Source organism: Streptomyces sp. NPDC031445 (assembly GCF_055581365.1).
The window spans coordinates 170,748-227,198 of sequence record NZ_JBVIJO010000003.1 but is presented as its reverse complement, the minus strand read 5'-3'; the positions used below and the strand labels follow the sequence as shown (position 1 = coordinate 227,198).

The 56,451-nt window shown below is 72.9% G+C and carries 49 protein-coding genes (2 of these 49 running past the window's edge); 22 read left to right on the top strand and 27 right to left on the bottom strand.

Annotated elements, in window-relative coordinates:
• Positions 1-218, bottom strand: the 5' end (the start) of a protein-coding gene (locus ACZ5DC_RS11280) for a PP2C family protein-serine/threonine phosphatase (protein WP_468652065.1). Its footprint begins 1,006 nt before the window's first position; 218 of the gene's 1,224 nt are visible here — the first part of the coding sequence; the start codon lies at positions 216-218; its stop codon lies off the left edge, out of view.
• 153 nt (positions 219-371) lie between these two features.
• Here ACZ5DC_RS11280 and ACZ5DC_RS11275 point away from each other — a divergent pair, with 153 nt between their 5' ends.
• Complete coding sequence (locus ACZ5DC_RS11275; RefSeq protein ID WP_468651636.1) at positions 372-887, top strand: hypothetical protein; 516 nt, start codon at positions 372-374, stop codon at positions 885-887.
• A 299-nt stretch (positions 888-1,186) separates the two neighbouring features.
• Complete coding sequence (locus ACZ5DC_RS11270) at positions 1,187-2,089, top strand: hypothetical protein (RefSeq protein ID WP_468651634.1); 903 nt, start codon at positions 1,187-1,189, stop codon at positions 2,087-2,089.
• Positions 2,090-2,150: 61 nt separating this feature from the next.
• Here the strand turns inward: ACZ5DC_RS11270 and ACZ5DC_RS11265 are convergent, their stop codons facing one another.
• Positions 2,151-3,491 (bottom strand): aminotransferase-like domain-containing protein, encoded by a 1,341-nt coding sequence (locus tag ACZ5DC_RS11265; protein ID WP_468651632.1) that lies wholly within the window; start codon positions 3,489-3,491, stop codon positions 2,151-2,153.
• 88 nt (positions 3,492-3,579) lie between these two features.
• On the opposite strand from ACZ5DC_RS11265, the gene ACZ5DC_RS11260 reads away from it, so the two are divergent.
• The 5 genes from ACZ5DC_RS11260 (at position 3,580) to metG (ending at position 11,025) form a co-directional block, all read left to right on the top strand.
• Positions 3,580-4,383, top strand: coding sequence for an alpha/beta fold hydrolase (locus ACZ5DC_RS11260; RefSeq protein WP_468651630.1), 804 nt, complete (start codon positions 3,580-3,582; stop codon positions 4,381-4,383).
• A 21-nt stretch (positions 4,384-4,404) separates the two neighbouring features.
• The gene (locus tag ACZ5DC_RS11255; RefSeq protein WP_468652063.1) at positions 4,405-5,334 is read left to right on the top strand and encodes an endonuclease/exonuclease/phosphatase family protein; all 930 of its coding nucleotides are present in this window, start codon (positions 4,405-4,407) and stop codon (positions 5,332-5,334) included.
• A 62-nt stretch (positions 5,335-5,396) separates the two neighbouring features.
• Positions 5,397-7,340 (top strand): FUSC family protein, encoded by a 1,944-nt coding sequence (locus ACZ5DC_RS11250; RefSeq protein ID WP_468651628.1) that lies wholly within the window; start codon positions 5,397-5,399, stop codon positions 7,338-7,340.
• Between the two features lie 84 nt (positions 7,341-7,424).
• The gene (locus ACZ5DC_RS11245; protein ID WP_468651626.1) at positions 7,425-9,203 is read left to right on the top strand and encodes a VWA domain-containing protein; all 1,779 of its coding nucleotides are present in this window, start codon (positions 7,425-7,427) and stop codon (positions 9,201-9,203) included.
• Positions 9,204-9,309: 106 nt separating this feature from the next.
• Complete coding sequence (gene metG, locus ACZ5DC_RS11240) at positions 9,310-11,025, top strand: methionine--tRNA ligase (protein ID WP_366750037.1); 1,716 nt, start codon at positions 9,310-9,312, stop codon at positions 11,023-11,025.
• Positions 11,026-11,112: 87 nt separating this feature from the next.
• Here metG and ACZ5DC_RS11235 read toward each other — a convergent pair whose 3' ends face one another.
• Positions 11,113-11,325 carry a DUF397 domain-containing protein gene (locus ACZ5DC_RS11235; RefSeq protein ID WP_468651624.1) on the bottom strand — a complete coding sequence of 71 codons (213 nt, stop codon included), beginning with the start codon at positions 11,323-11,325 and terminating at the stop codon, positions 11,113-11,115.
• Positions 11,322-12,197 (bottom strand): helix-turn-helix domain-containing protein, encoded by an 876-nt coding sequence (locus tag ACZ5DC_RS11230; protein WP_468651622.1) that lies wholly within the window; start codon positions 12,195-12,197, stop codon positions 11,322-11,324. Before ACZ5DC_RS11230 ends, ACZ5DC_RS11235 begins: the two co-directional genes overlap by 4 nt.
• A 391-nt stretch (positions 12,198-12,588) precedes the next feature.
• Between ACZ5DC_RS11230 and ACZ5DC_RS11225 the strand changes: the two genes are divergently transcribed.
• The 3 genes from ACZ5DC_RS11225 to ACZ5DC_RS11215 all read left to right on the top strand — a co-directional run bounded on the left by ACZ5DC_RS11225 (position 12,589) and on the right by ACZ5DC_RS11215 (position 14,907).
• Positions 12,589-13,467: a helix-turn-helix domain-containing protein gene (locus ACZ5DC_RS11225; protein ID WP_468651620.1), complete on the top strand. Its 879-nt coding sequence runs from the start codon at positions 12,589-12,591 to the stop codon at positions 13,465-13,467.
• Between the two features lie 47 nt (positions 13,468-13,514).
• On the top strand, positions 13,515-14,126 hold the full coding sequence (locus ACZ5DC_RS11220) for a Uma2 family endonuclease (RefSeq protein ID WP_468651618.1): 612 nt from the start codon (positions 13,515-13,517) through the stop codon (positions 14,124-14,126).
• Between the two features lie 88 nt (positions 14,127-14,214).
• Entirely contained in the window at positions 14,215-14,907 is a 693-nt protein-coding gene (locus ACZ5DC_RS11215; protein ID WP_366750032.1) for a nucleotidyl transferase AbiEii/AbiGii toxin family protein, read from the top strand.
• Positions 14,908-15,044: 137 nt separating this feature from the next.
• Here the strand turns inward: ACZ5DC_RS11215 and aspS are convergent, their stop codons facing one another.
• Positions 15,045-16,808, bottom strand: a complete 1,764-nt coding sequence (aspS, locus tag ACZ5DC_RS11210) for an aspartate--tRNA ligase (protein ID WP_366750031.1) — start codon at positions 16,806-16,808, stop codon at positions 15,045-15,047.
• Between the two features lie 162 nt (positions 16,809-16,970).
• On the opposite strand from aspS, the gene ACZ5DC_RS11205 reads away from it, so the two are divergent.
• On the top strand, positions 16,971-19,121 hold the full coding sequence (locus tag ACZ5DC_RS11205; RefSeq protein WP_468651616.1) for a SpoIIE family protein phosphatase: 2,151 nt from the start codon (positions 16,971-16,973) through the stop codon (positions 19,119-19,121).
• Here the strand turns inward: ACZ5DC_RS11205 and ACZ5DC_RS11200 are convergent.
• The 3 genes from ACZ5DC_RS11200 to ACZ5DC_RS11190 form a co-directional block, all read right to left on the bottom strand.
• Complete coding sequence (locus ACZ5DC_RS11200; protein WP_468651614.1) at positions 19,073-20,137, bottom strand: AI-2E family transporter; 1,065 nt, start codon at positions 20,135-20,137, stop codon at positions 19,073-19,075. The genes ACZ5DC_RS11205 and ACZ5DC_RS11200 overlap by 49 nt on opposite strands.
• Before the next feature lie 128 nt (positions 20,138-20,265).
• Positions 20,266-21,237 (bottom strand): pirin family protein, encoded by a 972-nt coding sequence (locus ACZ5DC_RS11195; protein WP_171154531.1) that lies wholly within the window; start codon positions 21,235-21,237, stop codon positions 20,266-20,268.
• Positions 21,238-21,349: 112 nt separating this feature from the next.
• Complete coding sequence (locus ACZ5DC_RS11190; protein ID WP_103813517.1) at positions 21,350-21,832, bottom strand: SseB family protein; 483 nt, start codon at positions 21,830-21,832, stop codon at positions 21,350-21,352.
• A 161-nt stretch (positions 21,833-21,993) separates the two neighbouring features.
• Here ACZ5DC_RS11190 and ACZ5DC_RS11185 point away from each other — a divergent pair, with 161 nt between their 5' ends.
• The 3 genes from ACZ5DC_RS11185 (at position 21,994) to ACZ5DC_RS11175 (ending at position 25,584) form a co-directional block, all read left to right on the top strand.
• Positions 21,994-23,820 (top strand): acyl-CoA dehydrogenase, encoded by a 1,827-nt coding sequence (locus ACZ5DC_RS11185; protein ID WP_468652061.1) that lies wholly within the window; start codon positions 21,994-21,996, stop codon positions 23,818-23,820.
• A 96-nt stretch (positions 23,821-23,916) separates the two neighbouring features.
• The gene (locus ACZ5DC_RS11180) at positions 23,917-25,266 is read left to right on the top strand and encodes a M18 family aminopeptidase (protein ID WP_468651611.1); all 1,350 of its coding nucleotides are present in this window, start codon (positions 23,917-23,919) and stop codon (positions 25,264-25,266) included.
• A 66-nt stretch (positions 25,267-25,332) separates the two neighbouring features.
• On the top strand, positions 25,333-25,584 hold the full coding sequence (locus tag ACZ5DC_RS11175; RefSeq protein WP_468651609.1) for a DUF6458 family protein: 252 nt from the start codon (positions 25,333-25,335) through the stop codon (positions 25,582-25,584).
• Between the two features lie 31 nt (positions 25,585-25,615).
• Here ACZ5DC_RS11175 and ACZ5DC_RS11170 read toward each other — a convergent pair whose 3' ends face one another.
• Both ACZ5DC_RS11170 and ACZ5DC_RS11165 read right to left on the bottom strand, forming a co-directional pair.
• On the bottom strand, positions 25,616-27,490 hold the full coding sequence (locus ACZ5DC_RS11170) for a thioredoxin-like domain-containing protein (RefSeq protein ID WP_468651607.1): 1,875 nt from the start codon (positions 27,488-27,490) through the stop codon (positions 25,616-25,618).
• A gap of 91 nt (positions 27,491-27,581) precedes the next feature.
• Positions 27,582-28,439: a calcium-binding protein gene (locus ACZ5DC_RS11165; RefSeq protein WP_468651605.1), complete on the bottom strand. Its 858-nt coding sequence runs from the start codon at positions 28,437-28,439 to the stop codon at positions 27,582-27,584.
• Positions 28,440-28,701: 262 nt separating this feature from the next.
• On the opposite strand from ACZ5DC_RS11165, the gene ACZ5DC_RS11160 reads away from it, so the two are divergent.
• Positions 28,702-29,196 carry an LURP-one-related/scramblase family protein gene (locus ACZ5DC_RS11160; RefSeq protein ID WP_366750022.1) on the top strand — a complete coding sequence of 165 codons (495 nt, stop codon included), beginning with the start codon at positions 28,702-28,704 and terminating at the stop codon, positions 29,194-29,196.
• Positions 29,197-29,202: 6 nt separating this feature from the next.
• Here the strand turns inward: ACZ5DC_RS11160 and ACZ5DC_RS11155 are convergent, their stop codons facing one another.
• The gene (locus tag ACZ5DC_RS11155) at positions 29,203-30,003 is read right to left on the bottom strand and encodes a carbon-nitrogen family hydrolase (protein ID WP_468651602.1); all 801 of its coding nucleotides are present in this window, start codon (positions 30,001-30,003) and stop codon (positions 29,203-29,205) included.
• A 218-nt stretch (positions 30,004-30,221) separates the two neighbouring features.
• On the opposite strand from ACZ5DC_RS11155, the gene ACZ5DC_RS11150 reads away from it, so the two are divergent.
• Positions 30,222-31,046, top strand: a complete 825-nt coding sequence (locus ACZ5DC_RS11150; protein WP_366750020.1) for a maleylpyruvate isomerase family mycothiol-dependent enzyme — start codon at positions 30,222-30,224, stop codon at positions 31,044-31,046.
• A gap of 49 nt (positions 31,047-31,095) precedes the next feature.
• Here ACZ5DC_RS11150 and ACZ5DC_RS11145 read toward each other — a convergent pair whose 3' ends face one another.
• Together ACZ5DC_RS11145 and ACZ5DC_RS11140 are read right to left on the bottom strand one after the other, a co-directional pair.
• Positions 31,096-32,406, bottom strand: coding sequence for an MFS transporter (locus ACZ5DC_RS11145; protein ID WP_468651600.1), 1,311 nt, complete (start codon positions 32,404-32,406; stop codon positions 31,096-31,098).
• Positions 32,403-33,077, bottom strand: coding sequence for a GntR family transcriptional regulator (locus ACZ5DC_RS11140; protein WP_468651598.1), 675 nt, complete (start codon positions 33,075-33,077; stop codon positions 32,403-32,405). Before ACZ5DC_RS11140 ends, ACZ5DC_RS11145 begins: the two co-directional genes overlap by 4 nt.
• 188 nt (positions 33,078-33,265) lie before the next feature.
• Here ACZ5DC_RS11140 and ACZ5DC_RS11135 point away from each other — a divergent pair, with 188 nt between their 5' ends.
• Positions 33,266-34,168 carry a D-alanyl-D-alanine carboxypeptidase family protein gene (locus ACZ5DC_RS11135; protein WP_468651596.1) on the top strand — a complete coding sequence of 301 codons (903 nt, stop codon included), beginning with the start codon at positions 33,266-33,268 and terminating at the stop codon, positions 34,166-34,168.
• Between the two features lie 162 nt (positions 34,169-34,330).
• The gene (locus ACZ5DC_RS11130) at positions 34,331-35,341 is read left to right on the top strand and encodes a DUF1648 domain-containing protein (RefSeq protein WP_468651594.1); all 1,011 of its coding nucleotides are present in this window, start codon (positions 34,331-34,333) and stop codon (positions 35,339-35,341) included.
• A gap of 72 nt (positions 35,342-35,413) precedes the next feature.
• Here the strand turns inward: ACZ5DC_RS11130 and ACZ5DC_RS11125 are convergent, their stop codons facing one another.
• Genes ACZ5DC_RS11125 through pdhA (ACZ5DC_RS11115) form a run of 3 tightly spaced genes read right to left on the bottom strand, consistent with a single transcriptional unit; the run spans position 35,414 to position 39,033 of the window.
• Entirely contained in the window at positions 35,414-36,814 is a 1,401-nt protein-coding gene (locus tag ACZ5DC_RS11125; RefSeq protein ID WP_468651592.1) for a dihydrolipoamide acetyltransferase family protein, read from the bottom strand.
• A gap of 10 nt (positions 36,815-36,824) precedes the next feature.
• Positions 36,825-37,802: an alpha-ketoacid dehydrogenase subunit beta gene (locus ACZ5DC_RS11120; RefSeq protein ID WP_468651590.1), complete on the bottom strand. Its 978-nt coding sequence runs from the start codon at positions 37,800-37,802 to the stop codon at positions 36,825-36,827.
• A 1-nt stretch (position 37,803) separates the two neighbouring features.
• On the bottom strand, positions 37,804-39,033 hold the full coding sequence (gene pdhA / locus ACZ5DC_RS11115) for a pyruvate dehydrogenase (acetyl-transferring) E1 component subunit alpha (RefSeq protein WP_468651588.1): 1,230 nt from the start codon (positions 39,031-39,033) through the stop codon (positions 37,804-37,806).
• 552 nt (positions 39,034-39,585) lie between these two features.
• On the opposite strand from pdhA (ACZ5DC_RS11115), the gene ACZ5DC_RS11110 reads away from it, so the two are divergent.
• Positions 39,586-40,602 (top strand): phosphotransferase, encoded by a 1,017-nt coding sequence (locus tag ACZ5DC_RS11110; RefSeq protein WP_468651586.1) that lies wholly within the window; start codon positions 39,586-39,588, stop codon positions 40,600-40,602.
• Between the two features lie 90 nt (positions 40,603-40,692).
• Here the strand turns inward: ACZ5DC_RS11110 and ACZ5DC_RS11105 are convergent, their stop codons facing one another.
• A complete protein-coding gene (locus ACZ5DC_RS11105) occupies positions 40,693-42,336 on the bottom strand; it encodes a protein kinase domain-containing protein (protein ID WP_468651584.1) in 1,644 nt (547 codons plus the stop codon).
• A gap of 343 nt (positions 42,337-42,679) precedes the next feature.
• On the opposite strand from ACZ5DC_RS11105, the gene ACZ5DC_RS11100 reads away from it, so the two are divergent.
• Positions 42,680-44,308, top strand: a complete 1,629-nt coding sequence (locus tag ACZ5DC_RS11100; RefSeq protein ID WP_468651582.1) for a protein kinase domain-containing protein — start codon at positions 42,680-42,682, stop codon at positions 44,306-44,308.
• A gap of 84 nt (positions 44,309-44,392) precedes the next feature.
• Here the strand turns inward: ACZ5DC_RS11100 and ACZ5DC_RS11095 are convergent, their stop codons facing one another.
• A complete protein-coding gene (locus ACZ5DC_RS11095) occupies positions 44,393-44,938 on the bottom strand; it encodes a bacterial proteasome activator family protein (RefSeq protein WP_366750007.1) in 546 nt (181 codons plus the stop codon).
• A 174-nt stretch (positions 44,939-45,112) separates the two neighbouring features.
• Between ACZ5DC_RS11095 and ACZ5DC_RS11090 the strand changes: the two genes are divergently transcribed.
• Entirely contained in the window at positions 45,113-45,898 is a 786-nt protein-coding gene (locus ACZ5DC_RS11090) for a hypothetical protein (RefSeq protein ID WP_468651579.1), read from the top strand.
• A 77-nt stretch (positions 45,899-45,975) separates the two neighbouring features.
• On the opposite strand, the gene ACZ5DC_RS11085 is transcribed toward ACZ5DC_RS11090, so the two are convergent.
• Genes ACZ5DC_RS11085 through pdhA (ACZ5DC_RS11055) form a run of 7 tightly spaced genes read right to left on the bottom strand, consistent with a single transcriptional unit; the run spans position 45,976 to position 54,055 of the window.
• Positions 45,976-46,956, bottom strand: coding sequence for an NAD(P)H-quinone oxidoreductase (locus ACZ5DC_RS11085; protein WP_468651577.1), 981 nt, complete (start codon positions 46,954-46,956; stop codon positions 45,976-45,978).
• A gap of 29 nt (positions 46,957-46,985) precedes the next feature.
• Entirely contained in the window at positions 46,986-48,083 is a 1,098-nt protein-coding gene (locus ACZ5DC_RS11080; RefSeq protein ID WP_468651575.1) for a potassium channel family protein, read from the bottom strand.
• Complete coding sequence (locus tag ACZ5DC_RS11075) at positions 48,080-49,465, bottom strand: molybdopterin molybdotransferase MoeA (RefSeq protein WP_468651573.1); 1,386 nt, start codon at positions 49,463-49,465, stop codon at positions 48,080-48,082. The genes ACZ5DC_RS11080 and ACZ5DC_RS11075 overlap by 4 nt, the downstream gene beginning before the upstream one ends.
• Entirely contained in the window at positions 49,462-50,391 is a 930-nt protein-coding gene (locus ACZ5DC_RS11070; protein ID WP_468651571.1) for an NTP transferase domain-containing protein, read from the bottom strand. The genes ACZ5DC_RS11075 and ACZ5DC_RS11070 overlap by 4 nt, the downstream gene beginning before the upstream one ends.
• Before the next feature lie 60 nt (positions 50,392-50,451).
• Positions 50,452-51,891, bottom strand: a complete 1,440-nt coding sequence (locus ACZ5DC_RS11065; protein WP_468651569.1) for a dihydrolipoamide acetyltransferase family protein — start codon at positions 51,889-51,891, stop codon at positions 50,452-50,454.
• Complete coding sequence (locus ACZ5DC_RS11060) at positions 51,891-52,895, bottom strand: alpha-ketoacid dehydrogenase subunit beta (RefSeq protein WP_468651567.1); 1,005 nt, start codon at positions 52,893-52,895, stop codon at positions 51,891-51,893. Before ACZ5DC_RS11060 ends, ACZ5DC_RS11065 begins: the two co-directional genes overlap by 1 nt.
• Positions 52,892-54,055: a pyruvate dehydrogenase (acetyl-transferring) E1 component subunit alpha gene (gene pdhA, locus ACZ5DC_RS11055; protein ID WP_468651565.1), complete on the bottom strand. Its 1,164-nt coding sequence runs from the start codon at positions 54,053-54,055 to the stop codon at positions 52,892-52,894. Before pdhA (ACZ5DC_RS11055) ends, ACZ5DC_RS11060 begins: the two co-directional genes overlap by 4 nt.
• 190 nt (positions 54,056-54,245) lie before the next feature.
• Here pdhA (ACZ5DC_RS11055) and ACZ5DC_RS11050 point away from each other — a divergent pair, with 190 nt between their 5' ends.
• Positions 54,246-54,728, top strand: coding sequence for an Lrp/AsnC family transcriptional regulator (locus tag ACZ5DC_RS11050; protein WP_171159880.1), 483 nt, complete (start codon positions 54,246-54,248; stop codon positions 54,726-54,728).
• 2 nt (positions 54,729-54,730) lie between these two features.
• Here the strand turns inward: ACZ5DC_RS11050 and ACZ5DC_RS11045 are convergent, their stop codons facing one another.
• Together ACZ5DC_RS11045 and ACZ5DC_RS11040 are read right to left on the bottom strand one after the other, a co-directional pair.
• The gene (locus ACZ5DC_RS11045) at positions 54,731-55,318 is read right to left on the bottom strand and encodes a TetR/AcrR family transcriptional regulator (RefSeq protein WP_468651563.1); all 588 of its coding nucleotides are present in this window, start codon (positions 55,316-55,318) and stop codon (positions 54,731-54,733) included.
• Positions 55,315-56,451, bottom strand: partial view of a 3-hydroxyacyl-CoA dehydrogenase gene (locus ACZ5DC_RS11040; protein WP_468651561.1) — the 3' portion only. The gene runs 378 nt beyond the window's last position; the window shows 1,137 of its 1,515 coding nt (coding positions 379-1,515); the start codon falls outside the window, past its right edge; it ends in the stop codon at positions 55,315-55,317. The genes ACZ5DC_RS11045 and ACZ5DC_RS11040 overlap by 4 nt, the downstream gene beginning before the upstream one ends.

Here is a 56,451-nt window from a genome sequence, read left to right as displayed (position 1 = left end):
GTCACCACCGACAGCACGCCGTAGGCGGCCGTCGTCCACACCCCGCAGATCGCGGCGGCGATGCCCGGGACCAGCACGATCCAGCTGATGATCCGGAACTTCTCGCCGGTGGCGAAGTCCAGCACGATGACCCCGGCGAGCAGCAGCAGGGGCGGCAGCCACGCGACGCCCGCCCCGCGGATCCGCAGCAGCGGGTGGCGCCGCCGCCCGAACTCCATCTCCGTCACGGCGCCCGGCCCTCCATGTCCCTCAGCGAACCACGGGGGAGTACGGCACGCATCCGGGCACCCGTCACCCCCCTGGCCGACTTGCCGAGCCGTGCGCCCCGGTGTGCGCTGGACACGGGGGCGAGGAGAGGAAGGAGTGCTCTCATGGCTCAAGCGGCACCCGCGTCCGGCGGGATGTCCCGGCCCGGCCGCACGCCCGTGGCGGAGCGGCGGTCGTCCGACGTGGTCCGGCGCCCGCCCGACGTCTTCGACGCGCGCACCCACGCGCTCGGCCGGCTGGCCGTCCCGGTCGTGCTGGGGCTGGTCTACGGCTACTGGGTGGCGGCCAACGAGCGCGTCGGCGGCCCGGTCACCGGCGGGAACCTGCTGCTCGGCTTCCTCAGCGCGCTGGTGTTCGCGGTGCTGTGCGCGGCCCTGCTGGTACTGGGCCCCCGGATGCGGCGGGAGGTGCACGCGTTGCTGTGGACGGCGTTCGTCGGCTGCGCGTTCGGCTTCCTCTACAACCAGCGCGGCAGCTTCATCCCCACCCAGAGCGCCAGCCAGAGCGGTGACCTGCCGCGGGCGGTGCTGATCTCGCTGCTGGTGGCGGCGGCCACCTTCGCCGCGTTCTTCTACCGCTACTACACCCGGGAGGACGCCTCCGGCCGCCGGGTCCGCTGAGCCGGCGCCGGCTCGGTCCGCCGGAACTTCCGGGGACGCCCGGGACGGGTGCCGGTCGCGTCGGCCGGGGAGCGGGGCGGGGCGCCGGTTCGGCGGGGCCTCGGCTCTGCCGTCGGCGCGGGGGCCCCGGCCGGGCGGCCGGGGTCCACGCGCTCCCCTGTGCCCCCAGTGGCCCGCATCAGCCACTTCCTTCCCCCCAGCACCAGGAAACACCCGTTCGGGGGAACCCTCCACCCGGGGAGCACCCGAACGCACTCCGCCGGCTCGCGCCCCGGCCAGGACGGCCCTTGCCTGGAACCGTGCCCTCACGCCTCCGGAGCGCCCTGTCGGCCGTACTGATCGCCCTCTCCTGCCTCCTCGTGCCGTTCGGCGCGCTGGCGGCCTGGGCGGCGTACGGGCTCGCCGACACGGGCCGGTACGTCACGACGATGGCACCGCTCGCCGCCGACCCGGCCGTGCGGGAGGCCGTCGTGGACACGGTCGGCGACGGCATCCTGCGCGCGGTGGACGAGCACCTGGACGTGCGCCCGGTACGCGGCTCGGTCCGGCCGTTCGTGCACGACGCGGTGCGCTCCTTCACCCAGACCCGCGCCTTCCGGCTGGCCTGGGACACCGGCAACCGGATCACCCACGACGCCGTGCTGCGCGCCCTGCGCGGGGAGGACGAGCGCGCCGTCACCGTCGACCTTGCCCCCGTCACCGCCCAGGTCAAACGCCAGCTCATCCATGATCACGTGCCGCTCGCGGCGCACATCCCGGTGGAGCACACCGAGGTCCCCGTACTCCCGGCCGACCGGCTGACCAAGCTCCGGAAGGGGTACCACGTGCTCGAAGTCGCCGGCTTCTGGCTGCCGTTGGCGGCCCTCGTCTTCGCCGCCGGCGGGATCGCGCTCGCCGTCCACCGGCGCCGGGCCGTCGTCGCGACCGGCCTGGGCACGGCCCTGGGCGGCGCCCTGCTCGCCGCCGCCGTGGCCGTCGGCCGCGGCCTGACCCTGGCCGACCTGCCCGCCGACGTGCCCCACCCGGCGGCGGGCGCCGTCTACGACGCCCTGACCGGCACCCTGCGCATGACCGCCTGGCTGCTGCTGGGCCTCGGCCTGGCGGTCGCCCTCGCCGCCTGGCTCACCCGCCGCCTCCGCCCACCCCGACGCCGGCGCGCGTCCCCGGCCGGCCCCAAGACACCGACCCGAGCCGAAGTCTGACCCCGCCCGGTCCGCCTTCCCCGCCCCGAGCCCAAGCGACCACCCCCGCCCCCGGCCCACCTCACCCCCCAGCCGCCCCGCCCCGCGCGATCCCGGCCAGCGTCTCCAGCGCCCGCCCCAGGTACGCCTCCGGCACCGACCCCAGTCCGAGTCTGACCGCGTCCGGTGTGCGGCTCGGGTCGACGCAGAAGGCCGTGCCCGGGGTGACGGCGATGCCGTGTGCCCGCGCCGCGGCCGTGAAGGTGTCCGCCCGCCAGGGCGCGGGCAGCTCCCACCAGGCGAAGTAGGCGGCCGGGTCGGACCGCACGGTGAACCCGGCGAGTCGCTCGGCGACCAGCCGCTGCCGGCGCCGCGCGTCCTGCCGTTTGGCGGCCACCAGCCGGTCCACGGTGCCGTCGCCGAGCCAGCGCACGGCCGCCTCCAGCGCGAAGGAGCCCGCGCTCCACCCGCCGGAGCGGACGGCCCGCGCCACCGCCTCCACCCGGTCCTCCGGCACGACGGCGAAGCCGACGGTGAGTCCGGGAGCGACCCGCTTGGACAGGCTGTCGACGAGGTGCACCAGGCCGGGAGCGAGCGCGGCCAGCGCGGGCGCGCCGCCGGTGTCCAGGAAGGCCCAGATCCGGTCCTCCACCACCGGTGCCCCCAGCCTGTGGACACAGTCGGCCAGCTCCCGCAGCCGCCCGGCACCGATCGTGCGGGAGGTCGGGTTGTGCAGGGCCGGCTGGAGGTAGAGCGCGGACAGCGGCGCGGCGCGGTGGGCGGCGGCCACCGCCTCCGGCAGCGGCCCCTCCGCGTCGGCGGCGAGCGGGACCAGCACCAGCCCGAGGCGCGCCGCGATCTCCTTGACCAGCGGGTACGTCAGCGGTTCGACCCCGACCCGGCCGCCGGGCCGGACCAGCGCGGCGAGGGTGGCGGCGATGGCCTGGCGGGCGTTGCCGGTGAACAGGATTCGCTCCGGCCCGGCCCGCAGCCCGCTCCGGGCGAGCAGGGCGGCGACCGCCTCCCGGGCCGCCGGGGTGCCCGCCGCCGGGGCCGGCCGCAGCGCCTGCCCGAGCGCGTCCGGCCGCAGCAGCGGCGCCAGGGCCGGGGCCAGCAGTTCGGCCTGGCCGGGCACGGAGGGGTAGTTCAGCTCGAGGTTGACCAGCGGGGCGCCGGCCGCCTCGGTCAGGGCGATCCCCGGCTGGCCGTCCGGCGCGGTCGCCCGCACGAACGTGCCGCGTCCGACCTCGCCCACCACCAGTCCCCGGCGCACGAGTTCGGCGTAGACCCGGCCGGCCGTCGACGGCGCGATGCCCCGTCGGCGCGCGAACACCCGCTGCGGCGGCAGCCGTTGGCCGGGCCGCAGCCGCCCGCCGGTGATGTCGGCGGCGATCCTGTCGGCGATGCGCCGGTAGTCGTCCACAACTCCCCCTGTTCCCGGACCGGTTGGATTGCACCGAGGGCAAAGATTTTATTGCACCGAGCAGCGGCCGTCTCCTAGGGTCGTCGCCATGCCCTCCTTCCTCGCATTCGAGGACAAAGGCCCCGAAATCCCCTCCCGGGTCCCCCTCGTCCTCGTCCACGGCCACCCCTTCGACCGCACGATGTGGCAGCCGCAGCTCACCGAGTTCGCCGCGACCCGCCGGGTGATCGCCCCCGACCTGCGCGGCTACGGCGCCTCCCCCGTGACCCCCGGCGCGGTACCGCTCGCCCGCCACGCCCAGGACATCGCGGACCTCCTGGACCACCTGGGCGTGGACGCCTTCGTCCTCGCCGGCCTGTCCATGGGCGGCCAGATCGCCATGGAGTGCGCCGCCCGCTACGGGGACCGGATCCGGGGCCTGGTCCTCGCCGACACCTCCCCCGAGGCCGAGACCCCCGAGGGCCGGCGGGACCGCCAGGCCATGGCCGCCCGGCTGCTCGCCGAGGGCATGCGCGGCTACGCCGACGAGGTGCTGGAGAAGATGGTGGCCCCCGCCGCCGACCCCGAGGTCAAGGCGCACGTGCACCGCATGATGACCGCCACCTCCCCGCAGGGCGCCGCTGCGGCGCTGCGCGGCCGGGCCGAACGCCCCGACTACCGCGCCCTGCTGGCGGCGCTGCCGGTGCCCGCCCTGGTCCTGGTCGGCGCCGACGACACCTACACCCCGGTCGCCGGCGCCGAGGCGATGCACGCGTCCCTCCCGGACTCCGTCCTGCACGTCGTCGAGGGCGCCGCCCACCTGCCCAACCTGGAGCGCCCCGAGGAGTTCAACCGCGCGCTGGCGCGGTTCCTGGCGCGGCTGGACGGCGGAAACGCAGGCGCGCCCGGGTGACCCAGCGCTCCGGACGCGGGCCTGCTGCCCGCCGGGGTGAGCGTGGTCGTCGGCTGCCGGGCCGCCGACACCGACGGCATCACCCCCGCACCCCAGCTGCTCGCCTTCCTGCCCTGGCTATTCGCACCGGCCGGCTTCGCGCTGCCGTGCGCGCTGCTCGCCCGCTGGTGGCCGGGCCTGGTCCGGGGAGTCGGCGTCCTCGGCCTGCTCGCCTGGTACGTGGAGTCGTACGGCAGGACCGCCGAGCCCGACGGGCCGCCGCTCGCCCGGCTCCGCGTGCTGACCGCGAACGCCGGGTCCGGCCGCGGCACCCCCGCCCCGGTCCCGGTCCTGCGCGACCGGCGGCCGGACGTCGTCTTCGTCCAGGAGTGCGCCTCCGGCTGCCGGGCCGCCCTGGATGGGGACTTCGCGAGCGTCCACCCGCACCGCCGGGCCGCCGGGGAGGACGGCTCCGGCTCCAAGGGCTCCCTCGTCCTGAGCCGCTTCCCGCTCCGGCCCGCCGAGGGCGTCCGCGGCAGGCCGGGCATGCCCGGCGCCGTGGCCGACGTGCGCGGCCACGGCGTACGCCTCCAGCTCGTCCACACCGTGCCCCCGCTGCCGGACCGGGTGGGCCCGTGGCGCCGCGACCTCGTGGCGCTCCGCGCCTTCGCCGCCGCCCACGACGACGGTCCCGTGATCCTCGCCGGGGACTTCGACGCCTCCCAGGACCACGCGGCCTTCCGGCGCGTCCTCGACACCGGCCTCACCGACGCGGCCCGCCTCGCCGGCCACGACCGCACCCCCAGCCGGCCGTCCCGCACCGCCTCCGTCCTCGGCGCCCGGCTCGACCACGTGCCGGTGTCCCGGGACTTCACCGCGACCGGCGCCCGCTTCCCGCGCGTGTCCGGCACCGGCCACCGCGCCCTCGTCGTGGACCTCACCCTGCACCGACGGGACCGGACGGTGCGCTGACAGGACCGGACCCCGCACGGACGGGCCCGGCCCGGATGGATCAACGCGGCGATAATGGGCGCATGTCACGAGAGTTCCCCATCGGCCTCACCCCTCCCGACTGGCTGGTCCGGAACCTCATACCCCAGCAGGCCCCGGTCAACGGGGCGGCCGTGGCCCGCGCCGCCCTCGCCATGGCCCTGCCGCTGGCGCTCGGTCTCGCCGCCGGCCGCCCGGCCTACGGCGCCCTCGCCTCCATGGGCGCCCTGTCCGGCGTCATCGGCGACACCGCCGACGCCTACCGCATGCGCGTCCTCAACATCGCCGTACCGCAGCTCTTCGGCGCGGTCGGCGTGGCCCTGGGCACCCTGGTGTACGGGCACGGCTGGTATGCGGTGGCCGCGGTCACCGGCGTCGCCCTGGTCTCCGGCATGATCTCCACGATCGGCGCGGTCGCCTCGGTCTCCGGCCTGCTCCTGCTGCTCAACTGCGTGGTGGGCGCGGGTCTCCCGCTGCCCTCCCCCTGGTGGCTCGCCCCGGCCCTGCTCACCGGCGGCGGCCTCCTCGTCCTCCTTCTCGGACTGCTGGCCTGGCCGCTGCGCGCGGGCGTGCCCGAACGGGCCGCTGTCGCCGCCACCTACCGCACGGTCGCCACCCTCCTCGCCACCGCCGGCACCGACCGCACCGAGGAGTACGAGGAGGCCCGCCGCACCGTCACCCACTCGCTGAACCAGTCGTACGACCTGATCCTGGCCCGGCGCGCCCGCCACCACGGCCGCAGCCCGGACCTGACCCGGCTCCTCGCCCAGCTGAACGCGATCACCCCCGTGATGGAGGCGGCCCCCGCGGCCCACCTGGCGGCCCGCCCGCTCCCCCCGCAGGTCCCGGAGGCCTTCCATCACCTGGCCGACGCCGTCGCCACCGGCTCGAACACCCTCCCGCCCCTGCACCTGCCCGTCCCCACCACGGAGACGGCCCGCGCGGTGGACCACGCCCTGCGCCACACCGCCGAGGTCGTCGCCGCCCCCGACGTCGACCCCCGGGGCATCGACGACCGCCTGGGCCGGCCGGCCGCCCTCGGCATCCGCACCGCCCGCGCGGCCCGCAACGTCGTCCTGTCCGCCAACTCCTGGCGCTACGGCGTACGGCTCGCCGTCTGCATCGGCATCGCGCAGGCCCTGGTCTCCCTGATCCCCGTCCCGCGCTCCTACTGGGTCGCCCTGACCATCACCTTCGTCCTCAAGCCCGACTTCGGCTCGGTCTTCTCCCGCGCGCTGCTGCGCGCGCTCGGCACGGTGGCCGGTCTGCTGATCGCGGCGGTGGTACTGGCCGAGGTCCCGCTCGGCTGGTGGGACGTCCCCGTCCTCTTCCTCCTCGCCCCCCTCATCCCAGCCCTCACCCCCCGGGGCTACGGCTACCAGACGGCCGCCATCACCCCGGTGATCCTCATCCTGTCCGACGTCCTCAACCACCAGGGCACGGCCCTCCTGCTGCCCCGGCTGGCCGACTCCCTCCTGGGCTGCGCCGTCGCCCTGACCGCCGGTTACCTCCTGTGGCCCGAGAGCTGGCACACCCGGGTCGGCGACCGCCTCGCCGACGCGGTGGCCGACACGGCGGCGTACGTCGAGGCCGCCTTCGGCCCGCACGCCGACCCGCCCGCCCGGGCCCGCATGCGCCGCCGCCTCTACCGCGACCTGTCCGTCATCCGCACCGAGTTCCAGCGGGCCCTGACCGAACCACCGCCCACCGGCAGGCGCGCCGCCGCGTGGTGGCCGCTCGTCGTCGCCGTGGAACGGATCGTGGACGCCACGACGGCCGCCCGCGTCCGCGTCCGCCACGGGGCGGCGGCGCCCTCCACGGCCGAGATCACCCAGGTCACCCTGCAACTGCGGGAACTGTCGGAGGGCGTACGGAACGCGGAGACCCTCATCGCCGTCCGCACCGACCTGACCGGCCCGGCGGGCAGCGTCCTGGAACCCCTGCGCCAGGAGGTCGCCGCGGCCCGCTCGATCGCCTCCCCGCGCTGACCGCTCCCGCAATCCGGGGCCGCTAACCTTACGTGTCCGTCCTGGCCAGGGATTGACGGCTCCACCTCACGAAGGGTTGCGCACATGGGCATTCTCACTCTCCTGCGGAACGCATTCGGCCGCTCACGCAAAGCACGAGCCACCGAGCCGGAGGGTGCGCCCGAGACCACCGCGCACTCCCCCTCGGTCCCGGAACCCCGCCGCGCCCCCACCGGGGAACAGGAACTGGCGGCGGCGGCCGAAGAGCACGAGCTGGTGGCAGCGGCCTTCGACAAGGTGAAAACCACCCCGCCCCAGCCGACGCCGACCCCCTCCAGCACCGAGGAGGAGAAGGCCGAAGCACCCCCCACCCCCCGCCCCGAGCCCGCGCCCGAGGAGAAGCCGCCGGCCGCAGCCACGGCCACGGCAGAGGACGGGAAGGCCGAGGACGAGGCCGAGACCCAGGACGAGGTCCAGGTCGTGGTCGAGAACGTGAAGGCCGAGGCCGAGGACGAGAAGGCCGAGACCGAGAAGAAGGCTGAGCAGGAGCCGCCGGCGGCGGCCACCGCCGAGGCGCAGGACGAGACCGAGGCCGGGCCCGAGCAGGAGCCTCCGGCCGCAGCCACCGCCGAGGCGCAGGACGAGGCCGAGAAGAAGGCTGAGCAGGAGCCGCCGGCGGCGGCCACCGCCGAGGCGCAGGACGAGACCGAGGCCGGGCCCGAGCAGGAGCCTCCGGCCGAGACCACGGCCGAGGTCACGGACGAGGCGGAGGAGAAGCCCGCGCCGACGGCTCCGCCGGAGACCGCGCCAGAGGCGGAAGCGGAGGTTGCGGCTCAGGCAGAGGCGGACGTGGAAGCGGAGGCCGACGAAGCCGCCGTGACCGCAGAGGCGACCACCGCCCCGCAGGCCGCCGACGGCGAGGACGCCCCACAGGGGCCACCCGCGGCCGACGACGAAAGCCGCACGGGTGGTGCGGGTGGGAACACGGACGCCGAAGGCGAAGCCGAGGCGAACACGGACCCCGCACCGCAGGCAACCGGCGAAGCCGAAGCGGACGCGGCCCCGCAGGCAACCAGCGAAGCCGAAACGGACCCGGCACCGGCACCGCAGGCAACCCGCGAACCCGAGACGGACGCGGCCCCGCAGGCAACCCGCGAACCCGAGACGGACGCGGCCCCGCAGGCACCCCGCGAACCCGAGACGGGTGACCAGGCCCAGCCCGCCAACACTCTCGCCGAGATCAAGTCCCGCACGCCCTCCCTCGCCACCGCCTACAAGGCCGCCACGACCACCCTCGAGAAGACCGACCTCACCGGCGCCCGCGCCAAGGTCTACCTCGTCCTCGACCGCTCCGCGAGCATGCGGCCGTACTACAAGGACGGCTCCGCCCAGGCCCTCGCCGACCAGACCCTCGCCCTCGCGGCCCACCTCGACCCCGAGGCCACGGTCCACGTCGTCTTCTTCTCCACGGAGGTCGACGGCACCACCGACCTCACCCTCGCCCCGGACCACGAGACGAAGATCGACGACGTGCACGCGGGCCTCGGCCGCATGGGCCGCACCAGCTACCACGCCGCCGTAGAGGCGGTCGTGGCGCACTACGAGAAGAACGCCGCCCCCGGCACCCCCGCCCTGGTCGTGTTCCAGACCGACGGCGCCCCGGACGCGAAGACCCCCGCCACCCAGTCCCTCACCGAGACCGCCACCCGGCACCCCACCCTCTTCTTCTCCTTCGTCGCCTTCGGTGACCACGACAACAAGGCCTTCGACTACCTCCGCAAGCTGAAGACCGGCAACACGTCCTTCTTCCACGCGGGCCCGACCCCGCGCGAGCTCACCGACACGGAGCTGTACGAGGGCGTACTGGCCACCTGGCGCCCGTGATCCCCTGCCGCCCGCTTCTCAGCCCGTAAAACGGGAAGCGGGCGGCATACACACGTCAGCTACGATTTCAAGGTTCGTACACGTAGCGACCTGGGAGCAGCCCGCGATGGCTCGACACCTCATCACCAGCGCCCTTCCGTACATCAACGGGATCAAGCACCTGGGCAACATGGTGGGGTCCATGCTCCCGGCGGACGTGTACTCCCGGTACCTCCGCCAGCGCGGCCACGACGTCCTGTACATCTGCGCGACGGACGAGCACGGCACGCCCGCCGAGCTGGCCGCCAAGGAGCAGGGCCTGCCGGTGGCCGAGTTCTGCGCGCAGGCGCACGACGCCCAGAAGGCGGTCTACGACGGCTTCGCGCTCGCGTTCGACTACTTCGGCCGCAGCTCCAGCGCGGAGAACCGCGAGATCACCCAGCACTTCGCCCGCAAGCTGAACGAGAACGGCTTCATCGAAGAGCGGGCGATCCGCCAGGTCTACTCGCCCGCCGACGGCCGCTTCCTGCCGGACCGCTACGTCGAGGGCACCTGCCCGCACTGCGGCTACGACAAGGCCCGCGGCGACCAGTGCGAGAACTGCACCCGCGTTCTGGACCCGACCGACCTGATCAACCCGCGCTCGGCGATCTCCGGCTCCACGGACCTGGAGGTCCGCGAGACCAAGCACCTCTTCCTGCTCCAGTCCAAGCTGCAGCACGAGGTCGAGCAGTGGGTCGCCCGGCACGAGGCGGACTGGCCGCAGCTCGCCTCCTCCATCGCCCGCAAGTGGCTGAACGAGGGCCTGCACGACCGGGCGATCACCCGTGACCTGGACTGGGGCGTCCCCGTCCCGGCGGACACCTGGCCGGAACTGGCGGCCGAGGGCAAGGTCTTCTACGTCTGGTTCGACGCCCCGATCGAGTACATCGGTGCGACGAAGGAGTGGGCCGACCAGGACCCGGAAAACCGCGACTGGAAGTCCTGGTGGTACGAGGCGGACGACACCGTCCGCTACACGGAGTTCATGGCGAAGGACAACGTCCCCTTCCACACGGTGATGTTCCCGGCCACCGAGCTGGGCGTGCGCGAGCCGTGGAAGAAGGTCGACTACGTCAAGGCGTTCAACTGGCTGACGTACTACGGCGGCAAGTTCTCCACCTCGCAGAAGCGGGGCGTCTTCACCGACCAGGCGCTGGACATCCTGCCCGCCGACTACTGGCGCTACTTCCTGATCGCCAACGCCCCCGAGTCGGACGACTCGTCATTCACCTGGGAGCACTTCACCGCCACGGTGAACAAGGACTTGGCCGACACCCTCGGCAACTTCGTCAACCGCGTGCTGTCCTTCTCCAGGAAGCGCTTCGGCGAGGAGGTCCCCGCGGGCGGGGAGCCCGGCGAGGCGGAGCGGAAGCTGGGCGAGGAGATCGCCCGCCTCCTCGCCGAGTACGAGGAGCACATGGAGGCCCTCCAGTTCCGCAAGGCCGCGGCGGCGCTGCGCGCCCTGTGGTCGGCCGGCAACTCCTACCTGGAGGAGAAGGCCCCCTGGCTGGAGATCAAGACCGACAAGGAGGGCGCGGCCCTCACCCTGCGCACGGCGATGAACCTGATCCACCTGTACGCGGTGGTCTCCGAGCCGTTCATCCCGGCGACGGCGAAGACCATGCGGGAGGCGTTCTCCCTGCCGGACGACACCGCCGTCTGGGTGACCCAGGACGAGGCGAAGGCTCTGACCGCGGTCCCGGCCGGCACCCCGTTCACGGTCCCGCCGGTCCTCTTCGCCAAGCTCACGGACGAGGACCTGGCCACCTACAAGGACCGCTTCGGCGGCGAGTCCGCCTGACCGCCCCCGCGGGCGCCGCAGTCGGCTTCGGCAACCCTCACCTCGGTCTGCTCGTCCTGACCAGGTGAGGGCAGGTCGGTCGCGGGGTCAGCTCCCGGACGCGTACGCCACGAAGTCCGCCCACGCCTCCGGCGTTAGGGCGAGGCGGGGACCGGCGTCCCGGTACTTGGAGTCGCGGACGTTGATGGTGCCGGGGGTGGTGGCGACCTCGACGCAGGAGTTGCCGTCGCCACTGCTGCTGTAGCTGCTCTTGAACCACGCCAGCGTGGGACCGTCACTGGAGGTGGGGTTACCGCTCATGTTTCTCCAAGCATCTGCTCGACGAACGCCCGCGACTCTCGGGGCGTGAGCGCCTGGGCCCGGATCATGCTATAGCGCAGGTCAAGGATGCGGATCTGCTTCGGATCGGTCACGGGACGGCCGTTGAACGCCCCCTCGGAGCGCCCCACCGCTGTACCGTCCGGGAACTTCAGCCCCTCGATGACCCCGCCCGTGCCGAAGTGTTCCTCGACGTCTGTCGGCATCACCTGGATCGAGACGTTCCGCAACTCCCCCAGCTCAAGCAAGCGTTCGAGCTGTCGACGCCACACCATTCTGCCCCCGACCGGCCGCCGGAGCGTCGACTCTTCCTGGACGAAACTGAGCGTTGGCGCCGGTGACCGCTCGAAGATCGAGCGGCGAGCCATGCGGGCAGCCACCATGCGCTCTGTCTCCTGGTCCGAGTAGGCAGGAAGCCACGCGCCGAAGAGCGCCCGCATGTGCTCCTCGGTCTGCAACAGACCGGCGATGTTGCTGTTCTCGTACACCCCGATCTCGACTGCTCGCGCCTCCATCTGCGCCAGGTCTCGCACCTTCTTCGGATACCGGACCTTGGCCACGTCCTCCTTCATCGCCGACAGCAGCCCACCCGCCCCCAACACCTCGTCCGCCCTGTCCAGATACTCCGGCCGGGGAATCCGCTTGCCGCTCTCGATCTTGTAGACGAGGTCCTCGCCGTAGCCCACGGACTTCCCGAAGTCACCGGCCCGCATCCCCACGGCCTCGCGCCGCAGCTTCAACTGCCGCCCCACGGTGGCGACAACCGCCACGCCCCACCCGTCGTCCGGGTCCACCTCCCACCCCGGCTCGTCAGCCTCGGTCCTCAGCCGCCGAACCTCGCCGTCCACCGACATGCGCGCCCCTCCGTCGTACCGCCTCGTGCCAGTCACGCCCTACCCGTACGCAACGCCCCAACAGGCCCGGACGCCACCGGACAACGACTGGACAGTCACCGTACGCAACCACGGCGCACCGGAACCTGACCGCCCACACCCCGGTCCGACCTGCGCTCCCTAAGCACTACCCACTGGGGAGAAAGGACCCCGCCAAGCCCCACCCCTCCCTCCCGCCGGGCAAACTCACTCCCGCGAGTGAATATGCCCAAGTGGGCTGGATTCGCGACCGGTTGCCTGCCCTAGGCTCAGCACCAGCAGCACGCAGACATCCCCAGACATGCGACGGCCCTCGCCGGGACTGGCATCCCAATGCGAGGGCCTGACCACCGAGGAAGAAAGCCGCTTCCCGATGGACATTGAAAACCCTAGCGCGACCACGCCCGCCCCGTCCCGTATCCCGGGCAAAAACCACCCCGAAGGGCATCGGCCCGCCGGCGTCACCCACGACCACGTCCGCCACACCGAGAACTTCACGGTGATCGGCAACGACCTGGCCCAGCACCCGGAGCTGTCGCTGCTCGCCATCGGACTGGCCTGCTACATCCAGTCGGTGCGGCCGGGCACCGCCGTCGACATCAAGACCCTCGCCGCCCGCTTCCCCGAGGGCCCGACCCGTATCGCCGCCGCCCTGCGGGAACTGGAAACCCACGGCTACCTGCGGCGCACCCGCGAGCGCACCCCCGCCGGCCGGATCGTCACCCGCACGGTGTCCTGCAACAGGCCCGGACACCGCGCCGCGAGGGAGACGGCCGCCCGTAAGCCCGCCGGGCGTACGCCCCCGGACGAGCCCGCGCCGCGCAAGCGCCGACTCCCCGCCGTCCCGAAGCCGTCGTACCCCTCGCCCGGCCTCCTCCGGACCGCCGTCGACGTCCTCGCCGGCCTGCGCCGCCACGACCCCCGCCTGTTCCTCTCCGCCACCGACGCCGAACACCTCGCCCCGGGCGTCGCCGCCTGGCTGGAACGCGAGGTCAGCCCCACCGCCGTGCGCCACGCCCTGACCGAGAACCTGCCGAACGAGCCCCTGATCCGCCCCGCCGCCCTCCTCGCCCACCGCCTGGCCGCCCAGCTGCCGCCCCCGCCACCGTTCCGGCCCCCGGCAGGCCCGGCCCCCGGGCCCCGTCACCCCCTCCAGACCTGCGACGGCTGTGACCGCGCCTTCCGGGCCCCTGAACCGGGGCGGTGCCGCGACTGCCGGTCCGAACCATCCCCCGCAGGCCGCCTAGCATGAGAGCGACGATCCTTGCCCCTGGGCACAGACGACGAGGAGCGAGCGCCATGACCATCGCCCCGGACAACGCGCGGCAGGGCGCCTCCCACCTGTACCGGGCCATGCGCGACTTCGTGGAGTCCACCGACGGGACCCTCCCCGGCAAGTTCGAGATCACCAAAGAAGGAATCGTCCTCGACATGTTGTCGCCCGTGCGGCCGCACGAGCTCACCGCGCTCCGTCTCCGGAAACGCCTGGAGAAGGTCATGCCCGAGGAGATCGTGGCCCACACGGGCGAGCCCGACGTCGAGATGGAGCCGGAAGGCATCATGCGCCGCCCCGACATCATGGTGATCGCCGAGGCGGACATGGAGGGAGAGGGGGCCTTCGACCCTCGTACCGTCATCGCCGCCGTCGAGATCGTCTCCCGGTCCAACCCGGACAACGACTGGGTCACCAAGTTGCGCGACTACCCCCTGATCGGCATCCCGGTCTACGCGATTTTCGACCCCCGCACCGGAACCGGCGCCGTCCTCACCGACATCCACACCACCCCCGACGGCCCCCGCTACGCCACCCGCAAGGACTTCGTCTACGGCGAGGACGTCACCATCGGCGACTGGACCATCTCCACCGAGGGCCTGCCCCGCTACGCGGCAGGAGGCGACGAGCAACGGTAGGACCCGCTCGGAGGCGGCCCGCCGCCCCGATCTGTCCGAAGTCGCCGCTCGTCGCGCATGAGCGGCCGGAAGCCGGAAAGATCTTCGTGTGGACATCCCAGAACCCCATCGCCGGCTCCTCGCGGACGTCGTCGCCGTGGACGGACCGTACGGCCTGGTCCTGGCCGGCGGCTACGCCCTCCAGGCGCACGGACTGCTCCGCCGCCCGCACGCCGACCTTGACTTCGCCACCGAGAGCGCCGAAGCGATGGAGCACATCGCCGGCGCCGTCGGCGCGGCCCTGGAGGCGCGGGGGCGGCGGGTGCGGGCCGGCGCGGTCACCGCGCGCACCGCGCAGCTGACGGTCACGGACCCGCCGACCGGCGAGCCGTGCGCGCTCGCGCTGCACAAGGAGGCGTTCTGGCAGCCGCCGGAACTGACCGGGTACGGTCCGGCGCTCTCCCTGGCGGACGCCGTCGGCACGAAGATCCGCGCCCTGTACGACCGGGGCGCCGCCGTCGACCTCATCGACGCGCAGGCCGCTGCGGCCCGGTTCTCCCTGCCCGCCCTGGAGGAACTGGGCCGCCGGCACGCCCATGACCCGTTCGACCTGCCGACCCTCCAGTCCCGGCTGACGGGCACGGACTTCTACTCCGACCGGGACTTCCTCCGCCACGGCCTGGACGAGTCCGCCGTCGCCGCCCTGCGCGCCTGGGCCCAGCACTGGTCCGACGACATCGCCGAGCGGCTGCTGGAGGAGGGCGCGTCCCCGGACACCGAGACGGACGGGCAGGGCGAGTGAGCCGGATCAGCCGCCGTCGTGCGTCCGGTCCGGGGCCACGCCCGGGGTGAGCCGGGCCCGGAGACGGCTGTGCGCGCCGATCGTCAAGAGCGAGTCAGGACAGATCGGCGCGCACGGCCGGGCGCTTGCCCGGTCGGTTACTTGGGCTGCGGCTTGCGGATGGTCAGGTGCAGCTCGCGCAGGCGGGACTCGTCCAGCTCGGTCGGGGCGCCCATCATCAGGTCCTGGGCGTTGCCGTTGAGCGGGAAGGCGATCGTCTCGCGGATGTTCGGCTCGTCCGCGAGGAGCATGACGATCCGGTCCACGCCCGGGGCGATGCCGCCGTGCGGCGGAGCGCCGAAGCGGAACGCGCGCAGCATGCCCGCGAACTTCTCCTCGACGGTCTCCCGGTCGTAGCCCGCGATCTCGAAGGCCTTGAGCATGATCTCCGGGTCGTGGTTCCGGATCGCGCCGGAGGACAGCTCGACGCCGTTGCAGACGATGTCGTACTGCCAGCCCAGGACGTCCAGCGGGTCCTGGGTCCGGAGGGCCTCCAGGCCGCCCTGCGGCATCGAGAAGGGGTTGTGGGAGAAGTCGATCCCGCCGGTCTCCTCGTCCTTCTCGTACATCGGGAAGTCGACGATCCAGCAGAAGCGGAACACGCCCTCCTCGAAGTGGCCCGCGCGCTTGGCGGCCTCCACGCGGACCGCGCCCATGATCTTCGAGACCTCGTCGTACTCACCGGCGCCGAAGAAGACGGCGTGGCCGGGGGCCAGGGAGAGGCGCTTGGTCAGCTCGGCGACGTTCGCCTCGGTGAGGAACTTCGCGATCGGGCCGGAGAGCGAGCCGTCCTCGGCCACGCGCACCCAGGCCAGGCCCTTGGCGCCCTGCTCGACGGCGTACTCACCGAGCTGGTCGAAGAACTTACGGGGCTGCGCGGAGACGTCCGGAACCGGCAGCGCGCGCACGTGCTTGCCGGCGAAGGCCTTGAACTCCGAGCCCTCGAAGACGTCGGTGATGTCGACCAGCTCCAGCTTGGCGCGCAGGTCCGGCTTGTCGGAGCCGTACTTCAGCATCGCCTCGCGGAACGGGATGCGCGGGAACGGGGAGGTGACGTGGCGGCCGCCGCCGAACTCCTCGAACAGCTCCGTCATGAGCTTCTCGATCGGCTGGAAGACGTCCTCCTGCTCGACGAAGCTCATCTCGACGTCGAGCTGGTAGAACTCGCCGGGTGAGCGGTCCGCGCGGGCGTCCTCGTCGCGGAAGCAGGGCGCGATCTGGAAGTAGCGGTCGAAGCCGGAGATCATCAGCAGCTGCTTGAACTGCTGCGGGGCCTGCGGCAGCGCGTAGAACTTGCCCGGGTGCACCCGGGAGGGGACCACGTAGTCGCGGGCGCCCTCGGGGGAGGTGGCGGACAGGATCGGCGTCGCCATCTCGTTGAAGCCCATCGCCGACATCTTCTGGCGGATCGCGGAGATCACGGCCGTGCGCAGCATGATGTTGCGGTGCATGCGCTCGCGGCGCAGGTCCAGGAAGCGGTACTCCAGGCGCCGCTCCTCGTTGACCCCGTCCTCGGTGTTGATGGTGAAGGGCAGGGGCTGCGCCGCGCCGAGCAGCTCGACCTCGGCGACCTCGACCTCGATCTCGCCGGTGGGCAGGTCGGGGTTCACGTTCTCGGTTCCACGTGAAACAACGCGGCCGTCGACACGGACCGAGGACTCCTTGGAGATCTTGTCCAGGGCCTCGTACGCCGGGGTGCCCGGGCGCGCGACCAGCTGCGTGATGCCGTAGTGGTCACGGAGATCGATGAAGAGGATGCCGCCCAGGTCGCGCCGATTGTGCAGCCAGCCACTCAGCCGGACGTCGGTGCCGACGTCAGAGGCGCGGAGCTGGCCGCAGGTGTGGGACCTGTACCGATGCATCGTCGTTCATCCAGTCTTTGCGGATCGGGTGTCGCCAGGCGGGTACGGCCTAGGCCATCCCAAGGGTACCGGGCACCCCAAGATCGGCTCCCACCATTACCGTCCGTACCGCTCGCCCGTCTACGGTGGCAGGCTCCGCACACCTCTCCATAAAGTGGGGCAATGCGTACAGGTGAGCCGCTGCCGTCCGTGGAGGAGGTCCTCGCCTCCCTCGCGACCGGGCTCTGGCACTGGAACACCCACACCGGGCTGGTCACCGTGGACGCGGAGGCGGCGCGGCTGCTCGGCCTGCCGGCGGAGCCCGCCACCCTGACGGAGGCGCAGACCCGGGCCCGCCTCCATCCGGTCGACTGGAACGAGATCACCGGCGTGGTGCGGCTGGCCGTCGCCGAGGGCACCCTCGCCGAGGTGCGCATCCGGATCATGGACGGGGACGGCAACATCGTGCGGATCGTCCGCAGCCGGTCCAAGCCGTCCTTCGACCCCGAGCGGCACGCGTACGAGCTGATCGGCACCCTCCAGGAGGTGACCGATCCGGCCCCGGGCACGGCGGCCGGCCGCAGCGCCGTCACCGGGGACTGGCGGCGCTCCCGCGAGGCGTTCCTGCTGGACGCGGGCCGGGCGCTGGCGGAGGCCCGGTCCACGGCGGAGGTGCTGCGGGTCGCGGGCGCCCTGTCGATGCCGGGGTTCTCGCCGGACGGGCTCGTGGTGTTCGGCGTCGAGGGCGACCGGCTGACGATCACCGGCCAGCACGGGCACACCCCCGCCGACATGGGCCCCTTCTCGAACATGCCGCTGGCGGCCGACTACCCGGCGGCCGAGGTCGTCCGCACGGGCCGCGCGGTGTACCTCTCCTCGCCCGAGGCCTACCGGGAGCGCTACCCGGCGACCTGGCCGCTCGCCCGGCACTTCGGGCGCCGCTCCTGGGCGTTCCTGCCGCTCACGGCCGGCGGGCGCACGAGGGGCGCCTGGATGGCCGCCTTCACCTATCCCGTGGCGTTCACCCCGGACGAGCGCGCGGTCCTGACGACGGTCGCCCGGATGCTCGCCCAGGCGCTGTTCCGGGCCGGCGCCGCCGAGTCCGCGCGGGAGCTGACGGAGGGCCTCCAGCGCTCCATGCTGCCCTCGCTCGGCCCCGAGATCCCCGGAATGCGGGTGGCCGCCCGCTACATCCCGACCGGCGGCGGACTCCAGGTCGGCGGCGACTGGTACGACATGATCCCGCTGCCCTCCGGCCGCTTCGCCCTGGTCATCGGGGACGTCCAGGGCCATGACGTGCGCGCGGCCGGCCTGATGGGCCAGCTGCGGATCGCGCTGCGCGCCTACGCCTCCGAGGGGCACCGCCCGGACGCCGTCCTCTCCCGCGCCTCCCGCTTCCTGCACGGCCTCACCGACGACGCCGGGGAGGACGCGCTGGCCGACCTCCGCTTCGCGACCTGCCTGTACGTGGAGGCCGACCCGACGACCGGGCGGCTGGAGATGGCCCGCGCCGGCCACCCGGACCCGGTGATCCGGATGACGGACGGCACGGTGATGACCCGGCCGACGGCGGGCGGGCTGCCGCTGGGCCTCGACCCGGACGCCGACTACCCGACGACCCGGTTCACGCTCGAACCCGGCGAGACGCTGATGCTGTGCACCGACGGCCTGATCGAGACCGGCGGGCACGACATGGAGAGCGGCTGGCGCCGGCTGCGCGCGATCCTGGAGGACCACGAGGGCGACCTGGAGTCCCTGGCCGACGCGCTGGTGCAGGGCGTGCACGGGCCGTCCTCGCACCACACCACCGGTCCGCTGGCCGACCGCCGCGAGGACGACATCGCGCTGCTGCTGATGGGCCGGCCGGGGGAGGGCCGCGGGCGCGGCGACACCCTCGCGGTACGGCCGGTGGTGCGGCGCACGCTGCTGTCGGTGGCGCAGGACGAGCCGGAGCGGATCGCCGAGGCCCGCCAGCACCTGCGCGGGCTGCTGCACGACTGGACGTCGGTCGAGCAGGTGGACGCGGCGGTGCTGCTGGTCTCGGAGATGGTCACCAACGTGCTGGTGCACACCGACGCCGACGCGGTGCTGCTCGCGGAGGTCATGGGCGAGGGTCCCGGGCGGCGGCTGCGGGTGGAGGTCTTCGACACCGGCGACGACCTCCCGCACAAGCGCCGCCCCGGTGAACTGGCCTCCTCCGGGCGGGGCCTGATGCTGATCGAGCTCCTCGCGGACGGCTGGGGCGTGGACCCGCGGGGCGAGGGCAAGAGCATCTGGTTCGAGCTCTACGAACCGGGTGGCTCGGGGGCGGGCGCGTCGCGGGACGTGGCCTGACGCCCGCGCAGTTCCCGGACGGCGCCGAAGGCCGCCGCGGTCAGCGGGACCGCGAGGAGCATGCCGAGGATGCCCGCGACCGAGGCGCCCGCGGTGATCGTGAGCAGCACGGCGGCCGGGTGCATCTGCACGGTCCGGCTCTGGATCACCGGTTGCAGCACGTGTCCCTCCAGCACCTGCACCGCGAGCACCACCCCGAGCGCCCACAGCGCGATGACGAAGCCCCGGTCGGCCAGGGTGACCAGCACGGCCACCGCGCCGGAGAGGAAGGCGCCGAGGTAGGGGATGTACGCGCCGACGAAGACGAGTGCGCCGAGCCCGATCGCGCCCGGCACCCGGAGGACCAGCAGGCCGACGGTGATGCACAGGGCGTCGATGAGCGCGATGACGGTCGTGCCGCGCATGAAGCCCTCGACCGCGGCGAAGGACCGCCGGGCGATGGCCTCCAGGAGCTCGGCGCTGCCGCCGGGCGCGAGCGAGCGCAGGCCGGCCAGGGCGCGGTCGGAGTCGCGCAGGAAGAAGAAGACGAGCAGCAGGGCGAGCACGGCCATGGCGATGGACTCGGCGACGACGCTGACGCCGCTGATGACGTTGGACGCGGCGGTGCCGCCGAACCTGCCCAGCAGCTGCCGGGCGTTGGCGGCGAGGTCGTCCAGGCTGGTCCCGGCGGCGCCGAAGTGCCGTGCGACCCCCTTGGCCGCGTTCCGCAGCGAGGCGAGGATCTCCGCGCCGGTGTCGACGAGCGCGGCGACGACGATGTACACGGCGCCGCCGACGACGGCCACGACGGCGACGCAGGTGAGCCCGGCCGCCACCGACGCCTGCACCCCGGCCCGCACCAGCCACCGGTGCAACGGCCCGAGCAGCGCGGTCCCGAGCAGGGCGAGCAGCACCGGCGTGACGGCCGTACGGAACTCCGCGCACAGCCGCACCCCGACCCAGCCGACCCCGGCGGCGAGCAGCAGCACGGCGCACCAGGCGGCGAACCGGCGGGCGGCGACAGGGAGGAACTGCACGCGTCCAGCGGATCACGCGGCGCGCCGGCTGTCCTGTGCCGCGGGTCCGGGCGGGTGAGCACACGCCGACCCCGGCCGACGTACGGCCGGGGTCGTGAGGGGGAGCCGGCGGGCCCGCCGCTGAGCGGTCAGATACCGCCCTCGGTCATCCCGTGGACCGCCGGGATGCTGCCGAGCCGGCCCTTCTGGAAGTCCTCGAAGGCCTGCATCAGTTCTTCCTTGGTGTTCATGACGAACGGGCCGTAGTGGGCCATCGGCTCCCGGATGGGCTGTCCGCCGAGGAGGACGACCTCCAGGTCCGGGGTGTGCGAGTCCTGCTTCTCGTCCGCGCGGACGGTGAGCGAGGAGCCGGCGCCGAAGACGGCCGTCTGGCCCAGGTGGATCGGGCGGCGCTCCGCGCCGACGCTGCCGCGGCCCGCGAGGACGTACGCCAGACCGTTGAAGTCCTCCCGCCACGGCAGGGTGAGCTCCGCTCCCGGGGCGAGGGTCGCGTGGATCATCGTGATCGGGGTGTGGGTGATGCCCGGGCCCTGGTGGCCGTCCAGCTCACCGGCGATGACCCGCAGCAGCGCGCCGCCGTCGGGGGTGGTGAGGAGCTGGACGTTGCCGCCGCGGATGTCCTGGTAGCGCGGGGCCATCATCTTGTCCTTGGCGGGCAGGTTCACCCACAGCTGGAGCCCGTGGAAGAGGCCGCCGGACACGACGAGGGACTCCGGCGGGGCCTCGATGTGCAGCAGGCCCGAGCCCGCGGTCATCCACTGCGTGTCGCCGTTGGTGATGGTGCCGCCGCCGCCGTTGCTGTCCTGGTGGTCGAAGACGCCGTCGATGATGTACGTGACGGTCTCGAAGCCGCGGTGCGGGTGCCAGGGGGTGCCCTTGGGCTCGCCCGGCGCGTACTCCACCTCGCCCATCTGGTCCATCATGATGAACGGGTCGAGGTGGCGGTAGTTGATCCCCGCGAACGCCCGGCGCACCGGGAAGCCCTCGCCCTCGTAACCGCTCGGGGCGGTCGTGACGGTGAGCACGCGGCGTGCCACGGCGTCGGCGGGAGCGGTCACACGGGGCAGCGTCAGCGGGTTCTCGACGGTCACTGCAGGCATGGTGGGTACCTCCTTGGTACGCCCACTTTAGTTGAGCGTTGAACTTCTTGCCACCCAGAACAGAGAAAGCCCGGAGGGCATTCCCCTCCGGGCTCCCCGCGCGCGACGGCGTCTAGCCGTACATGCGGCGCATCGCGAAGTCGACCATCTGCTCGACCGCCTTCGCGTCGAAGACCATCCGGTGCTCGCCCTCCATGTCCAGGACGAAGCCGTAGCCGGTCGGCAGCAGGTCGATCACCTCGGCGCCGGTGATGACGAAGTACTTGGACTCCTTGCCGGCGTACCGGCGCAGCTCCTTCAGCGAGGTGAACATCGGGATCACCGGCTGCTGGGTGTTGTGCAGCGCCAGGAAGCCGGGGGTGTCACCGCGCGGGCAGTACACCTTCGACGTCGCGAAGATCTGCTGGAAGTCCTCGGCGGACATCTGCCCGGTCGTGAAGGCGCGCACCGCGTCCGCGAGCGAGGGCGGCGACGGCTCGGGGTACAGCGGCGGCTGCTGCCCGTATCCGCCGACACCGCCCGGCATCTGCTGCTGCGACGAGGCGTACTGCTGCTGGGCAGCGCCCCCGTCCATGGGCTGGCCGTATCCGTACATGCGCGTAAGCGTACTGAGAACCGGGCGAGGGGTGGGTCACAGATACCGGGATCGGGGTTGCTTGTTATTACCGACGGGTAGCATCATCGTAGCTACTTGTTGGTACGTGAACTAGGTGCGAGGAGCAAGTGCCTCGCCGATCCCTCTACGGAGCCGTCGCCATGGGGCACTACAAGCCGAATCTCCGCGACATCGAGTTCAACCTCTTCGAAGTACTGGGGCGCGACAAGGTGTACGGCACCGGCCCGTTCGAGGAGATGGACGTCGAGACCGCCAAGAGCGTCCTGGAGGAGCTGACCCGCCTCTCCGAGAACGAGCTGGCCGAGTCCTTCGCCGACGCCGACCGCAACCCGCCGGTCTTCGACCCGGAGACCAGCACCGCGCCCGTCCCGGCGTCCTTCAAGAAGAGCTACCAGGCCTTCATGGACTCCGAGTACTGGCGGCTCGGCCTGCCCGAGGAGATCGGCGGCACCACCGCTCCGCGCTCCCTGATCTGGGCCTACGCCGAGCTGATCCTGGGCGCCAACCCGGCCGTGTGGATGTACTCCTCCGGCCCCGCGTTCGCCGGCATCCTCTTCGAGGAGGGCAACGAGGTCCAGAAGCACATCGCCGAGATCGCCGTCGAGAAGCAGTGGGGCTCCACCATGGTCCTCACCGAGCCCGACGCGGGCTCGGACGTCGGCGCCGGCCGCACCAAGGCCGTGCAGCAGGAGGACGGCTCCTGGCACATCGAGGGCGTGAAGCGCTTCATCACCTCCGGTGAGCACGACATGTCGGAGAACATCCTCCACTACGTGCTCGCGCGCCCCGAGGGCGCCGGCCCCGGCACCAAGGGCCTGTCCCTCTTCCTCGTCCCGAAGTACCTCTTCGACTTCGAGACCGGCGAGCTGGGCGAGCGCAACGGCGTCTACGCCACCAACGTCGAGCACAAGATGGGCCTGAAGGCCTCCAACACGTGCGAGATGACCTTCGGCGACAAGCACCCCGCCAAGGGCTGGCTGATCGGCGACAAGCACGACGGCATCCGCCAGATGTTCCGCATCATCGAGTTCGCCCGCATGATGGTCGGCACGAAGGCGATCTCCACGCTCTCCACCGGCTACCTCAACGCGCTGGAGTACGCCAAGGAGCGCGTCCAGGGCCCGGACCTGGCCAACTTCATGGACAAGACCGCGCCCAAGGTCACCATCACCCACCACCCCGACGTGCGCCGCTCGCTGATCACGCAGAAGGCGTACGCGGAGGGCATGCGCGCCCTCGTCCTCTACACCGCCTCGATCCAGGACGCCATCCAGGTCAAGGAGGCGAACGGCGAGGACGCCTCCGCCGAGCACGCGCTGAACGACCTGCTGCTGCCCATCGTCAAGGGCTACGGCTCCGAGAAGGGCTACGAGCAGCTCGCCCAGTCGCTGCAGACCTTCGGCGGCTCCGGCTTCCTCCAGGAGTACCCGATCGAGCAGTACATCCGGGACTCCAAGATCGACACCCTCTACGAGGGCACCACGGCGATCCAGGGCCAGGACTTCTTCTTCCGCAAGATCGTCCGCAACCAGGGCGCCGCGCTGAACTCCCTCGCCGAGGACATCAAGAAGTTCCTGGCGCTCGGCACCGGCGGCGAGGAGCTGTCCGGCGCCCGCGAGCACCTGGCCAAGGCGGCCGTGGAGCTGGAGGCGATCGTCGGCCTGATGCTGACCGACCTCGCCGCCACCGAGCAGGACACCAAGAACATCTACAAGGTCGGCCTGAACACCACCCGCCTGCTCATGGCCTCCGGTGACGTCGTCGTCGGCTACCTGCTCCTGAAGGGCGCCGCGATCGCCGCCGAGAAGCTGGCCACGGCCTCGGCGAAGGACAAGGCGTTCTACACGGGCAAGATCGCCGCGGCGAAGTTCTTCGCGGCGAACGTCCTGCCGGGCGTCACCCTCGCCCGCAAGGTCGCCGCGGGCGTCGAGCTGGACCTGATGGAGCTGGACGAAGCGGCGTTCTGACCGGACGTCCGGACCTTCCGGACGACCCCGTCGATTCCACGCACGGGCCCGCTCCTTACCGGGAGCGGGCCCGTGCACGTCGTTAAGGTGAATCCCATGAGCGCACCATCCCGCCCGTCACCCGCCGCCGCCCCTCCGGGGAGCGCCTCGCGCGCTCCCCTCACCTTCGACCGCGGCCACACCGACGACCTGATGTCCTTCCTGGCGGCGAGCCCGACGCCGTACCACGCCGTGGCGAACACCGCCGACCGGCTGGAGAAGGCGGGCTTCCGGCAGGTGGCGGAGACGGACGCCTGGGACGGGACGCACGGCGGCAAGTACGTGCTGCGCGGCGGTGCGATCGTGGCCTGGTACGTGCCCGAGGGCGCCGAGCCGCACACCCCCTTCCACATCATCGGGGCGCACACCGACTCCCCGAACCTGCGGGTCAAGCCGCGCCCGGACAGCGGGGCGCACGGCTGGCGCCAGGTCGCCGTCGAGATCTACGGCGGCCCGCTGCTGAACTCCTGGCTGGACCGGGACCTCGGCCTGGCCGGCCGGCTGACCCTGCGCGACGGCTCCTCCGTCCTGGTCGACGTGGACCGGCCGCTGCTGCGGGTGCCGCAGCTCGCCATCCACCTGGACCGTTCGGTCGGCTCGGAGGGGCTCAAGCTCGACCAGCAGCGGCACCTCCAGCCGGTGTGGGGCCTTGGCAACGACGTGCTGGACGGCGAACTCATCGCCTTCCTGGAGCAGGAGGCCGCCCTGGAGGCGGGCTCGGTGACCGGCTGGGACCTGATGACGTACCCGGTGGAGCCGCCCGCCTACCTCGGCCGGGACCGCGAGCTGGTCGCCGGTCCGCGGATGGACAACCTGCTGTCCGTGCACGCCGGTGCCGCCGCCCTCGCCGCCGCGGCGGCCTCCGGCGCGGCCCTCACCCGCATCCCGGTGCTGGCAGCCTTCGACCACGAGGAGAACGGCTCGCAGTCGGACACCGGCGCGGACGGCCCGCTGCTCGGCACCGTCCTGGAGCGCTCGATCCTCGCGCGCGGCGGGTCGTTCGAGGACCGGGCCCGCGCCTTCGCCGGGACGGTCTGCCTGTCCTCCGACACGGGCCACGCCGTGCACCCCAACTACGCCGAGCGGCACGACCCGACACACCACCCGCGCGTCAACGGCGGCCCGATCCTCAAGGTCAACGTCAACAACCGCTACGCCACGGACGGTTCGGGCCGCGCGGTGTTCGCCGCGGCCTGCGAGAAGGCGAACGTCCCCTTCCAGACCTTCGTCTCCAACAACTCCATGCCGTGCGGCACCACGATCGGCCCGATCACCGCGGCCCGGCACGGCATCCGCACGGTCGACATCGGCGTGGCGATCCTTTCCATGCACAGCGTCCGCGAACTCTGCGGCGCCGACGACCCGTTCCTGCTCGCGAACGCCCTGACCGCCTTCCTGGAGGGCTAGTCGGAGCCTGAGGGGGTACCCGGACGGCACCGGAGATTCCGGAACCGGAAGGGGAGGCGAGGTCTCATGGGTCTCGGCGGATGCATCATCCTCATCGCCGTGGGGGCCATTCTGACGTTCGCGACCGACTGGCACATGCACGGTGTCAACCTGACCGTGGTCGGCCTGATCCTGATGGCCGTGGGCCTGATCGGCGTCGCCACGTTCAGCGGAATAGCCCGCCGCCGCCGCGTGGTGGTCCCGCCGACGACCCAGGTGGTGGAGGAGGAACCCCGCCACCACCGCGTCGACGGCTACTCCGACGGCTACGGCGTCTGACGGCTGAACCCACCTGCGCCTGAAGGTGGGTTCAGTCGTTTTCCGGCGACGTGCCCGCCGGCCGCGCCGCTCGGTCCTGCCCGGGGGCCGTCTCGTCCATCCCCGCCAGTACCAGCGGCAACCGGTCCGCGCCGCCCTCGGTGAGGCGGACCGGGACGCCCCAGTCCTGCTGGTGGACATGGCAGGCCGGGTACGCGTTGGCGGGGTCGTCGTCGCAGGAGGCCGCCATCGCGGAGACGTGCAGCACGCCCTCGGTGACGGCCGGGTTCAGTGCCAGGTCACGCGACAGGTCGGTGTCCGCTCCCTCGCCCTTGAGCAGCAGCTCGGGCGGGGTGGCGGAGACGAGCAGCCGGGTCGAGGGGCCGTACCGGGTGTCGAGCTTCTGGCCGGCCGGGGCCTGGAAGATCACGTCCAGGCGCAGCGCGCCGGGGGCGACCTCGGTCGCGGCGCGCTGGGTGCGGTGGGCGACCGACTCCACGCGCACCGCCTCCTCCGGCAGCCGCAGCCGGGTCAGCCGGTGCCGGGCCGACTCCACGACCACGATGTCCTCGCCGGCCAGGACCGCGTCGCTGGGCTCGCGCAGGTCGGTGGCGAGCGTGGTGACCTCGCCGGTCGCCGGGTCGTAACGGCGCAGGGCGTGGTTGTAGGTGTCGGCGACGGCGACCGAGCCGTCCGGCAGCGCGGTGACACCCAGCGGGTGCTGGAGCAGGGCCTGGCCGGCGGCGCCGTCCCGGTGGCCGAAGTCGAACAGGCCGGTGCCGACGGCGGTGTGCACCTGCCCGTCGGGGTCGACCCAGCGCAGGGCGCTCGTCTCGGAGTCGGCGAGCCACAGCCGGTCGGCGGTGGCCGCGAGGCCGGAGGGCTGGGCGAACCAGGCCTCGGCCGCGGGCCCGTCCACCAGCCCCTCGTTGGTGGTGCCCGCCGCCACGGCGACCGTGCGGCCGGCCGGGTCGTACGTCCACAGCTGGTGCACGCCGGCCATCGCGATCCACACCTTGCCGCCGAAGACCGCCACGTCCCACGGCGAGGAGAGGTCCACCTCGCGGGCCGGGCCGGAGGTCGCCGAGCCCTGCCACCACTGCTTCCCGGTGCCCGCCAGGGTGGTCACCTCGCCCGTGGCCGGGTCCAGGCGGCGCAGGGCGTGGTTGACGGTGTCGGCGACCACCACCGAGCCGTCGTCGAGCAGGGCGAGGCCCTGGGGCTCGTTGAAGGACGCCTCTGCGGGGCCGCCGTCGGTGAATCCGCGCGTGCCGGAGCCGATGCGCCGTACGACGGTCTCGGCGTCCCCGGCCAGCTCCACCAGCTGGTGCCGGGTGGTGTCGCTGACCAGGAAGGTGCCCGACGGCAGCAGCAGGGCCTTACCCGGGAAGCGCAGCGTCGTCGGCTCGGGCTCCGGCGGCACATAGGGGCCGTCGCCGCGGCGCAGGGTGCCCTTGGCCTCGTGCTCGGCCTCCAGCTCGGTCACCAGCCGCTCGATGGCGTGCACGTGCCCCTCGCCCGCGTGCTGTGCGACGACGTACCCCTCGGGGTCGATCACCACGAGCGTCGGCCAGGCCCGCACCGCGTACTGCTTCCAGGTGGCCAGCTCGGGGTCGTCCAGGACCGGGTGCGCCACGCCGTAGCGCTCCACGGCGTCCACGACCGCCTGGTGCTCGGCCTCGTGCACGAACTTCGGCGAGTGCACCCCGATCACCACGAGCGTGTCCCGGTGCTTCTCCTCCAGCTCGCGCAGCTCGTCCAGGACGTGCAGGCAGTTGATGCAGCAGAAGGTCCAGAAGTCCAGGACGACGATGCGTCCGCGCAGGTCGGCGAGGGTGTACTGCGTCTCTCCCGTGTTCAGCCAGCCGCCCTTGCCGATCAGCTCGGGGGCGCGGACTCGGGCGCGTCGGGGTGCGGAGTCGGTCATGACCCCAAGGGTGCCACCTGACGCCGGCAGCCGTTCCGGCGCCTGTGGACAACCCGGGCGCGGTACGACTCGCCCGTGCCCGGCGCGGCGGTCAGTCCTGGTGCAGCACGTTCCGTCCGGGGCCGCCGGAGAGCGTGTCCCGGCCCGGACCGCCGTAGAGCCTGTCGTTGCCGCTGTTGCCGTACAGCTTGTCGTTGCCGCTGTTGCCGTACAGGACGTCGTCGCCCTTGCCGCCGTACAGGGTGTCGTCGCCGGTGCCGCCGGTGAGCGTGTCCTTGCCGTCGTCACCGGCCAGGTACTGCGCTCCGCTGCCGCCGTGCAGCACGTCGTCGCCCTTGCCGCCCTGCACGATGTTGTCGCCACCGCTCGCGTCGATGGTGTCGTTCCCGTCGCCGCCCCAGGCCAGGCCCTCCTTGCCGACCGTGAGCCTGTCGTTGCCCGCGTCGCCCGAGACGTAGGCGCCGTCGAGGCGGCCGGAGTCGGTCGCCTTGTCGTTGCCGGAGCCCAGGGAGATCTGGGCGTAGTAGTAGATCTGGTCGGTGGCGTTCTTGTAGGCGAGGGTGTCGTCGCGGTCACCGAGGTTCACGACGAGGGCGGCGTACGGGTCCTGGCTGTCGAGGCTGGTGACCGTGCAGGAGACCTTCGTGGGGTCCGCGCCGTCCGGGTGGGCGCAGCCGTGACCGGCCTTGATCGTGACGGTGTCGTCGATCACGTAGGTGATGCCCGAGCGGTCGGCGGTGAGGGACGCGGTGACGGTGGCCTTGTTGGCCTGGCCGGGGGCGGCCTGGTACGTGAGCTGCCAGTCGTACTGGTTGACCGCGGCGGTGGCGGGCGAGGTGGCCGCCGACGCGGTGCCGGCCAGGGCGGACGGCACGGCCAGCGCGGCGGCCGTGCCGACGGCCAGGGCGAGCGCGCGGGCGGGCCGGCGGTGGTGGGTACGAGCGGACACGGTGACCTCCGGTGGGAACGGGCGGACTCTTCGGCCGGCCGGCGCCGGCTTCCGCACCGTTCGACTCGGGGGTGGTGCCGTTGGTTGGCCAACGCCCCGGGGCGCACCGGAAGTTCATCCGCGGAACACCTGGCGTCCCGGTGGATTCCGGCGTCCCGTCAGGGGCGCGCCGCGAGACGCTCGACGTGGAGCGCGCGCGGTCCCCGTGCCGGTCCGGCGACGGCCTGTGACGATCGGCTCGCGCCGGGGAAGCATGACCCGTATGAGATTCCTCGTGCGCGACCGGATCCTCGGCATCGGTGACGACTGGTGGATCGAGGACGAACAGGGCCGGAAGGTGTTCCTCGTCGACGGCAAGGCGATGCGCCTGCGGGACACCTTCGAGCTGAAGGACACCCAGGGGCGGGTCCTGATCGACATCCACCAGAAGATGTTCGCCCTGCGCGACACCATGCTGATCGAACGCGACGGCGAGCCCCTGGCCAGGATCCGGCGCAAGCGGCTGTCCCTGCTGCGCAACCACTACCGGGTCTCCCTGGTGGACGGCACCGAACTCGACGTCAGCGGGAAGATCCTGGACCGCGAGTTCGCCGTCGAGTACGACGGCGAACTCCTCGCGGTGATCTCCCGCCGCTGGCTGAGCATCCGCGACACCTACGGCGTGGACGTCGTACGGGAGGACGCCGACCCGGCGCTGCTGATCGCGGTGGCGGTGTGCGTGATCCACCTCGCCGAGAAGGAGGGGGAGGAGGACTGACGCTTCCTAGGGCAGGCGCCGGGGCGGTTCGAGACCCAGTACCCGGTCCTTGAGCGCCGGGAACTGTTCGCGGGTCGCGCCGGTCCTCGCCGGGTCCAGGTCGACCGTGAGGACCTCTTCCCCGGGGCCGGCCTCGGCGAGCACCTCGCCCCACGGATCCACCACGATCGAGTGACCCGCCTGCGGAACTCCGGCGTGGGTCCCGGCCGTTCCACAGGCGAGCACGAACGCCTGGTTCTCCACCGCCCGCGCACGGGCCAGCAGCGTCCAGTGCGCGCGCCGCCGCTCGGGCCAGCCCGCCGGGATCACCAGCGTCTCGGCGCCGGCGTCGACCAGACCGCGGAAGAGTTCGGGGAACCGGAGGTCGTAGCAGGTGGCCAGGCCGAGCGTGGTCTGCGGCAGCCGGACCGTCACCAGGTCCCGGCCCGCGCCCATCAGCACCGCCTCGCCCTTGTCGAAGCCGAAGCGGTGGATCTTGCGGTAGGCCGCGGCCCGCTCACCGGAGGGGGAGAAGAGGAGGGACGTGTTGTAGAGGGTGCCGTCCGGGTCCCTCTCGGGCAGGGAGCCCGCGTGCAGCCACACGCCCGCGTCGCTCGCCGCCTTGGCCATCGCCTCGTGCGTCGGCCCTTCGAGCGGCTCGGCCGCGCGGCCGAACTCCTCGAACGCGAAGGCGCCGGTGGTCCACAGTTCGGGCAGGACGACGAGGTCGGCCCCGCTCTGCTCCCGCACCAGCGCGGCCGCGCGCAGGCGCCGGGAGTCGACCGGTTCGTCCTCGTCCACAGCGATCTGGATCAGCGAGGCGCGCACACTACCACCGTCCTGGCATTCGAGTCGTCCACACGGGCCTACGATCGTCACACGAAAGCACTGCCGGGGTGCCTTTCAGCAGCGTAACTTGGGGGTGCCCCCAGTTCGAGCGAGCCGAGAACCTGGGAGCCTTCCGAAGACACCCGCCGAAGTGCAGCCGCCCACTGGCCATGCCGCCACAACCTGCCCGTGTACCGACCGCCGAGGGGTCCCGTTCCGTGAGTCTGCATCCCACCCTCCAGCCCTACGCCGACGCCTGGACCCACTCCGTCGAAGCGATATCCGAGATGGTGCAGCCGCTCGTCGAGGGCGAGTGGAACCGGCGGACACCCTGCCCCGGCTGGTCGGTGCGGGACATCGTGTCCCATGTCATCGGCCTGGACTGCGAGATGCTCGGCGACCCGCGCCCCATCCACTCCCTGCCGCGCGACCTCTTCCACGTCACCACCGAGCACCAGCGCTACATGGAGATGCAGGTCGACGTCCGCCGCCACCACACGGCGCCGGAGATGACGGCCGAGCTGGAGTACACGGTCATCCGCCGCAACCGCCAGCTGCGCAACGAGGCCCGCGACCCCGGCACGAAGGTGCGCGGCCCGCTGGGCAAGGACATCACCCTGGAACAGGCCTACCGTGCCCGCGCGTTCGACGTGTGGGTGCACGAGCAGGACCTGCGCACGGCCCTCGGCCGCCCGGGCAACCTGGACTCGCCGGGCGCCTACGTCACCCGGGACGTCCTGCTGGAGGCACTGCCCAAGGTCGTGGCGCACGACGCGGACGCCCCGCGCAGCTCGGCGATCGTGTTCGACGTACACGGCCCGGTCGAGTTCCTGCGCACCGTCCGCGTCGACATCCAGGGCCGCGGCACGGTGGAGACCGCCCCCGCCCTCGGCCCGGCGGCCACCCTCAGCCTCGACTGGGAGACCTACGTCCGTCTGGCCTGCGGCCGGGTGAGCCCCGAGGCGGTGGCGGACCGGGTGAAGACGGAGGGCGACCAGGACCTCGCGGCGGCCATCCTGCGGCACTTCGCGGTGACCCCGTGACGGCACCCGGGCGACCGGGGACGGGCGGGCGTGCGGGGGCGCCCGTGGCTCACGCCGCGGGCACGTGCACCGTCTCCACCCGGCTGGCGACCAGCCGCTCCCGCTCCCGCCGCGCCGCCCGCCCGCGCAGCCGCAGGATCTGACCGACCCCGAGCGCCTGGAGCACGAACACCGCGCTGAACGCCACGGTGTAGTCGTCCCCCGTCGCGTCCAGCAGCACGCCGATCGCGAAGAGCGTCGTCATGGAGGCGATGAAGCCACCCATGTTGGTGATGCCGGACGCGGTGCCCTGTCGCTCGGGCGGGTTGGCCGGCCGGGCGAAGTCGAAGCCGAGCATCGACGCCGGTCCGCACGCGCCGAGCACCGCGCACAGCACCAGCAGCAGCCACATCGGGGCGTGCTCCCCGGGGTAGGCCAGGGTCGCCGCCCACAGCAGCGCGGTGGCGGCCACCGTGCCCAGCGCCAGCGGCAGCCGCGCCGCGTGGTGCCGGGCGACGATCTGGCCGTAGACCAGGCCGATCACCATGTTGGACAGCACGACGAGGGTGAGCAGTTCACCGGCCGTGGCGCGGCTGAGGCCCTGCGCCTGGACCAGGAACGGCAGGCCCCACAGCAGCAGGAACACCATCGCCGGGAACTGGGTGGTGAAGTGCACCCACAGGCCCAGGCGGGTGCCCGGCTCCCGCCAGGACGCGGCGATCTGCCGGCGGACGTAGGCCCCGCCGCGGTGCGGGGACGGCGCCGGCTCCTGCCCCTCCGGGTGGTCCTTCAGGAACAGCAGGGTGAGCACGAGGACGACCGCGCCCGCCAGCGCGCTGCCCGCGAACGCCGGGGTCCAGCCGATGCCGTGCAGCAGCCGGGACAGGACCAGCGTGGAGACCAGGTTGCCCGCCATCCCGACCAGGCCCGCGAGCTGCGCGACCAGCGGCCCGCGCCGGACCGGGAACCAGCGGGTGCCGAGCCGCAGCACGCTGATGAAGGTCATCGCGTCGCCGCAGCCCAGCAGCGCCCGGGAGGCCAGCGCGGTGCCGTACGAGGGGGAGAAGGCGAAGCCCAGCTGCCCGGCGGTGAAGAGCACCGCGCCGATGCTCAGCACCTTCTTGGTGCCGAGGTGGTCCACGAGCAGGCCGACGGGTATCTGCATGCCCGCGTACACCAGCAGCTGGAGGATGGAGAACGTGGAGAGGGCGGAGGCGCCCACGTGGAAGCGGTCGGCCGCGTCGAGGCCGGCCACCCCCAGCGACGTACGGAAGATGACGGCGACGAAGTAGACGGCCACGCCTATGGACCACACGGCGACGGCCCGGCGCCCGCCCGGCGGATCGCCCGGAAGGGTGGCGCCGCGTTGCGGCAGGCTCATCGGACCTCACCCCGGGCCAGGTGCGAGAACCAGCCCACGTGCCGGTGCACGATCCCGACGGCCGCCTCCGCGTCGCCGGCGCGCAGCGCGTCCAGGATCTCCTCGTGCTCGGCGAGCGTCTTGGCGATCCGGTCGGGGTGGGAGTGCATGACGGCGACGCCCATCCGCAGCTGCCGGTCGCGCAGCTGGTCGTAGAGCCGGGAGAGGATCTCGTTGCCGCCGCTGCGGACGATCTCGGCGTGGAAGCAGCGGTCGGTGACCGCGGCGGCGGCCAGGTCGCCGGCCGCGGCCTGCGCCTTCTGCCGCTCCAGCAGCTCCGCCAGCCGCTCCAGCAGGCCCGGCGGAGCGGGTACGGCCTTGCGGGCCGCGTGCTCCTCGACCAGCAGCCGGGTCTCCACCACGTCGGCGATCTCCTGTGCGGAGACCGGCAGGACCAGGGCGCCCTTCTTCGGGTAGAGCCGGATGAGGCCCTCGGCCTCCAGTCGCAGCAGGGCCTCCCGGACGGGGGTGCGCGAGACGCCGACGGCCTCGGCCAGCTCACCCTCGGTGAGCAGGGTGCCGCCCTCGTAGCGGCGGTCGAGCACACCCTGCTTGACGTGGGTGTACACCCGGTCGGCGGCGGGTGGCGGCTTGAGGGACTGCGGGGCGGACTGCTCGACGGCCGTGTTCATGCCGACAGCATAGATACAACACGTACGCAAGAGCGGGACCGTCCACCATGCGGACGTGACGCACGTCTCTCGCAGCGACCGCACAACCTTCTGTGCTACTTACGTGTCACACCTATGCGGCCCCCTTTCGCTTGCCACCTCAACTCGGCCGCATTCCAGGGGCATTCAAGACATTCGAGGTCATCACTTTGAATACCGGCATCAAGGGCATCCGCCTCCGCAGAGCAACCGCCGTCGCCATCACGTCCGGCGCGCTGCTCGCGACCGGTGCCCTCACCGCAGCGCCCGCGCAGGCCGTCACCACGCCGTCGATCGTGGCCAAGGGCGGGTTCGTGATGAACAACGCCAACGCCAAGACGCTGTACACGAAGGCGGCGGACACCAAGCGCTCCACCGGCTCCACCACCAAGATCATGACCGCCAAGGTCGTGCTCGCCCAGTCGAACCTGAACCTCGACGCCAAGGTCACGATCCAGAAGGCGTACAGCGACTACGTCGTCAAGAACAACGCCTCCCAGGCCCACCTGATCGTCGGCGACAAGGTGACCGTGCGTCAGCTGCTGTACGGCCTGATGCTGCCGTCCGGCTGCGACGCCGCCTACGCCCTCGCCGACAAGTTCGGCTCCGGCTCCACGCGGGCCGCGCGGGTGAAGTCCTTCATCGGCAAGATGAACACCGCCGCCAAGAACCTGGGCCTGAAGAACACCCACTTCGACTCGTTCGACGGCATCGGCAACGGCTCCAACTACTCGACGCCGCGCGACCTGACGAAGATCGCCAGCAGCGCGATGAAAAGCTCCACGTTCCGCACCATCGTCAAGACCAAGTCGTACACCGCGAAGACGGTCACCAAGACCGGCAGCACCCGCACGATGAACCCGTGGAAGAACACCAACGGGCTCCTCAGCAGCTACAGCGGCACCATCGGCGTGAAGACCGGTTCCGGCCCGGAGGCCAAGTACTGCCTGGTCTTCGCCGCGACCCGGAACGGCAAGACCGTCATCGGCACCGTCCTCGCCTCCTCCTCCATCACCCAGCGCGAGACGGACGCCAAGAAGCTGCTCAACTACGGCTTCGCCAAGGCCGGCTGACACTCCTTCCGGCCGCAGGGCCCGACGCGCACGGCGTCGGGCCCTTTTGCACGAGCGGGTCTCCTCGGCGATCCGGCGGGCCGTCGCCGAGGGCGCGTGCGCAGCCGGTGACCGGCTGGGCTACAGCCGGAGCGATCTCATCGACATGATCCGGGGGCTGACGTGACGGGTGCGACCGGCAAGGCGGGAAAGGGCGACGGGCGCGCGTCCCGGAGCCGTACGGCGCGCTGGTGGCCCATCGGCTCGGCAGCGGCCGTCACGGCCGTGCTCGCCGGCCTGCCCTGGACCGTGCGCGGCCGGCTCCCCGGCCGCCTGGCGACCCACTGGGGCGGCGGCGCCCCCGACGGCTCGATGCCCCTGTGGGAGGCGTCCCTCTTCCCGGCGGGCGTCTGGCTCGTGATCACGCTCGCGGTGAGCGTGCGGTGGCGCCGCTCCTGGCCGGCCGTACGGCCCTGGCGGGCGCTGACACTGGCGCCCACGGCGACACTGCTCGTCGGCGCGCAGGTCTGCGTGGTCCGCGCCAACCTGGACCGCGCGGACTGGCACGAGGCCCGTCTGCCGGCCCTCTCCGTGGTGGTGTGCCTGGCCACGGCAGCGGTCGTCGGCGCGCTGACCTGGCGGTTCACGACCCGGCCGACCGCACCGCCGGCCACCGCGGCCCCCGGCCTCGAGCTGTCCGGGAGCGAGCGGCCGGTGTGGTTCTCCCGCGTGGCCAACCCCTGGCTGCAACTGCTGGCGGCGGTGGCGGGCCTGATCGCCGCCGGCTCGCTGGTGGCGCCGGCCGTCGGCCTGGCGGACCCCGCCGGACTGTGGCCGGCGTGCGCGGGCTGCACCGTGGTCTCCCTCGCCGGCGCGGTGTTCTCCTCGGTCCAGGCGAAGGTGTCGGAAGCGGGCCTGGAGGTGTCGTTCGGCCCGCTCGGCTGGCCCGCCCGCCGGTGGGCCCCGGCGGCCATCGAGTCCGCCCGCGCCGAGCGACGGCTCCCGTCCCAGGTCGGTGGCTGGGGCTACCGCCTCAGCGGCCTCGGTACGACGGTCATGCTCCGCGCCGGCGACTGCCTGGTCGTACGCCCCCGGGGCCGCCGTACGGACTTCGCGGTGAGCGTGGACGACGCCGAACGGGGCGCGGCCCTGCTCAACGCCCTGCGGCGCGCTTCCGGGCCGGGTACCCCGTGAGGGAAGGGCGGTCGCAAGCGGACGCTGCGGCCGCCCCCTCCATGTCTCCGGCGTCACCGTCCCAAAAGGCGCTCAGGCCCAGGTGATCAGCCGCTTCGGCTGCTCCAGGATCGCCGCGACGTCCGCGAGCACCTTGGATCCCAGCTCGCCGTCCACCAGGCGGTGGTCGAAGCTCAGGGCCAGGGTGGTGACCTGACGCGGCTTCACCTTGCCCTTGTGGACCCACGGCTGGAGCTTGATCGCACCGACCGCGAGGATCGCCGACTCGCCCGGGTTGAGGATCGGGGTGCCCGTGTCGACGCCGAAGACGCCGACGTTGGTGATGGTCACCGTGCCGCCCTGCATCGCCGCGGGGGAGGTCTTGCCCTCGCGGGCCGTGGAGACCAGCTCGCCCAGCGCCTGCGCCAGCTGCGGGAGCGTCTTGTCCTGCGCGTCCTTGATGTTCGGGACGATCAGGCCGCGCGGGGTGGCCGCCGCGATGCCCAGGTTGACGTAGTGCTTGCGCACGATCTCCTGGTTCGCCTCGTCCCAGGACGCGTTGACGTCCGGGTTGCGCTTGATGGCCACCAGCAGGGCCTTGGCGATCAGCAGGAGCGGGTTGACCCGCAGGCCCTGCATCTCCTTGTCCTGCTTCAGCTCCTCGACCAGCTTCATCGTGCGGGTCACGTCCACCGTCACGAACTCGGTGACGTGCGGCGCGGTGAACGCCGAGCCGACCATCGCCTGCGCGGTGGCCTTGCGGACGCCCTTGACCGGGATGCGGGTCTCGCGCGCGGTGTCGTACGACGCCACGGGCGCCGGGGCCGCGGGAGCGGCGGGTGCCGCCGTGACCGGGGCGGCCGGCTCGGCCGTCCGGGGCGTGGCCGCCGCGTGGACGTCGTCACGGGTGATGATGCCGTCCGGGCCGGACGGGGTGATCGCGGCCAGGTCGACGCCCAGGTCCTTGGCCAGCTTGCGCACCGGGGGCTTGGCCAGCGGGCGGGACTTCTCGGAGATCGCGCCGCCGTGGCCGTTCAGCTCCGCCTGGACCGCCTGGGCCGGCGCCGGAACGGTGACCTCGGGGCCCTTGCGCGGGCGGCGCCTGGTGGAGGAGGTCGCCACGCCGTACCCGACGAGGACCGGCTGGCGGCCCTCCGGCTTCGGCTCCTCCTGGGCCGGGGCCGGTGCCGCCGCGGGCTGCTCGGCGGGGGCCTGCGGCGCGGCACCGCCGGCCCCGGCCACCGCCACCGCGATGATGGGCGTGCCCACGTCCACCGTGGTGCCCTCGGGGAAGTGCAGTTCGCGCACCACGCCGTCGTAGGGGATGGGCAGTTCGACGGCCGCCTTCGCCGTCTCCACCTCGCAGACCACCTGGCCGTCCGTCACCGTGTCGCCCGGCTTGACGTACCACTTGAGGATCTCGGCCTCGGTGAGTCCCTCGCCCACGTCGGGCATCTTGAACTCGCGTACGGACGCTTCCGTCATCGTCGTCACGACCCTCTCCTCAGTACGCCAGCGAGCGGTCGACGGCGTCGAGCACACGGTCCAGGTCCGGCAGGTACTCCTCCTCCAGGCGCGCCGGCGGGTACGGGGCGTGGTAGCCGCCGACCCGCAGGACCGGTGCCTCCAGGTGGTAGAAGCAGCGCTCGGTGATCCGGGCGGCGATCTCCGCGCCGGAGCCGAAGAACACCGGTGCCTCGTGCACCACGACCAGGCGGCGGGTCTTCTCCACCGAGGCCTGGACGGAGTCGAAGTCGAGGGGGCTGACCGAGCGCAGGTCCAGGACCTCCAGGGACTTGCCCTCCTCGGCCGCAGCGGCCGCCGCCTCCTGGCACAGCTTCACCATGGGGCCGTAGGCCGCCAGGGTCAGGTCGGTGCCCTCGCGGACCACGCGCGCCTTGTGCAGCGGGGCGGGGATCGCCTCGGGGTCGACCTCGGCCTTGTCCCAGTAGCGCCGCTTGGGCTCGAAGTAGATCACCGGGTCGTCGCTCTGGATGGCCTGCTGCATCATCCAGTACGCGTCCGACGCGTTGGACGGGGAGACCACCTTCAGGCCCGCCACGTGCGCGAACAGCGCTTCCGGGGACTCCGAGTGGTGCTCGACCGCGCCGATGCCGCCGCCGTAGGGGATGCGGACGACGACCGGCAGCTTGACCTTGCCCAGCGAGCGGGCGTGCATCTTGGCGAGCTGGGTCACGATCTGGTCGTAGGCCGGGAAGACGAAGCCGTCGAACTGGATCTCCACCACCGGGCGGTAGCCGCGCAGGGCCAGGCCGATCGCGGTGCCGACGATGCCGGACTCGGCGAGCGGGGTGTCGATGACCCGGCTCTCGCCGAAGTCCTTCTGCAGTCCGTCCGTCACCCGGAAGACGCCGCCGAGCTTGCCGACGTCCTCGCCCATGATCAGGACCTTGGGGTCGGTCTCCAGGGCACGGCGCAGCGACTCGTTGATGGCCTTGGCCATCGCCATCTTCTCGGCCATCTCAGTGACCCCCTTCATCGGCGAACGACGCCTGGTAGGCGGCGAACTGGGCGCGCTCCTCGTCGACGAGCGCGTGCCCGTCCGCGTACGCGTTCTCGAAGATGGCGAAGCGGTCCGGGTCGGGCATGGCGCGGACCGCTTCGCGCACTCGTCTGCCCAACGCCTCGGACTCGCTCTCGAGTTCCGCGAAGAATCCCTCGTCCGTGTGGTGTGAGGTCTCCAGGTACCGGCGCAGGCGCAGGATCGGGTCCTTCGCCTCCCAGGCCAGCCGCTCCTCGTCGCCCCGGTAGCGGGTGGGGTCGTCGGAGGTGGTGTGGGCGCCCATGCGGTAGGTGAACGCCTCCACCAGGGTGGGGCCCTCGCCGTTGCGGGCGCGCTCCAGCGCCCACTTGGTGACCGCGAGACAGGCCAGCACGTCGTTGCCGTCGACCCGGACGCCCGGGAAGCCGTAGCCCTGGGCGCGCTGGTAGAGCGGGACGCGGGTCTGCTTCTCGGTGGGTTCGGAGATCGCCCACTGGTTGTTCTGGCAGAAGAACACCACGGGGGCGTTGTAGACGGCGGAGAAGGTGAACGATTCGGCGACGTCGCCCTGGCTGGAGGCGCCGTCGCCGAAGTAGGCGATGACCGCCGAGTCCGCGCCGTCCTTGGCGATGCCCATCGCGTAGCCGGTGGCGTGCAGCGTCTGCGAGCCGATGACGATCGTGTACAGGTGGAAGTTGTTGCTGTTCGGGTCCCAGCCGCCGTTGTTCACACCGCGGAACATGCCGAGCAGGTTGGTCGGGTCGACGCCGCGGCACCAGGCGACACCGTGCTCCCGGTAGGTCGGGAAGACGTAGTCGTCCTCGCGGGTGGCCCGGCCGGAGCCGATCTGGGCGGCCTCCTGGCCCAGCAGGGAGGCCCACAGGCCCAGTTCGCCCTGGCGCTGCAGGGCGGTGGCCTCCGCGTCGAAGCGGCGGGTGAGCACCATGTCGCGGTACAGGCCGCGCAGCTCTTCGGGGGTGATGCCGGCGACGTAGGGGTCGTACTCGGCGTTCTTGACCCGCTTGCCCTCCGGCGTCAGCAGCTGGACGAGCTCCGGCTCGGTGCCCTTCCCCGCGGTGCTGCGGGTGGCGCGCTTGGCGCCGGCGGCCCCGGTCGCGGCCCGGGTGGTACCGGTCTTGCCGCCGGCGGTGCCGGCCTTGCCTGCGGCGGTGCGTCGCGGCTTGCGCGCGGCACTGCTCTCCACGGTCACGTGTGCTCCTCCGTCGTTCCGGCCCCCGGGGTTGCCGGTAGGCCAGTGCGGCTCACCTGTTTCGACCACCGGGGCACGGGGTGGGTGCCACTCGGCCGGGAACAGGCGTGACAGGTGCCCCGGCGAGCGCCCTGCAACCATCACGTTACCCAGTGCCCCACATTTCTGTGAAACCCCGTTTGACCTGCGATTTTGCTTGGATTTCCAAGTAAATCGAGGTGATGCGGAAGCGCGCTGGTCACAGCCTTGCGGCAGTCCGGAGCACCCGCACGTTATCCCGCGCACCCAGGTCACGGGAAGAGTTTCATGTGAGACCGGCCTCGCACACGAAGACGGAAAAGTCGCGCTTTATCTACTGCATACGGATGACGTCGGGGACCGCGGACGGGTGAGTCAGGGGTGAGGGGCCGCGCCGCGGCCCGCACGGAAGCGGAAAAGCCCGTCTCGTGACCGAAAGCGACCATCGGCGACTGCCTGTGACAAGCCCCAGCTCACAGGGTCCGCGCGTGCCCTAGCATCTGGCGCGTGCCGTGCTCATGTGTACCACCCCCCGTGCCCCACGCACTCCCCCTGGGCGCCCTGCTCCGCCTGTACGCCGCGGGTACCGCCCTCACCTGTGAGCCGGTCGACCAGGGTCTGCTCAACCGCGGCTACCGGCTGTGCACCACGCGCGGCCGTTACTTCCTCAAGCACCACTTCGACCCGGACACCGCCGACCCGGCCGCCATCGAACGCCGGCACCGGGCCACCCGGCGACTCGCCGACCTCGGCGTCCCGGTCGCCGTACCGCTCGCGCACCGCGAGGGCCGCACGGTCGCCGTCGTCGGCGGCCACGCCTACGCCCTGCACCCCTGGATCGACGGCAGGCACCGGCACGGCGGCCAGCTCACCCGCGGCGAGAGCGCGCGCCTGGGGGCGCTCCTGGGCGCCGTGCACGCCTGCCTGGAGCGCGTGATGCCCCCCAAGGGGCGCACGCGCCCGGCGACGAGCCCGCACCCGGTCAGGAGCGCGGACCCGGCCGCCACCTTCGCCCTCATCGACCACCTGCTCGCCCACGTCCGCCGGCACCGCCCCGCCGACGCCTTCGACGAACTCGCCCGGCACCGGCTGCTGGAACGCCGCGCGCTGCTGGAGCAGCACGCGGACCGGCGCCCCCCGCGCGGCGGTTCGGTGGGCTGGGTGCACGGCGACTTCCACCCGTTCAACCTGCTCTACAAGGACGACGCCCCGGCCGCCATCGTGGACTGGGACCGGCTCGGTGTGCAGCCGCGCGCGGAGGAGGCCGTACGCGCCGCCGCGATCTTCTTCGTGGCGCCCGGCGGGACCCTGGACCTGCCGAAGGTGCGGGGCTACGCGCGCGCGTACCGGCGCGCGGCCGGCGCCACGCCCTCGGAACTGGCCGCGGCCGTGCACCGGGTGTGGTGGGAGCGGCTGAACGACTTCTGGATGCTGCGCTGGCACTACGAGCGCGGCGACACGCGCGCGGACACCCAGTTCCCGGCCGCGTCCGCCCTCGCGGTGTGGTGGACCCGCGAGTACGACGCCGTGTGCGACGCGTTCGTGCAATAGCCGGCCGGCCGCGTGTCCCGGACGGACGTCAAGCCCGGTGCGGGCGGCGCCACCTCAAGGGGACGCCGTCCCGGCCTGCGTGGGTGTGCTTCAACCGGTGGTGGCTCCGGTGCTGCCGTCCGTCGTGGTGCCGCCCGTGTCCGTGCCGCCGGTGTCGCCGGTGCCCGCGTCCGTACCGCCGGCGTCGCCGGTGCCCGCGTCCGTACCGCCGGTGTCGCCGGTGCCCGCGTCCGTGCCGCCGTTCGTCGGGTTCGTGGGCTGGGACTGCGAGGTCTGCGGCTGCGACGGCTCGGTGCTCGGGGTGGAACTGGCCGTCCTCGACGGGGTGTACGACGGCGTGGTCGCCGGCGGCCAGCCGGAGCCGGTGCCCGTGCCGGAGCCGTTGTTCGTCTCGGTCTGCGAGGGCTGGTCGGTCTTGTCGTCGGACGGGGTCGGGGTGGGCGACTCGTGCTTCGTGCTCCTGGACTGCGTCTTGGTCGGCTGGACGTCGGTGTCGTTGCCGCCGCTGCCGCCGCCCGCGCCCTTCACCGCCAGCGCCACGCCCGCCGCGATCGCGATGACCGCGAACACGGCGAGGAGCCACAGCTTGCCGCGTCCGCCGCCCTTGTTGCCGTGCCCCTCGAAGCCGCCGTCGTCGCCGCTGCCGTAGCCCGCGGGCAGGATCGGCTGCGGGATCTGCGTGGTGCCCGAGGCGTCCACCGGGTGCGGCATGACGGTCGTCCCGGCGAAGCCGCCCGCCGGGGTCTGCCGGCCGTCGTGCGCCTCCACCGGGCCGGTGTTCCAGGTGCCCGTATGGCCGCCCTGGTCGTAGAGCATCTGCAGGCCGTACTGGACGAGCCCGCGCATCTCCTCGGCCGTCTGGAACCGGTCGTCGGGCTCCTTGGCGAGCGAGCGCATGACCAGGCCGTCCAGCTCCGGCGGGCAGGTCCCCTCGGAGACCTGCGACGGCGGCACCGGCATGTCCTGGACGTGCTGGTAGACCACCGACAGCGGGGTCTCGCCGGTGAACGGGGGCCGCAGCGCGAGCAGTTCGTACAGCAGGCAGCCGGTGGCGTACAGGTCGGAGCGGTGGTCGACGGCCTTGCCGAGCGCCTGCTCCGGGGACAGGTACTGCGGGGTGCCCATGACCATGCCGGTCTGCGTCATCGTCGTCGACGCGCCGTGCAGGGCGCGGGCGATGCCGAAGTCCATCACCTTGACGGCACCGCTGTGGGTGATGATGACGTTCGCCGGCTTGATGTCACGGTGGACGATGCCGTGCTGGTGCGAGTAGGCGAGCGCCTCCAGCACCCCGGAGACGATGATCAGGGCCTGCTCGGGGCCCGGCGCCTCCGCGTTCATCAGCAGGTCGCGGATGGTGCGGCCCTCGACCAGCTCCATGACGATGTACGGCACGGACTGGCCGCCCACCGTGTCCTCGCCGGAGTCGTACACGGCGACGATCGCGTGGTGGTTGAGGCCGGCGACGGACTGTGCCTCGCGGGTGAAACGGGCCTTGGAGACCGGGTCCTCGGCCAGGTCCGCGCGGAGCAGCTTGACCGCGACCGTCCGGCCCAGGCGGACGTCCTCGGCCGCGAACACCTCGGCCATGCCGCCCCGGCCCAGCCGGTGCGTGAGCCGGTAGCGGCCGTCGCCGACGAGCCCGCCGTTGCCCCACATCTCCGGCGCGTCCGACATGCCGCCGCCAGTCGCCTCGGGGTCGGACGGGCCCTGAGAGCGCTGCGTCTGTGCCATCAGTCCTCGCCGTCGTTTCTGCCCGCGGTGCGCGCGGTGTTGTTACGGTCTCCGTCCGCCACGCTACAGCCTCCGCGGGGACCACCGGTTCGGAACGGCAACCGGGACCCACCCGGGACGGACCGGTCATGAAACCTCTAGCACGGGCAGTCGTGCAAATTCCGTGAGCCGCTCGTCCACCCCCTGTAACGCTTGCGCGACGCTTCTTGCGCGTACGGTCACGGAACGGGCACCGCGCTTGACGTGTCCGGGCCCTTGGGCAGACTTGGCCGGGAATGACACATTCGATCAAGGCCTGTCCGCCGGCTGACGGCGCCGCACGGCCGGTGGGGGACGCGGAGAGATGAGCCAGGACGGCGCACACGGCCGGTACACGGGGCAGGCGCTGGCCGGGGGCCGTTACCAGCTGCGCGACGTGCTGGGCGAGGGCGGCATGGCCTCCGTGCACCTCGCGTACGACGCCGTGCTGGACCGCCAGGTCGCCATCAAGACGCTGCACACCGAACTCGGCCGGGAACAGGCCTTCCGGGAGCGCTTCCGCCGCGAGGCCCAGGCAGTGGCCAAGCTCACGCACACCAACATCGTCTCGGTCTTCGACACGGGCGAGGACGAGTTGAACGGCTTGGCGACGCCGTACATCGTCATGGAGTACGTCGAGGGCCGGCCGCTGGGCTCCGTGCTGGAGGAGGACGTCCGGCAGTACGGCGCGATGCCCGCGGACAAGGCCCTGAAGATCACCGCCGATGTGCTCGCGGCCCTGGAGATCAGCCACGAGAAGGGGCTGGTCCACCGCGACATCAAGCCCGGCAACGTGATGGTGACCCGGCGGGGCGTGGTCAAGGTCATGGACTTCGGCATCGCCCGCGCCATGCAGTCCGGTGTCACCTCGATGACCCAGACCGGCATGGTCGTCGGCACCCCGCAGTACCTCTCGCCCGAGCAGGCTCTCGGCCGCGGCGTGGACGCCCGCTCCGACCTGTACTCGGTCGGCATCATGCTGTTCCAGCTGGTCACCGGGCGGCTGCCGTTCGACGCGGACTCGCCGCTGGCCATCGCGTACGCGCATGTGCAGGAGGAGCCGGTGGCGCCCTCCTCGGTCAACCGCGCGCTGCCGCCCGCCGTGGACGCCCTGGTCGCCCGCGCGCTGAAGAAGAACCCGAACGAGCGCTTCCCGACCGCCGAGTCCATGCGCGACGAGTGCCTGCGGATCGCGGCCTCCTTCCAGGCGGCCCCGCCGAGCATCGTGCCGGGCGCCGGTCCCGCGCAGAGCGGCTCGGGCGTCGCCTCCGCGGTGTTCCCGCCGGTCGACCGGACGGCCCCGGCACCGCACGGGCAGGTACAGACGCCGTACCAGCCGGCCCCGGCGCCGAACCCGTACGGCCACCCGACGCCCACCCCGGGCTACGGCTACCCGCAGCAGGGCGGCTACCCGGCGTCCCCCGCGGGCTACGGCCCGCAGGGCGCCGCCCCGGCCCCGCCGGCGTACACGATGGCGCCGCACCAGGCCGGCCGGCCCGGCGGCGGCCGGAACCGGCGGCCGGTGGTCATCGGTTCGGTCGCCGTGGCGGCCGTCGTGGCCGTCGGCCTGGCCGTCGCCCTCACGCTGAAGCACACCGGCGACGACACGGAGGCCGGCGGCGGCTCCAGCGCCTCCGCGTCCGCGTCCCACCGGGCGGGCTACCGCGGCCCGGACACCACCCGGCGGATCGACCCCGCCAAGTGCACCGATCCGCAGGAGTCCTACAACGACCCGGACAAGATCCAGCTGCCCGACTTCCGGTACAAGGACATCGGCTCCGTGAAGAAGTGCCTCCAGGCCGCGGGCTGGAAGTGGGACATCAAGCACGAGGACGACAACACCTGGGGTGAGGGCACCGTCCTCGACCAGTTCCCCGCACAGGGCACCGACGTCGACCAGGACGACGTGGGCAGCATCGAGCTGAGGGTGTCGACGGGCAACCCGCCGCAGTGAGCCGGCCCCCGGCGCGGTCCGGGGAACGGGTCGGGCCCGGCGGTCGTCCGCCGGGCCCTCGGTGTGTCCGGCCGAGCCGGGGGTTTACAGGTACGGTCCGCCCGAGCGGCCGCCGGTGTGCTGGTCGTCGCCGCCCTCGGAACCGGTCACGCCCGGCGGGAGCGCGCGGCGCATCTGCTCCAACTGGGCCCTCGCGGCCATCTGCTGGGCGAACAGCGTCGTCTGGATCCCGTGGAAGAGACCCTCCAGCCAGCCCACCAACTGTGCCTGCGCGATCCGCAGTTCCGCGTCGCTCGGGGTGACGTCGTCGGTGAACGGCAGGGACAGCCGTTCCAGTTCCTCGACCAGCTCGGGGGCCAGCCCGTCCTCCAGCTCCTTCACCGAACTGGCGTGGATCTCCCTGAGCCGCACCCGGCTGGCCTCGTCGAGGGGAGCCGCCCGCACCTCCTCCAGAAGCTGCTTGATCATGCTGCCGATCCGCATGACCTTGGCCGGCTGTTCCACCTGCTCCGTCACCGGGGTCTCACGCGAGTCCTCGTGCCCGTCGCCCCCGCCGAGCGCCATCCCGTCCTGACCCACGACAAGGATCTGGGGGTTTCCCGGCGACCGTTCGTTCCTCGGCATCTCCATGCCGCCATTCTCTCGCACGCCACCACCTCATCACCGTGGTGCCCCCCTGAGGGGCTGATCCACCGTTTAGACCCGACGGCCCAATCCGGAATGCCTTCTTCGCCACATGATGTGAGGCTTGTTCCCGTCGGTTTTCCATCGGTCACGGCACCTGGGCCCCGGGAGGTCACCGACGTGACTGCACGCCCACGACTCATGCTGCGCTGTCTGCGGCTGCTGGTCGTCCTCACGGCGACGGCGCTGCCGGCGCACGGCACCGCCGTCGCCCACGGCGGCGCGCCCCTCCTCACCGCCAGGCCGGACACCGCCCGCCCGTCCGCCACCGGACACCGGGAGCAGCCCGGCACACGCGGCACACGCGGCACACGGCAGGGAACCAGCAAGGGCACGGTCCCTGAACACGCGCTTGACCTGACGGACGTCCCGGAGCACGCGAGCGCCGGGCACACGGCTCCGGGGCACGCCGCCCGGGACCGCGGGCGCCCGGACCAGGGCCCCCCGCCGGAGGCGTCCCCGGACGAGACGTCGTCGGCGAACGCGTCCACCGCCGTGCCGATGCCGTCCGACTCCGCCTCGGCGTCGGTGCACCCCTATCGCCCCCTCGCCTCCGTGGAGCCGTCCCGGGCGGGCAGCCGGGCCGGTGAGGGGCGGATGCGGCCGGGGCGGCCGGACGGGCCCGAGATCGAGGACGAGGACGACGACGACCCCCCTCCCGCGACCCCCGCCGCCCAGCCGGAGGAGCCGGAGACCGCGGAGGTGCCGAGCGGCCCTCCGTCGCCCCCGGAGACCGGCCCGGACCCCACCGGTTCCCCACAGGGGCCCGCCGCCGAGCAGGCGGCCCCACCGGACGAGGCCCCGACGGAGCCGGTCCTGCGCATCCTCCCGCTCGGCAGCGGCCTGGTCCTCATCGGCCTGGGCCTGGGGCTGGCGCTCCTCGGCCTGAGACTCCGCAAGAGCTGACGGCCGGGGACGGCCGGGGACGGCCCGGGATCTCCCGGAACCGCCCGGGGCCCCCGCGCCGCCCCGCACCGCCTCCGCTACGGCGCGACCAGCAGCACCTTGCCGACGTGGCCGCTCGCCTCCACCAGCCGGTGCGCCTCGGCCGCCTCCGGCATCGGCAGCTCGCGGTCCACGACCGGGCCGACGTGCCCGCCGGCGAGCAACGGCCACACGTGCTCGCGTACGGCCGCGACGATGGCGGCCTTCTCGTCCAGCGGGCGGGCGCGCAGCGAGGTCGCGCTGATCGCGGCCCGCTTGCCGAGCAGCGTGCCGATGTTCAGCTCGCCCTTCGCACCGCCCTGCATGCCGATGATCGCGAGGCGTCCGTTGACGGCGAGCGCCTGGACATTGCGGTCCAGGTACTTCGCGCCCATGTTGTCGAGGATGACGTCGGCGCCCGCGCCCTCGGTGGCCTGCTCGATCTCGGCGACGAAGTCCTGCTCGCGGTAGTTGATCAGCACGTCCGCACCGAGTTCGGCGCACCGTCCGAGCTTCTCCTTCGTCCCGGCGGTCACCGCGACCTTGGCGCCGACGGCCTTGGCGAGCTGGATCGCCATGGTGCCGATGCCGCTGGAGCCGCCGTGTACCAGCAGCGTCTCACCCGGACGCAGATGGGCGACCATGAACACGTTGGACCAGACCGTGCAGACGACCTCGGGCAGTGCGGCGGCGCGCTTGAGGTCCATGCCCTCGGGCGCGGGCAGCAGCTGCCCGGCCGGTACGGCGACCTTCTCGGCGTAGCCGCCGCCCGCGAGCAGCGCGCACACCTGGTCGCCGACGGCCCAGCCGGAGACGCCGGGACCGAGCGCGGCGATCGTGCCGGAGCACTCCAGGCCGGGGTAGGGGGAGGCGCCGGGCGGCGGGTTGTAGAAGCCCTGGCGCTGGAGGATGTCGGCACGGTTGACGGCGCTGGCCACCACCTCGACCAGCACCTCGCCCTCGCCGGGCACCGGATCGGGGACCTCGTCCCACACCAGCGCCTCGGGACCACCAGGTTCGGGAATCGTGATCGCATGCATGCCGGTGACGCTACTCCCCCGGCGCCCGGTCATCCCGGTGACAGGGGGCGGACGCCCGGCGTGACCCGGGTCTCCGGCGTGGCGCGGACGATGGTGATGAGCCGGTCCGTCAGCTGGAGCGTGCCGACGGACGGGTCGTCGTAGCCGAGCACCCGGTGTCCGCGGAGGACGCTCACCACCAGGTCGTCCGTCTCGCGCGGCGTCTTGCCGACCTCGCCTCGGACCACGGGCCGTTCGACGAGGTCGAGCCCGCTGCCCTGCTGGATCAGGTCCTCCATCACCATGCCGGCCGCGGGGCTGAGCACGGACAGTCCGAGCAGACGGCCGGCCGCGCCGGAGCTGGTGATGACGGCGTCGGCGCCGGACTGCTTGAGCAGCGGGGCGTTCTCCTCCTCGCGCACCGCGGCCACGATCTTCGCGGTGCGGTTGAGCTGGCGGGCGGTCAGCGTGACGAGGACGGAGGTGTCGTCGCGCTGCGGAGCGACGATGATCTGCCGGGCCTTGTGCACCTCGGCCCGTCGGAGCACGTCACTGCGGGTGGCGTCGCCTATGACGCCCGCGTAGCCCTCGGCGGTGGCCGCGTCGATCGCCTTGGAGCTGGGGTCGACCACGACCACCTGTTCCTTCTTCAGCCCGGTCACGCAGACGGTCTGGATGGCCGACCGCCCCTTCGTGCCGAAACCGACGACGACGGTGTGGTCGCGCAAGGTGGACCTCCAGCGGTTCAGGCGCCATTCCTCCCGGGTGCGTTCGGTGAGGACCTCCAGCGTGGTGCCGACCAGGATGATCAGGAACAGCACGCGCAGGGGCGTGATGACGAGGATGTTGGTGAGCCGGGCGCTGTCGCTGACCGGGGTGATGTCGCCGTAGCCGGTGGTGGAGAGGGTGACGGTCGCGTAGTAGAACGCGTCGAGCAGGTCGACGGGGCCGTCGGAGCTGTCGCGGTAGCCCTCGCGGTCGGCGTAGACGACCAGCGCGGTGGCGACCAGTACCACCAGGGCCATGACGAGCCGCTTGACGACCTGGCGGATCGGACGCTCCACCACTTTTCGCGGGAGTTTCACCCGATGGGTCACCAGATGTTCGCCCGCCTGGCGGGCGATGGCGTCATGGCCCGGAAGTTTCACGTGAAACACACCCCGATTCCGGCGGTCGCCCATGGCAGGTCCAGCAGCTCGGCCTCCTCGCCCTGCCGGGCCCCGCCCGGCGGTACGACGGCCAGCGCGTCGGCGGCGGCGACGCCCCGGAGCATGGCCGGACCGTTGTAGTGCAGCGGCATGGCATGGTCGCCGCGCAGCACCACGGGGATGAGCCGGGTGTCGTGCGGGTGCCCGTGCACCGCCTCCCTCAGCGGCAGCGTGTACGGCTCGGGGGCGGGGTGGGCGGCGAGGGTCCTCAGCAGCGGTTCGGCGAGGGTGAGCAGGCCGGAGACGGCCGCGAGAGGATTGCCGGGCAGGCCGACGAGGTGCTGGTGGTCCTTGGTGCGGGCCAGCAGCATGGGGTGGCCGGGACGCACCTTGACGCCGTCGACGAGGAGTTCCGCGCCGAGGCGTTCCAGGACCGGGTGGACGTGGTCGACGGGTCCGGCGGCCGTGCCGCCCGTGGTGACGATCAGGTCGGCGGCGGAGCGGGTGATCGCCTTCTGCAGGGCCTTGGCGTCGTCGCCGACCCGGCGTACGGCGATGACATCCGCACCGAACGCGCGCAGCCAGGACGGCAGCATGGGACCGAGGGCGTCCCGGATCAGCCCGTCGTGCGGCAGGCCCTCGGTGAGCAACTCGTCTCCCAGCACGAGGACTTCGGCCCGGGGGCGGGGGACGACGGTGACCGTGTCGTAGCCGGCGGCCGCGGCGAGGCCCAGGACGGCGGGGGTGACCAGGGTGCCGACGGGCAGCAACTGGTCGCCGTAGCGGCACTCCTGGCCGCGCGGGCGGATGTCCTGGCCGTGGAGCATCTCGCGCGTGGTGTGCAGGCGGCCCTGGGTGTCGATCCGGCCGTGCTCGGTGCGCAGGACGGCGGTGGTGTCGGCGGGGATGCGGGCTCCGGTGGCGATGCGGACCGCCTCGCCGTCGGTGAGGGGTTCGGGCTGCGCGTGCCCGGCGAGCACGCCCTCCTCGCGCACCTGCCAGGGTCCGGGGCCGGCGACCGCCCAGCCGTCCATCGCCGAGGTGTCGAAGGAGGGCAGGTCGGTGAGCGCGTCGAGGGGCGCGGCCAGGGCCAGTCCCAGGGAGTCGCCGAGCGGCACGGAGACGGGGGCCCGGCGGGGTCGGGAACGCGCGGCACGCGCGGCGGCCTCCCGGGCCTGGGGCCAGGGGGTGGCCCGGTGCGGTTCCGCGGGCCGCGCGCCGGACGACCGGGCGGCCGGGGCGGACGCCTGGCCGGCGCCGTCGTCCGTGCTGTCGTCCCGGTGCTCCCTGTGGGCATCCCTCACGAGTGCCAGGGCCTCCTCGACGTCGAGGTCGTCGGTGTCTTCGGCGGACGCCTCGGCCCGGGTGCCGGGGGCGGTCATCCGGCGTCCGGGGCGCTCGGGCCCCCGCTCCTCGCGTCCGGGGTGCCCCCGCCGTTCTCTTCCTCCCAGCGCAGCGCCAGCGCGGCGGCCTTGCGCGCGGCCTCGGCGACGGCCTCGGGGCCGCCCTTGCCCTGGGCGGCGGCGTAACCGACGAGGAAGGTGGTCAGCGGGGCGGCGGGCCGGGCCACGCCGTGCGCGGCGTCCCGGGCCAGATCGAGCAGGACGCCGGTGTCGACGTCCAGTTCGATGCCCAACTCGTCCTTGACTGCGGAGATCCATTCATCCAACACGGACCCATGCTCCCTGATGCGTGCCCTGGCCGTCGCGATGTCGTCCCAGGTGTCGCAGTCGAAGGAGGCGCGCGGGTCCGTGACGCGGGTGAGGCGCAGGGCACCGGTCAGCCGGCGCAGGGGCAGTCCGCCGAGGCCGCCGTGCGTGGCGGCGAGGGCGGCCAGCTCACGGCGCAGGGCGGCGGTGCGGTAGGCGGCCACCAGCGGCTGGTCGCGTCCGTCGGCGTCGGTGAGCAGCGCGCCGTCGGCCCCGGTCTCCTGAAGGCAGCTCACCAGGCGCCGCAGCACCCGCTTCTCGAGAAAGGGCAGGTCGGCGGAGAGGACGACGGTGTGCCCGGCGGTGGTGAGCCGCAGGCCGGCCTCCAGCGCGGCGACCGGTCCGCCGCCGGGCGGCTCCTCGCGCGCCCAGCGCACCGGGCGCGCGGTGGGCCGGGGCGCGGCCACGACGACGGTCGTCCCGGCGTCCGAGCAGGCCGCGAGCACCCGGTCGAGCAGCGCGCGGCCACCGACCCGGAGCCCCGGCTTGTCGGCCCCGCCGAGCCGCCTGGCCGCACCGCCGGCCAGTACGACGGCGTCGTACGGCAGGGGGATCCCGGGAGCGGGTGTCCCGGGAGCGGCGGGGGCGGTGTCGGTCACCCTCCGAGTATGTCCTGCCGGTTCCTCCTTCCGAACCCCTGTCTCATGGGGGGCCGTGGCTCACAGGGTGCGCAGCAGCACCGCCGGCTGTTCCACGCAGTCCGCCACGTACCGCAGGAAGCCGCCCGCCGTGCCGCCGTCGCACACCCGGTGGTCGAAGGTGAGCGAGAGCTGGACGACCTGGCGGACGGCCAGTTCGCCCTCGTGCACCCACGGCTTGGGGACGATGCGGCCGACGCCGAGCATGGCCGCCTCGGGGTGGTTGATGATCGGGGTGGAGCCGTCGACGCCGAAGACGCCGTAGTTGTTCAGCGTGAAGGTCCCGCCGGTGAGTTCCCCGGGGGTCAGCGTCCCGGTGCGGGCCGCCTCGGTGAGCCGGGCGAACTCGGCGGTCAGCGACTCGGCGTCGCGCGCGTGGGCGTCCCGGACGACCGGCACGACCAGGCCGCGCTCCGTCTGCGCGGCGAACCCGAGATGGACCTGGTCGAGCCGGACCACCTCGCGGGCCTCGGTGTCGACGAAGGAGTTCAGCTCGGGGAACCGGGCGAGGCCGGCCGTGCAGACGCGGGCGAGCAGCGCGAGCAGGGAGATCTTCGGGCCTCCGGCCGCGTTCATCGCGGCGCGGGCGCGCATGAGTTCCGTCGCGTCGGCGTCGACCCAGCAGGTCGCGTCCGGGATCTCCCGGCGGCTGCGGGAGAGCTTGTCGGCGATGGCGCCGCGCACGCCCTTGAGCGGGATCCGGGTCCCGCCGCCCTGCGCGACGGGCGCCGCGGGGGCGCGTACGACCGGCTCATCGGCCGTGCGGACCGGTGCCGCCTCGGCGCGCAGCGCGTTCTCGACGTCCGCGCGCAGGATGAGCCCCTGCGGCCCCGAGCCGGTCAGCCGCCGCAGGTCGACGCCGTTGTCGCGGGCGAGCTTGCGCACGAGCGGGGAGATCACGGGGACCGGGCCCTCGCTGGGAGCGGCGGTGGGGGTGGCCGGGGAGGCGGGTGCGGAGACGGGTGCCTGCGCCACGGCCGGCGCGGCCTCGCGCGCGGGGGCGTGGGCGTCGGCCCGAACGGTCGCGCGCCGGGTGGCCCGCCCGTCGGCCGGGGCGACGCTCGGCGCCGCCTGTCCGTTGCCGTCGGCCGGGCGCCGGGCGCCCTGTCCGTCGACCGCGCCCGTGGTGGCCCGCACCCGGCGCCGGCGTGCCGCCGGGGCCTGGGTGCCGTAGCCCACCAGGACGTTGCCGGAGCCCTCCGGCTCCGGTTCCCGCTCGCCCACGGCCACCGTCAGCAGCGGGGCGCCGACGGGCAGTTCGGCGCCCTCCTCGCCGAAGCGGGCGGTGACCACGCCGCCGTACGGGCAGGGCACCTCGACCATCGCCTTGGCCGTCTCGACCTCGACCACGGGCTGGTCCACGGCGACCACGTCACCGACCTGGACCAGCCAGCGGACGATCTCCGCCTCGGTGAGCCCTTCGCCGAGGTCGGGCAGCTTGAACTCCAGCACCTGAGCCATCAGCCCTCGGCCTCCCACTGCAGCCGGGCCACGGCGTCCAGGATGCGGTCGACGCCGGGCAGGTGGTGCCGCTCCAGCATGGGCGGCGGGTACGGGATGTCGAACCCGGCCACGCGCAGCACCGGCGCCTCCAGGTGGTGGAAGCAGCGCTCGGTGACACGGGCCGCGATCTCGCCGCCCGGCCCGCCGAACCCGGTGGACTCGTGGACGACGACGGCACGGCCGGTGCGCCGGACGGACGCGCAGACCGTCTCGTCGTCGAACGGCACCAGGGAGCGCAGGTCGACGACCTCCAGGTCCCAGCCCTCGGCCCGGGCGGCCTCGGCGGCCTCCAGGCAGACCGGCAGCGAGGGGCCGTAGGTGATGAGCGTGGCGCTGCGGCCGGTCCGGCGGACCACGGCGCGGCCGATGGGCTCGACCTGCGTCGGCTGCTCGGGGTTCCAGCTGTCCTTCGACCAGTACAGCCGCTTGGGCTCCAGGAAGACGACCGGGTCGTCGGAGGCGATGGCCTGGCGCAGCAGTCCGTAGGCGTCGGCGACGGTGGCGGGGGTGACCACGTGCAGCCCCGGGGTCGCCATGTAGTAGGCCTCGGAGGAGTCGCTGTGGTGCTCGACACCGCCGATGCCGCCGCCGTAGGGGATGCGGACGGTGAGGGGCAGGGGCATTCTGCCGCGCGTGCGGTTGCGCATGCGGGAGACGTGGCTGACCAGCTGCTCGAACGCCGGGTAGGCGAAGGCGTCGAACTGCATCTCCACCACGGGCCGCAGGCCGTACATGGCCATGCCGACGGCGGTGCCGAGGATGCCGGCCTCGGCGAGGGGGGTATCGGTGCAGCGGTCCTCGCCGAACTCCTTGGCGAGCCCGTCGGTGACGCGGAAGACCCCGCCGAGGGTGCCGACGTCCTCGCCCATGACGTGCACGGTGGGGTCGGCGGCCATCGCGTCGCGCATCGCGCGCGTGAGGGCCTGCGCCATGGTGGCGGGCTTGACGGCGACGGTGGTCATCGGGCGCCGCCTTCCGGGGCGCCGGGCCCGCCGTGCTGCTCCTGCTCGGCCTCCAGCTCGGCCCGCAGCAGGGCGCGCTGCTCGCGCAGCTGGGAGGTGGTCTCGGCGTAGACGTGGTCGAAGAGGTCCATGGGGTTCAGCTCGGGGTCCCGGTTCATGCGTTCCCGCAGGGATGCGGCCATGGTCTCGGCGTCCTGGCGGGCCGCCTCGACACCGGCGTCGTCCAGCAGCCCGCGCGCGGTCAGTTCGCGTTCCAGCAGCTCGATGGGGTCGTGGGCGCGCCAGGCGGCGATCTCGTCCTCGCCGCGGTAGCGGGTGGCGTCGTCGGCGTTGGTGTGGGCGTCGACGCGGTACGTCACCGCTTCCACCAGGGTCGGTCCACCGCCCGCGCGCGCGTGCCGCACGGCGTCGCCGAGGACCTCGTGCACGGCCGCGGCGTCGTTGCCGTCGACCAGCCGGCCCGGCATGCCGTACCCGACGGCCTTGTGGGCCAGGGACGGCGCGGCGGTCTGCTTGGCGAGCGGCACGGAGATGGCGAAGCCGTTGTTCTGCACCAGGAAGACGACCGGCGCCTGCCAGACGGCGGCGAAGTTCAGCGCCTCGTGGAAGTCGCCCTCGCTGGTGCCGCCGTCGCCGACCATGGCCAGGGCGACCACGTCGTCGCCCTTGAGGCGGGCGGCGTGGGCGAGGCCGACGGCGTGCGGCAGCTGGGTGGCGAGCGGGGTGCTCAGCGGGGCCACCCGGTGGGCGTAGGGGTCGTAGCCGGTGTGCCAGTCGCCGCGCAGCAGGGTGAGCGCCTCGGCGGGGTCCACGCCCCGGGCGACGACGGCGAGCGTGTCGCGGTAGCTGGGGAAGAGCCAGTCACGCTCCTCCAGGGCCAGGGCGGCGGCGATCTCGCAGGCCTCCTGGCCGGTGCTGGACGGGTAGACGGCGAGCCGGCCCTGCTTGGTGAGGGCGGTGGCCTGCGTGTTGTACCGGCGCCCGCGCACCAGCTCGGCGTACAGCCGCCGCAGCAGGTCGGGGTCCGCCTTGCCGGCCGCCTCGGTACCGAGGACGCGGTACGGCTCGGCGTCGGGCAGCAGCGGCGCGGCGTCCATACGGGGCTGCCAGGCGGGCGGCGGCGATGGCCGGTACGCGCCCCGCTGCTCCAGAACCGTCATGACGGCACCTCCTCGTGGGAGTGGCTACGGGAGGCGCGTCGTCTGTGACCCGCCTCACCAACCGATTGTTCGGTCGCCGACACATTTTGGCTACAGGTGCCCCCAGGCTGTGGACAAACGGTTCTCCACAGCCTGGAATGGCCGCAGGGCGTCCACGGCGAGGAAGCGGGGGGACATGCGAGCTGAACAAATGGCCGCCGGGCCGCAGGACGGCGCAGCGCCGCCGCCGCGCCCGCTGGACGCCATCGACCAGGACATCCTGAAGATCCTGCAAGCGGACGGCCGGGCCTCGATACGGTCGGTCGCCGAGCGCGTCCACGTCTCGCGCGCCAACGCCTACGCGCGCATCAACCGGCTCGTCGAGGACGGCGTGATCCGGGGCTTCAGCGCCCGCGTGGACCACGAGCGCGCGGGGCACGGCACATCGGCGTACATCACGCTGAAGATCGTCCAGAACAGCTGGCGCACGGTCCGCGAGCAGCTCAGACAGCTGCCCGGCGCCTCCCACATCGCACTGGTGGGCGGCGACTTCGATGTGCTGCTGCTGGTGCACACGCCCGACAACCGGGCGCTGCGCGAGCTGGTGCTGACCCGGCTCCAGGCGATCCCCGAGGTGCTCAGCACCCGCACACTGCTGGTGTTCGAGGAGGAGGACCTGGAGCCGGAGGACTGAGGTCAGTCCTGGCGCAGCCCCGAGAAGACCAGCCTGACGACGGCGTCGGCCACCTCCTGGCCGCTCGCGCCCCGCGCGTCCGGCCGGTACCACTCCACGATCGAGTTGATCATCCCGAAGACCAGCCGGGTGGCGAGGCGGACCTCGACGTCGCCGCGCACGTCGCCGTCGGCCGCCGCCGCCTTCAGCAGCTCGGCGACCCGGTGGTCGAAGTCGCGGCGCCGCTCCAGCGCCCAGCGCTCGGTCTCGGTGTTGCCGCGCACGCGCAGCAGCAGCGTCACGTAGGGCAGCTCGGCTATGAGCACCTCGACCATGCGGCGCACGACGTGCTCCAGCCGTCCGGCCGGGGGCCCCACGCACGCGTGCTCCTCGTCCAGGATGGCGAACAGGCCGTCCAGGGCGCGGCTGACGGCCCGGCGCAGCAGCTCCTCCTTGCCGCTGACGTGGTGGTATATCGACGACTTGGAGATGCCGGCCGCCTTGGACAGGTGCTCCATGGAGGTGCCGTCGTAGCCGCGCTCGTTGAAGACGCGGACGGCGACGGTGAGCAGCGTCTCGGGGGTGTAGGTGTCGCGCCTGGCCGTGGTCATGAGGTGCCCTCCCGCTTGTCCTGGGCGTACGAGTGGCGGTACAGCGCCAGGGAAGGCGCGTAGCGGCCGGAGGGTTCGCGCTCGTGCATCTCGTCCAGCAGTTCGTGGGCCCAGGCGCGGGGCAGGCCGCGGCTCCACTCGAAGGGGCCCAGCGGGTAGTTGACGCCGAGGCGCATAGCGGTGTCGATGTCCTCCTCGGTGGCGACGCCCTTGGCGACGGCGTCGTGCGCGAGGTCGATGATGCGGGCGACCGTGCGGGCGACGATCATGCCGGGGACGTCGCCGATGACGCTGACCTTCTTGCCGAGCGCCTGGAAGAGGCCGGTGGCCTCGGCGAGGGTCTGCGGCAGGGTGTCCTGGGCGGTGGACAGGGCGATGCGGGTGGCCTCGCGGTAGTCCAGGGCGAGGTCGAAGTAGACGACGTCGCGGAACTCCACGGAGGTCTGGCCGTCGGCGAGGGCCAGCTGGCCGCCGCTGGGCAGCACCAGGCGGCTGCCGTTGTCCTCGTCCTCCTGGCGGACCGTGATGCCGGCCTCGCGGATCATCGCCAGCAGCTCGGCGGCCGGGCCCAGGTCGCCCTCGGCGACGACGTAGGCGGGCGGCTGTTCCTTGTCGGCCGTGTGCGGCTCGGGCCGCTCGGCGCCGTCCGCGTAGTCGTACCAGCCGCGCCCGCTCTTGCGGCCGAGCCGCCCGGACTCCACCAGCCGGCGCTGCGCGAGCGAGGGCGTGAAGCGGGCGTCCTGGAAGAAGGACTGCCACACCGAGTGGGTGACGGACTCGTTGACGTCCTGGCCGATCAGGTCGGTCAGCTCGAACGCGCCCATCCGGAAGCCGCCGCACTCCCGCAGCACCGCGTCGATGGTGGCGGGGTCGGCGGCCTGGGCCTCGTGGACTGCGAACGCCTCCGCGTAGAACGGCCGGGCGATGCGGTTGACGATGAAGCCGGGGGTGTCCGCGCAGGCCACCGGGGTCTTGCCCCACGAGCGGGCGGTCTCGTACGCGCGCGTGGCCGACGTGACGTCGGTGGCGAACCCGGAGACCACCTCGACCAGCGGCAGCAGCGGCGCCGGATTGAAGAAGTGCAGGCCCACGAAGCGGCCGGGGTGGCGCAGGGCACCGCCGACGGCCGTCAC

Excerpts from the sequence above, each read along its gene's own strand:
- ACZ5DC_RS11100 (WP_468651582.1), top strand. The coding sequence starts at position 42,680 with ATGAGCCAGGACGGCGCACACGGCCGGTACACGGGGCAGGCGCTGGCC.
- ACZ5DC_RS11085 (WP_468651577.1), bottom strand. The coding sequence starts at position 46,956 with ATGCATGCGATCACGATTCCCGAACCTGGTGGTCCCGAGGCGCTGGTG.
- ACZ5DC_RS11065 (WP_468651569.1), bottom strand. The coding sequence starts at position 51,891 with ATGGCTCAGGTGCTGGAGTTCAAGCTGCCCGACCTCGGCGAAGGGCTC.
- ACZ5DC_RS11145 (WP_468651600.1), bottom strand. The coding sequence starts at position 32,406 with ATGAGCCTGCCGCAACGCGGCGCCACCCTTCCGGGCGATCCGCCGGGC.
- ACZ5DC_RS11235 (WP_468651624.1), bottom strand. The coding sequence starts at position 11,325 with ATGAGCGGTAACCCCACCTCCAGTGACGGTCCCACGCTGGCGTGGTTC.
- ACZ5DC_RS11075 (WP_468651573.1), bottom strand. The coding sequence starts at position 49,465 with ATGACCGCCCCCGGCACCCGGGCCGAGGCGTCCGCCGAAGACACCGAC.
- ACZ5DC_RS11195 (WP_171154531.1), bottom strand. The coding sequence starts at position 21,237 with ATGCCTGCAGTGACCGTCGAGAACCCGCTGACGCTGCCCCGTGTGACC.
- ACZ5DC_RS11220 (WP_468651618.1), top strand. The coding sequence starts at position 13,515 with ATGACCATCGCCCCGGACAACGCGCGGCAGGGCGCCTCCCACCTGTAC.
- ACZ5DC_RS11060 (WP_468651567.1), bottom strand. The coding sequence starts at position 52,895 with ATGACCACCGTCGCCGTCAAGCCCGCCACCATGGCGCAGGCCCTCACG.
- ACZ5DC_RS11050 (WP_171159880.1), top strand. The coding sequence starts at position 54,246 with ATGGCCGCCGGGCCGCAGGACGGCGCAGCGCCGCCGCCGCGCCCGCTG.
- pdhA (WP_468651565.1), bottom strand. The coding sequence starts at position 54,055 with ATGACGGTTCTGGAGCAGCGGGGCGCGTACCGGCCATCGCCGCCGCCC.
- ACZ5DC_RS11120 (WP_468651590.1), bottom strand. The coding sequence starts at position 37,802 with ATGGCCGAGAAGATGGCGATGGCCAAGGCCATCAACGAGTCGCTGCGC.
- ACZ5DC_RS11105 (WP_468651584.1), bottom strand. The coding sequence starts at position 42,336 with ATGGCACAGACGCAGCGCTCTCAGGGCCCGTCCGACCCCGAGGCGACT.
- ACZ5DC_RS11230 (WP_468651622.1), bottom strand. The coding sequence starts at position 12,197 with ATGTCGGTGGACGGCGAGGTTCGGCGGCTGAGGACCGAGGCTGACGAG.
- ACZ5DC_RS11140 (WP_468651598.1), bottom strand. The coding sequence starts at position 33,077 with ATGAACACGGCCGTCGAGCAGTCCGCCCCGCAGTCCCTCAAGCCGCCA.
- ACZ5DC_RS11095 (WP_366750007.1), bottom strand. The coding sequence starts at position 44,938 with ATGGAGATGCCGAGGAACGAACGGTCGCCGGGAAACCCCCAGATCCTT.
- ACZ5DC_RS11205 (WP_468651616.1), top strand. The coding sequence starts at position 16,971 with ATGCGTACAGGTGAGCCGCTGCCGTCCGTGGAGGAGGTCCTCGCCTCC.
- ACZ5DC_RS11185 (WP_468652061.1), top strand. The coding sequence starts at position 21,994 with ATGGGGCACTACAAGCCGAATCTCCGCGACATCGAGTTCAACCTCTTC.
- ACZ5DC_RS11245 (WP_468651626.1), top strand. The coding sequence starts at position 7,425 with ATGGGCATTCTCACTCTCCTGCGGAACGCATTCGGCCGCTCACGCAAA.
- ACZ5DC_RS11170 (WP_468651607.1), bottom strand. The coding sequence starts at position 27,490 with ATGACCGACTCCGCACCCCGACGCGCCCGAGTCCGCGCCCCCGAGCTG.
- ACZ5DC_RS11180 (WP_468651611.1), top strand. The coding sequence starts at position 23,917 with ATGAGCGCACCATCCCGCCCGTCACCCGCCGCCGCCCCTCCGGGGAGC.
- ACZ5DC_RS11160 (WP_366750022.1), top strand. The coding sequence starts at position 28,702 with ATGAGATTCCTCGTGCGCGACCGGATCCTCGGCATCGGTGACGACTGG.
- ACZ5DC_RS11045 (WP_468651563.1), bottom strand. The coding sequence starts at position 55,318 with ATGACCACGGCCAGGCGCGACACCTACACCCCCGAGACGCTGCTCACC.
- metG (WP_366750037.1), top strand. The coding sequence starts at position 9,310 with ATGGCTCGACACCTCATCACCAGCGCCCTTCCGTACATCAACGGGATC.
- aspS (WP_366750031.1), bottom strand. The coding sequence starts at position 16,808 with ATGCATCGGTACAGGTCCCACACCTGCGGCCAGCTCCGCGCCTCTGAC.
- ACZ5DC_RS11260 (WP_468651630.1), top strand. The coding sequence starts at position 3,580 with ATGCCCTCCTTCCTCGCATTCGAGGACAAAGGCCCCGAAATCCCCTCC.
- ACZ5DC_RS11175 (WP_468651609.1), top strand. The coding sequence starts at position 25,333 with ATGGGTCTCGGCGGATGCATCATCCTCATCGCCGTGGGGGCCATTCTG.
- ACZ5DC_RS11275 (WP_468651636.1), top strand. The coding sequence starts at position 372 with ATGGCTCAAGCGGCACCCGCGTCCGGCGGGATGTCCCGGCCCGGCCGC.
- ACZ5DC_RS11190 (WP_103813517.1), bottom strand. The coding sequence starts at position 21,832 with ATGTACGGATACGGCCAGCCCATGGACGGGGGCGCTGCCCAGCAGCAG.
- ACZ5DC_RS11250 (WP_468651628.1), top strand. The coding sequence starts at position 5,397 with ATGTCACGAGAGTTCCCCATCGGCCTCACCCCTCCCGACTGGCTGGTC.
- ACZ5DC_RS11225 (WP_468651620.1), top strand. The coding sequence starts at position 12,589 with ATGGACATTGAAAACCCTAGCGCGACCACGCCCGCCCCGTCCCGTATC.